This window comes from Streptomyces sp. NBC_00669 (assembly GCF_036226785.1).
GTDB lineage: Bacteria > Actinomycetota > Actinomycetes > Streptomycetales > Streptomycetaceae > Actinacidiphila.
In genome coordinates this window covers 56,620-114,290 of sequence record NZ_CP109018.1, presented here as the reverse complement: position 1 = coordinate 114,290, position 57,671 = coordinate 56,620, and the positions used below count along the sequence as shown (strand labels likewise).

Here is a 57,671-nt window from a genome sequence, read left to right as displayed (position 1 = left end):
ACTCGGCTGGGTCGCCCGCCTCGCCGTCGGCCAGTCATGGCCCAAGGGCGACGAGGACAAGATGCACAGCCTCGGCCTGGCCTGGGAGGACGCCGCGCAGGCGCTCGCGGCCATCAGCCGGGAGATCACCCCCGCCACCCGGGGCGTGCTCAACAGCGTCGGCGGCTCGGTCGCGGACGAGTTCGCCGCGTTCGTCCGCCAACTCCAGTCCAACGTGCCGGACATGGCCGAGGCGTCGGGTCAACTCGGCAAGCTCGGCCGGAACACCGGGGTGCAGCTGGAGTACGCGAAGTACATGATCCTGGCCCAACTCGTCTGGCTGGCCTTCGAGATCGCCCAGATGGCGTTCTGGGCACCGGAGGCCATCCCCGCGCTGATCACCTCCGCGCGGCTGATCGTCCGGATGCTGCTGCGCCGCCTGCTCACCTCGATCGCCACCGGCATCGGCATGATGGTGGGGATGGACGCGGTCATCCAGGGCATCCAGATGCTCAAGGGCGACCGCACGTCGTGGAGCGTGCAGAACACGATCTCCGCCATCGAGAGCGGGGCGATCGGCGGTGCCATCGGCGGCCTCACCTTCGGGCTGGGCGACACGTTCGTCCCGAAGTTCGCCGGTTCGCTGATCGGCAAGGGGCTCCTCGGCGGGGCCTCCGGGGTGGCGAGCACCGCGGCCATGAACGCGCTGTTCGGCAGCGGCGAGCCCTCGGACCTCGGATTCGGCGGCGCGGCCGGTGCGATAGGCGCGATCGCCGGGGGCGGCGGCAAGCGGCGCGGGAGCGGCGGCGACGAGACGAAGGTCGACGACTTCGACTTCCACCTGCCGGACGTCCCGGATCTTCCCGACCTGCACGGCCCCGACAAGCTGCCGGAGGAAGGCATGGGCGGCGGTCTGGGCGGCGGTCTGGGCGGCTTGGGCGGCCTTGAAGGTGACAGGGGCAGCGGTGGCGGTAGTGGTGGCAGCGGCGGATTCGGCTCCGGCAGCCACGGCAGCACGGGTACGCCCGCGGGCGGCTCGCACGGTACGCCCGTGCGCACGACGGGCGGCGACCACCAGGTATCGGGCAGTACGTCCGGCGTACGGCCGCCCGTCGAGTCGGGGACGAACCACGTGCCCCCGGCGGAGGCCGACTCCCACGAGGCGGCGGTGTCCTCGCCGGTGAGCGTGCCCGCGCCCGAGGCCCGTACGAACGGGTCCCCGTCCGGAGCAGGCGGGCACGGGGCCGACACCGGCGGCAGCACCAGTACGTCCGCCTCGCACAGCGCCCCGCCGATCACGACCACGAACCACCCGGCGGCCACGGGCGACGGGCACGTCAGCGAGCCGATCGTCCACGAGAACGCGCCGCGGAACGCCGAACTCCCCGGCTTCACCACGGCGTTCCCCTCCGGCAACGACCACGCGGCAAGCGGAGCGGGGGACACCGGGGCGCGGGTATCGGCCGCGCCGCCGCCGGTCCGTGGGGCGTCGGGCGGTGCCGGAACGGGTTCCGCCCCGCCGGTCCGGTCCGGCGGCGGGCAGGGCGGATCGTCGTCCGGTGGGCCGTCCGAGGTCGCGCCTCGTGCGCCACGGCCGCCCACGTCCGTCAGTACGGAGGGCGGTGGCCTCGGCGCGGGCGCGGGCGCGGGCGCGGGCGCGGGCAACGGCGCTGGCGGCGGCGTGCAGCACGCGGGCGCCACCCCGCCGGCGCACCAGCCCCCGGCCGTGGTCGCGGAACCCGGCGGCAGCGGTGACTCCCACCCCCTCCTTCCGGACGCTCCCACGCAGACCCCGGGCACGTCGACCACGTCGCCCACGTCGCTCGCGTCGGGCGGGCCGGGGGAGGGCGGTGGCGGCAGCCACGCGTTCCCGGACGTGCCGACGCATGAGCCGGGCGCGCCACCGGTCGAGCAGGTCGCGCCGGTGGACCCCGCCTCCTCGGCGGGCGGGGGCGCCGGTCAGGTCCACACGTTCCCCGACGTGCCCACGCACACCCCCGGCACCGTGACGTCCACCGCCCCGGGCGCGGGCGCGTCCCCGGCCCACTCCGCCGGCGGCGGGCCCTCGACGGAGCCGCTGCCGGGCGGGGGCGACAGCATGCACGGTGACGCCCCCCACGGCGGTGACCCCCACGGCGGTGACCCGGCCCTGGCGTCCCTGAACCACCTCACGGTGCCCACCCACCCGGTGGGGCACAGCGGCGGCTCCGCGCACCCGATCCATGACGCGCCGGACGCGCCGGCCACCCCGCCGGCCTCGCCGACCGCGCACGTCGGTCCCCGGCTCGACGCGCTCGACCGGGCCGGCCGGGACGCGGGCATGTCGCCGTCGGACCGGCAGGCGTACCGCGAGGCCGTCGACCAGGCGGTGCGGTCGGGGAACCTGAGCGAGACGACCCGCCAACTCCAGGCGTTCCGCGCACACGTGGAGACGCGGGCGCTCGACCAGCACTACGACGCGTTCCGTCAGCACGCGGAGGGGGGATTCGCCCACACCCGGGCGCCGCAGTCCGAACGGTCCACCTGGGACCACCTGGTGGACGGGGTCGAACAGGCCCGCCGCGGCGGAGATTCGGACCTGCTGGACAGCCAACTGCGCGCGTACACCGCCTTCGTGGAGCGCCACGCCCCCACGGAGGCGCTCACCGGCCCGGACACCCCGCAGCCGTACCACCCGGACGTCGAGAACGTACGGCGCCAACTGGCGACCGCCACCGGGCCGGAGGCGGACCGGCTGCGTACCCGACTCGCGGACCTGCGGCGGACCGCCGAGCTGCGCGACCGGTTCGACCGGCTCAACAGCCGCCCGGGCGGCCCCGATCCGCAGGAGGCGGCGCTCCAGCGGGCCGTCGACCAGGCCGACGGCCCGGAAACGGCGGCTCAGGCCCTCGCCCAACTCCACGACCACCGCGCCGACCAGGCCCTCCAGCAGCGCCTGGACCAGCTCGACTCCGACCACGTCCCCGGCGGCGATGCCGGCAGCGGCGGGGGGCACGGCGGACACGACGGCCTCGACGACCTGCGGCAGCGCCTCGACACGCTGCGCGGCGACACCGACCCCCACGAGCAGGAACTGCTCCGGCAACTCGACCACGCGCCGGGCCCCGACGAGGCCGCCGACGCGTTGGACGCGCTGCACGACCACCGCGACCAGCAGGACCTGGCACGCCTCCAGCAGCGCCTCGACCAGCTGCACACCGAGCCGGCCCCGCCGACCGGCGCCGCCACCGAGGCACACACCGCCACCGAGGCACACACCGCGACCGACGGCCCCAGCACGGACACCCCGACCCGCAGCGGCCGCGACGACCCGCCGACCGACGACGAACTGCGGCAGCGCCTCGACGCGTTGGACGACGGCGACCCCACCGCCCGGAACCTCCGGCACCAGGCGCACGACGCGAACTCCCCGGAGGAGGCGCGGCGCGCCCTGGACGAGCGCGCGGCCCGGCAGGCGCAACTGGACCAGCAGCGCCAGGACGAGGCGGACCGGCTGCGCCGGGAACTCGACCGCGCCGAGGAACAGCACACCCGGGACCTGCTGTCGGGGCGGCAGGACGCCGCCGACAAGTCCGCCCGTACCGTCGCGGATCTGCGCGACCAGCTCGACCAGGCGCTCCCGCACGACCAGCGGACCTCCGACCTGCACCGGGAGATCGGCCAGGCGCTGGGCGGGCAGCAGGACCCCGGACACCTCGGCCGGATCGGCACCGACCCGCAGCCGGCCAGCGGCCACGAGTCCCCGTCGACCGACGACACCGCGCCCACGCGGCAGCCCCACCCCGTGGTCGACCGGCCGCTCGGCACTTCCCCCAGCGTGCCGGACACCACCAGCACGTCCGGGTCCGGCGCCGACCACGACACGAGCCACGACACGAGCGACACCGCGTACGACACGCCGCTCCGGCAGCAGCCCACGGACACCGCCGCCCCGCCCGCGACCGTGCACACCGCGCCCCACCCCGGCACGGACCAACTCCCGCTCCAGGAACGCCCCCAGCCGTCCGAGCAGCAGACCTCCCCGGCCACCAGCACCGACCCGGCCCGCGGTCCCGTACCGGACACCAACGGCCTGGACGAGTTGCTACACAGCCCGGGGACGGAGGGCGACCTCACGGCCGACGACCACACGAACGACCACCCCACCGGCCGCACCGGTGACCACCCGTCCTCGGACACGGCGGTGACCACGCCTCCGGACACCTCCACGTCCACCGACACATCGACGTCCACCGCCACCTCCGCGCCTGCCGTCCGGCCACCGGCCCGGCTGAACCACGCGCCGCGGTTCGTCGTGCGCTCGTCCTTCGACCAGCGCCGGTTCGGCGTCGGCGGGCAGACGTACACCGACCTGACGGTGAAGGTCGCGCTGCACCCCGGCGACACGGACCCGCGGAGCGTCGCCGACACGCGGAACCGCGTGCAGGAGGGCGTCGAGACCTACTTCAACGCCCCCGGCTACCGGCTGCCCAACGGCGACCTGCTGCACGTCACGGTCGAGCACGTGGCCCCGGGCGAACAGGCCCACCTGAACGTCGACATGACGCACGGCGACGGCAACGGGCACGCCGACCAGCGGACATGGCCGGCGGGAGCGCCCCCGATCACCTATGCCCACGAGATCGGACACCAACTCGGCCTGCGGGACGAGTACCACGACACCGGCGACCCGGAACACGCAGGCGTCACCGGCGGGTTGATGGGGAACTACCACGTGCCGTCCGAACACGGTCTGCCGCAGGGCGGGTTGGGCGGGCGACACCTGTCACTGCTGGGCGCGCTCACCGGCGGGGACACCGCCGAGACCCCGCATCCGGGTACGGACACGGGTACGGGCGCGGGCGCGGCTGCGGACACGGGTGCCGGACCGCGCACCGACGTGAGCGACGATCCCGCCTGGCAGGCCGCCCGGTCCCAGGTCCCGCCGGTCACCCGCGACCACGTCCACGTGGACCCGGTCACCGACCCCTTCGCCCACCCCGCCACCACCCCGGTGGACCCGCCGGTCGACACCGGCGCGGGCACCGACTCCGGCACCGTTCAGGGGACGGACACCACCGGGCGGCCCGAGGGGGACCCGGCGCCGCAGCTGACGGACGGCTGGCACAGCTCCTCGCTCGCCGGCAAGCGCATCGTGGAGGCGCCGGGACCGGAGGCCGTACGGCAGCGGGTCGAGGCGCTGCTCGGGGACCACGCGAACGACCCGCTGGTGGTGCAGCGGTTGAACGGCCGGTTCGACCCCGCCCACTTCCGCAAGCAGTACCCGCGGATGATCAACGGGGGCTGGCGCTTCCCGATCCACGTCGGCGGCCACCCGTACGAGGTGCGGGTGGGGGCGGACACGACGCCCTGGCAGCTGGACCCGACGCGCGACGCGGGCAAGGACAACGACGGCGACGGGCTGGACGTGAAGTCGGGGGGCGAGTTCACGCCGCCCAAGGTGAAGACGGAGCTGTCGAGTTCGCAGTCCGGGCTCGACTACAACCCGTCGTTCGTGCAACCGGTGAACCCCAACCTGAGTGTCCTGGTGAGCGGTTCGGCCAAGGCCGGGGGCGCCGGCCACGGTACGGAGACGACCAGCACGACGTCGATGAAGACGGCCGGCGAGGTCAAGCTGACCGGAAAGACGGACAGTTACACCTCGCAGGCCACGTTCGTCATCCACGTGGTGGACCACCACGGCGAGCCGCTCACCGTGGGCGGCGAGGGCGGCGCGCCGCCGCAGCCCGCCCCGCCGATCGGCGGACAGCTCAGAGCGGACGTACCGCGATCGAGCCCTCGGTCCGACACGCAGCCGCACACCTGGCAGGGGTGGAATCCGCCACCGCGTACGACGGGCGGCGACCACACGGCACCCGCGCCGACCCCTGACATGGCGACGGCCCCCACGCCCAGGAGCGCCACCGGCCATCCGCTGACGATCACCGGTCTGGACGGGGTCCGCGACGCCGTGTTCGACGCGCTGCCGAAGGACGCGCGACCGGGCGGCACCGCCCACCAGGACATCGTGGACTTCCTCGATCCGGACCACGTCACCGAGCAGTTCGAGCAGGTGTCGGGCGGCGGCCTGATCTCCAAGCCGCTGACGCTGTCCGACGGCGGCACCGGCTTCCTGCGGCTGACCGCGGAGCCGGGGACGTCCACCGTGCTGCACACGACGGACAGCACCACCAGTTCGGGGGCCACGACCAGCGGCGAGCAGGCCCGCAACCACTCGCAGAGCAGCGGATGGGCGCTGGGCGCGGGCGGCGGCGCCTCGGGCGAGGTCTGGCACAACCCGGCCACCGACGAGACGAAGTGGCTGACGGGGACGGCCGGTTACACCTACGGGCAGTCAACGGCCCACGGCTCCAAGGGCACGCATGGGGTCGAGGAGGGCATCACCCTCGAACGCAAGGGCCCCGCCGACGTGGTGAGCACCCCCACCCGGTACCGCGTGTGGCTGACCCGGCAGCACCTGTCGCCGGGCACCGACGGCCTGCACGGCACCACGACGCAGGAGATCACCGACCACACCCCGCCGCCCGCCCCCGCGCCGGGCACGCACGTCGTCCAGGTCGAGCCGCCCCTGCGGGCGCCGACCGGCGAGGTCGTACGCGTGGTACCACGGCCACCGGAGCAGACGGAGCAGACCGGCCACGAGACGGCGACGGCGCAGGCGACCGGTTCCGACAGCACCGCGACGCCGCCACCCGCCGTGCGGCAGCCGCCTTCCGGGCAGCAGTTGAGCGGTCCCGCGCTCGTCCAGCGCACGACCTACTCCGACTTCCCGGGCTCGGAGCAGTTGGAGCGCCACATCGTGCAGACGATGTGGGAGACGGCCCCCGGTGTGCTGCCGCCCCCGGAGGTCGTCCACCCCCCGCAGGGGGCGGTCGTGGGGGACCACCAGCCGGTCCGCGTCTCGCCCAAGGCGTTCACCAACCTGGCCGACCTGCGCCGGCAGATCGCGCCGTCCCAACTCGGCGGCGGTGGCAACCGGTTGCTGGACGGCACGTTCCGGGTCAGCCTGGACAGCTCGCACCTGCCGTTGCTGAACGCGAAGACCTACGACGTGCTGGTGAAGGCGAACCTCGGCCCCGGCACCCACGAGGGGGCGCACACCGCGACGGCGAAGAACACGCTGACGCAGACCGCCGGCACGGAACGGTCGGTCACGCAGGGCAGTTCGCACACGGTGGCGGGCAGCGGCAACCTGCGCAGCTCGCTGGACCACACGGACTACCAGCGCGGCTTCCTCAACGTGAACGCCGACGGCGGGTACGCGCCCACCCACGGCACGACGGTCGGCGACACCACCGAGGTGAAGCGGACCCTGACCGTCTCCGGCGACCGCGACCGCTTCTCGTATCCGGTCTCCTTCGACGTCCTGACGACCCGTCAGGACGCGGATCATCCGGTGGTGCGGGTGCCCACGCTCCCGATCGAGCCGCACCACCAGTCGGTGCGGCACGTGGAGACCGGCGGCGGGCAGGTCACCGTCGACGTGGGGAGGACCGAGACACCCACCGACGCGCCGCCGCGGCGGGTGACGGTCGACCACCTGCCGGACCACCACCTTGTGGACCACGTCGGCGACGAAGACGCCTACCGCGACCACGCCCGCCAGGCCGTCGAGAGCGCCTTCACCACCCGCCACGACAAAGGGAGTTCGCCGCTGCCGGTGCACGTCCCGGCGCTCGACGACCTGCTCGGCCCGCTCGCCACGCAGTCCCAACTGCGCGCGAGTGTCTCGGCGTCGCACGGAGGGTGGACCAACACCGCGGACCAGCACGTGGGTTCGGGCCGCAACCGCGACACCGCCGGGCTGTCCCAACGCACCCACCTGCACCATCTCACGTACCGCGAGACGCTGGCCGGCGACGGGAAGCTGGACGTCGAGACCAAGACCGAGACATCCGTGAAGGTGCAGGACAAGGCGGCCGCGACGGGCAAGGGCGGCCTCGGCGGCGACTTCGGCCGCTTCCCGGGCACGCCGGAGGACCCGCACGCCTCGACGTACCAACTGCGCGGTGGTGTAAGGGGAAAGGGGTCGTACGGCGGCAGCAGCACCGACGCCGTCAAGCACTCCTTCACGACGAACCGCAAGACCTCCCAGGGCGGCCCCTGGCACGTGTACGAGGGCGACGCGCGCATCACCTTGCAGGGCAAGGTCACCAGCTCCACGGGCGACGTCACGTACGGCGAACCCGTGACCCACGACCACCGGGTGCGCGTCCTGCTCTCGGACGCCGACGTCCGCGCGCTGGCCCAGGGCGCGCACCCCCATCAGGCCACGAGCACGGTCACCGACACCCACTCCGGCAGCGACACCCACTCCGGCACCGATACGGACACCACACTGCAACCGCCGCGCCGCTCCGTACCGTTGGAGAGCGGCGTGAGCGGCGGGAGCCGGATCGAGATCCCGTCGACCGACGAGATCCTGCGCGAGATCGACCGGCAGATCCGCAGCGGCTCGCTTCCCCCGGGCGACCTGGAGGCCGGCAACGGCCTGGGCGAAGTCCCGTTGTCGGCACTGCCGTTCGCGGATCTGGTGACGCCGGACCATCTCGGGGCGCACTACGACGACCTGGTCGGGCCGGGCCTGCTGGTCCACACGGTGGACAACCACCACGGTGTCCGCACGGTGACGCAGGTGCTGATCAAGGCGACCCCTGGCGGGTGGCAGCACGACGGACGGCAGACGGACGGCGGTTCGACCCGCAAGGTCACCGTCAGCGAGGCCGTGACGGGGGACCGCGGCCGGACCTGGTCGGCCGGCGGCGACGGCAACATCCGCGCGTCGTACCGCGCCCCGACCGCCGAGAGCCACCTCAACAACGTGACGTACTCGGGCACGGCCGGAGCGGAGACGAAGGGCAACACGTCGCACGCGTCCAGCCAGACCACCAAGGTCGAGCACAAGACCACCGCGGCCGGCAACCTGCACAAGTTCAGCACGCAGATGCGGTTCGACGTGACGGTCACCCGGCGCAACGCCACGCAGCGGTTCGTCCACCTGCCCGCGCCCGAACCCGTGCGGCCGGACTGGCGGGCGACCGCCTGGGTGCCCGAGTCCCTGACGACCACCGATCCGGTCACCGACACCGCGGGCGGCACGACGACCACGCATCAGCCAGGCACCGGGCAGGAGCCGGCCGACCAGCTCGCGCCCGGCGGCCAACACCCGCCCGGCGAACAGCACATGCCCGGTGAACAGCACATGCCCGGCGATCCGGGCGTCGGCGGTATCGAGATGCGGCCGGTGAACGGCACACCCGAGCAACGCCTCCAGTGGCGTACCGACTTCGACTCCGGCCACGACCTGGTCGGCCTGGACCACCCCGAGCAGTTGATCAATGCTGCGCACACCGCGTTGAACGCGCCGCGCCCGTGGGGAAACAGCGTCCTCGGCCGCACCGGGTCGGTCGCGTCCCAGGCGTGGAGCGCGACGACCGGTGCGCTCGGCAGCGCCGCGTGGTCGATGACACCCGACGCCGCCCGTCGTGTCGTCGAGTCGTTCGTGCACGACCCGCGGGTGGGGCCGGACCATCAGCTCCACACCGAGCAGACCACGCCGCTGCCGCAGCAGATCTCCACCCGGCAGGCGCTGTCGGGCCAGGCGCTGTCCACGGTCTTCCCGCAGCTGAAGGACCCGGCCGGCTACCACACGGTGCCGCTCGGCCAGGACGGCCGGACCGGCCTGAAGGTCTCCATGGAACCGACCGGCCAGGCCCAGGAGGTCGGCCGCCGCGACGACGCGAAGGACGAGGTCACCGTCTCGACCGAGGACGACCTGTCCACGTCGGCCGGGCGGGGCGTGTCCTACAGCGTCGCCCCCGCCGACGTCGTCTTCCTCACCCGCAACCCCGGGCTCTCGGTGCCGCTGCCCGGCCTCAACTCCGTACAGATCAGCCGCGACCAGTCGCTCGCCGCCGACTCCGCGGTCACCCTCCCGCCCGGCACCCCCGGCCGCCGGCCGGCCCCCGCGACGGTCCCGTACGGCCTCACCGGCGACAAGCCAGGCCAGGGCACGACCGAGGGCACCCAGCGCCTCCTGCGCCAACCCGTCCGCATCACCCTGCGGAAGTACGACGGGAACGGCGCCTACGGTGACCCCGTCACCACCACCCACCACGCCTACTACTGGTCCACGTCAGCGCCTACGTCCACGGCCACGGTTGCGTCTACGACCACGGTTGCGTCTACGTCTGCGGCTACGACCACGGGCGCGGGAGACGACGAGGTCGAGGCGGTCCCGCCGCCGGCGGTGACGGTCCCGACGATCGTGATCACCGCACCGGACGCCCCCCTCGTCACAGCCCCGGCACACCCCGTCGCCACCGTCACGTACCCGCTCCCGTCCCCGCACGCGTCGTCGTCGTTGCAGGTGCCGCCGCACCTCCCCGCCCCCGTACACGCGCCGGCCCCCGTACACGCCCCCGCCCGCGTACACACCCCGGCGCCCGTCGACGAGCCCGCCCCCGTCCACGCGCCCGCGCCCACCTGGACCGGTTCGCCGTCGGCGTGGGAGGTGCCGTACGACGGGAACGAGGGCGGCGGGCAAGGGCAGTTGACCGAGGTGCAGCGGGCCTGGGTGGATCGCAGTGCGCAGGAGGCGGCGACCCGGATCGCCGCCGCGGTGGCCGGGGGAGGGCCGGTGCCGGTGATCCGGATCGAGGGCAGCGCGGTGGTGCCGGTCGACGGCGTGCCGCACTTCGGCCGGTCCCTCCAACTCGCCGACGCCCGCGCGCGGAACGTCGCCGCCGCGTACGGGGCCGCGCTGCGAGCCGCGATGGCCGACCTGCGTGCCTCGGGTCAGGCGCTGCCCCCGGCGGAGGACGTCCTGATCACCTTCGGCCCCTCCGTCCCGTGGCCGCCGGCCGTCGGCGCGGACCCGGCGACCGGCTCCGTGACCGTGCTCCTCGGCCCGCCGCGCACCGCGACCGTCTGATGCGGGCGCCCGCGGCCGGACCGGAAGGAGAGGGCAGCGGTCAGGCCATGGCGCGGCCCGCCGCGGCCACGAGGGTGTCGGTCGCGGTGATCGCGTTCTCCCGTCGCGCGGCCAGGGTGGCGCGGTCGGGGGCGTCGCGCAGGTCGAAGGCGGCCTCCGCGGCCTGCCGTGCGGTCTGCGCGAGGGCGGGCTCGATGACGGAGACCGAGACCAGCGGGGCGGTGACCGCCGAGCGGGTGGCGCGCGAGGCGTTACGGGCCGCCTCGAACGCGTCGGGGTCCGTGCCGTCCAGCCGCAGCACCTCGCGGTGCCACATGGCGCGCCGGTGGTCGCCGAGCGCGGCGACCAGCTCGCCGAGTGCCGCACGGAGCGCCTGCGCCTTCTCGTCGGCGCGGGCGGCCTGCCGGGCCCGCCGGTCGCCGCGGCTTTGCAGCAGCCCGGTGAGCGCCCCGCCGAGCAGGGTGCCGGCCACGGCTATGACGCTGGACCACATCAGGACTCTCCCTCGCTACGACGCCGCATCACCCGAGGATTCTCCCGGGCGGAGCCGGCTGCGCGGCCCCGGCAACGCCCGCCGGACCGCCACCAGTTGGGCGTGGCGCCCCGCAACACCCCGTGACCTGGGGGTACCGCCCGCCACCCGAGTCCCAAGAGCAGGTAAAAACCGCACACCTGAACGAGCGGTCGCCCGGTCATAGCTGATACAAAGCAACTCCGGCTTCTCGCGCGCGCGGGCGACCCGTCCGTGCCGCCGCGACACCGTCACAGCGGGGGCTTTCCGCAACCCCGGCCCGGGACCTGTCAGGTCCCGCGCCGGGTCGCGACCGGGGGGGATACCGATCGCACGGTCCCGGACGTCCGACGACGTCCGGCGCTGCCGCCTGTGGTGGGGAACCAACGTGCCCGCACGGCCGGCTGCGGCGCACAGGAGGAGTGCTCGTTCATGGGGATTGGCACGGGTCCGGACATCCGGGCACGGCAGGGGAGTTGGCGTCGGGGGGTGCTCGGCCCGGTGGTGGCCGTCGCGGCTCTGGCGGTGGTGGCCGCGGGAGCGCCCGCGGCCGTCGCGGACGGCGGAAGCGGCGGGGCGTCCGCCGCGCCGAAGCGGGTCGGCACGGCGCCGCACCTGCCGCGGGGGGCGGTGAAGATGGCGGCGCCCGCCGGGGACACCCCGATCGAGTTGGGCGTCGAGCTGGCGCCGCGGGACCCGGCCGGCCTGCGCACGTTCATCACGGACGTGTCCACGCCCGGCTCGCCGCTGTACCACCGTTACCTGAAGACCGGCCAGTTCAAGACGGCGTTCGGGCCGACCGGTGCGACCGTGGACCGGGTGCGCGCGGCCCTGAAGGCCCAGGGCCTGACCGCCGGGAAGCTGTCCGCCGACGGCATGACGCTGCCGGTGCACACCACCATGGCCGCGGCCGCCAAGTCGCTGCACACCGGCTTCACCGGCTTCCGCGCCCCTGACGGCCGCCGCGGCATCCTCAACACGGCCGCGCCCGCGCTGCCCGCCGACGCGGCGCCCGCCGTGGCCGGGATCACCGGCCTGGACACGCTCGCGCACCTCAGCCCGCACCTGTCGCCGAAGGTGCGGAAGGTGGCCGCGTCCACCGCCAATGCCCGCGCGGTCACCCCGAACGTGACCGGCCACACCCCGAGCCTGTGCTCGTCGGTGAAGTCGGGCCTGGCCTCCGGCGGCAACATCGACACCCAGCAGTACTGGAGTGCCCGTTCGCTGGCGACCGCCTACGGCATGGCCGACCAGCCGGACGTCGGCACCGGCGTGTCCGTCGGGATCTTCGAGCTGGAGAACTACGGCACGAAGGACATCGCCGCCTACCAGTCCTGCTACGGCACGAAGGTCTCCGTCAGCGCCGTCAAGGTGGACGGCGGCCCGAAGCTCGCCGCCGACACGCTCGACGCCTCCGGCTCCCAGGTGGGCGTGGAGTCGGCGCTCGACATCGAGGACCTGATCGGCCTCGTCCCGCAGGCGTCCCTGGTCGTCTACCAGGGCCCCGACGCGGCGGACGCGAGCGACCAGGACGTCCTGGACGTGTACCAGAAGATGGTCACGGACAACAAGGTCAAGGTCATATCCACCAGTTGGGGTGCCTGCACCGCCGACCAGAGCGGCGCGTTCCTCGACGCCGAGAACAGCATCTTCGCCGAGGCCGCCGCCCAGGGCCAGACCGTGACTGCCGCCTCCGGTGACGACGGTTCCGGCGACTGCTGGTACGACGCGGACGGCGACGGCGTCAACGACGACCCGAACGGCGGGCAGGTCTCCGTCGACGACCCGGCCGGGCAGCCCTACGTCCTGGGCGTCGGCGGCACCTCCATGACGGGCTCGAACGCCACGCAGAGCGCCTGGAACAGCGAGGGCGACGCCACCGGCGGCGGTGTCTCCTCGTACTTCGGCCTCGACTCCGCCACCGGCTACCAGGCCGGCCGGCAGGGCCCCGGGTACTTCGACGCCTGCGCGGCCGCCGCGGGCCGGACCTGCCGGCAGGTCCCGGACGTCGCCGCGCTGGCCGACCCCGACCAGGGCTACCTGGTCGAGTGGGGGGAAGCCTCCAAGAACCAGGAGTACGCGGGCTGGTACCTCGTCGGCGGCACCAGCGGCGCCTCGCCGACCTGGGCGGCCGTCGCCGCGCAGGCCGACCTCGACCTCGGCTGCGCCGCGGACGGGCCGATCGGTTTCGCCAACCCCGCGCTCTACCAGCTCCCGTCGAGCGCCTTCCACGACATCACCAGCGGTGACAACGTCGTCCCCGGCCAGAACGTCCAGCCGTCCGGCCTCTTCACCGCCGGGTCCGGCTACGACATGACGACCGGCCTGGGCACCCCGAAGAACGCGCGCAACGCGATCACCGCGCTGTGCAAGGCCGTTCCGGCCTCCCCGGGCGGCACCTTCACCCCGGTCAACCCGGCCCGGGTGCTCGACACCCGGGCGAAGATCGGCGTCACCACGACGACCCCGGTCAAGGCCAACGGCAAGGTCGTCCTCCAGGTCGCCGGCAGCGCCGGCGGCGCGGTCCCGTCCTCCGGCGTGACCTCCGTCGTGCTCAACGTCACCGCGACCGCGGAGACCACCGGCGGCCACCTGATCGCCTACCCCGACGGCGGCACCCAGCCCACCTCGTCCAACCTCAACTGGACGCCCGGCCGCAACATCCCCAACCTGGTGATCGTGCCCGTCGGCGCGAACGGCAAGGTCGACCTGCTCAACGCCTCGTCGGGCACGGTGCACTTCGTGGCCGACGTCTTCGGCTACTTCTCCGCCGCCGCCTCCGGCGCCACGTACTACCCCGTGGGCCCCGCCCGGGTGCTCGACACCCGGGCGAAGATCGGCGTCACCACGACCACCCCGGTCAAGGCCGACGGCACCGTGGCGCTCACCGTCGCCGGGGCCGGCGGGGTGCCCGCCACCGGGGCCACCGCCGTGGTGCTCAACGTGACCGCCACCGCCGAGCAGTCCTCCGGGCACCTCATCGCCTACCCGGGCGGCACCACCCGGCCCGACTCCTCGAACCTCAACTGGATCGCGGGCAAGTCGGTGCCGAACCTGGTGATCGTGCCGGTCGGCGCCGACGGCACGGTGGACCTGTACAACGCCAGTTCCGGCACGACCCACTTCGTGGCCGACGTCTTCGGCTACTACCAGGCCGACGCCGGCGGCGCGCTGTTCCACCCGGCCGGCCCGGTCCGGCTGCTCGACACCCGCAACGGCACCGGCGCGCCCAGCGCCGGGCAGCTCAGCTCCAGCGGGTCGCTCTCGCTGAGCCTGGCCGACGAAGGCTCCCTGGCCTCCGCCAAGGCCGTCGTGCTCAACGTGACCGTCGTCAACGGCACCAAGGGCGGCGTGCTCACCGTGTGGCCCGACGGGCAGGCCCAGCCGACCTCGTCCAACCTCAACTGGTCGGCGGGGCAGACGATCGCGAACCTCGTGACCGTCCCGGTGATCGACGGCAAGGTCGACTTCCACGCCAGCGCCGGCTCCGTCGACGTCGTCGCCGACCTGTTCGGCTACTACGCCTGACCCGCGTCTCGACCCGCGGCTGACCGCCCGCGGCTGACCGCCCGGGGCCACGCCGGCCCCGGGCACCGGCCCACCCCGCGCCTCCCGGCCCACCCGGCCGGGAGGCGCACCCCGTCCTGCGGCGGTTTCGTACGCACCGCGGCTACGGCTGCGAAGGCTGCCGCCGCCTCGGACGGCGCGCGGACGGCCCGGCGGTCCACAGCCACGGGTGAGCGCGGGTACGCCCCGCGATGTCCGTGCTGTGCCGGGCGGCCACGATCGTCATCACCGGCCACGTGAGCACCGTCACGACCATCTCCACCGGGCCCACCCCGGTGGCCAGCGCCACGACCAGCAGCTCCGCAGGGAACGTCACGGCCGCCGCCAGCGCGCCCAACAAGGCCAGGCGCCGTGCGCTCGTACCGGTCCGTCGTGAGGCGAGGGTCAGCCCGCCACCGACGCAGATCCCCATGAGCACGCCCGCCGCCGAACTGCCGGCCACGAGTTCCCCGCAACGGGACAAGGCGCTCAGCGCGTCCTGCGTGCTGCCCCGTGCGAGGCAGGAGAGCCCGGCCCCCAACGCGAACGTGGCCCAAAGCCCCCCGGGCACGCCCGCCATCAAGAGGCCGACCCTGACGCCGCGCCCCGGCCCACCCCGTCCGCTCATGGACCCCATCTTCCACCGGCGCGGCGGCCACGCGCCCGGATACGGTCGCACCGCCTCGTCAACTCGCCCGGCACCGGCACGTGTCGACAGCGCCCGTGCTCCATACGGCTAAGGCGCGGACGACGCGGGCGGCTGCGTGCCGGCCGGCAGCCAGGCGTCGATGACCTCGACCAGCTCGTCGAGCCCGGTGAACACGTGCCCGGACATGCCGAGGGCCCGCGCGGCGCGGACGTTCTCCTCGCGGTCGTCGACGAAGAGGAAGCCGGCGGGCGGGGTGCGCAGGGCGCTGACGCAGTGGTGGAACGCGGCCGGGTCCGGCTTGGCCGCGCGGATCTTCCCGGAGAGGGCGAGATGGTCCAGGTTCCGCAGCCAGGGCTGGGCCGCGAGGAAGGCATCGGCGTGGTCCGCAGGAATGTTGGAGAGCACGGCCACCCCGGCCCGGCCGCGCAGGGACTGCGTGAAGGCGACCATGCGCCCGTCGACGCGCGACCAGCTGTCGATGTCGGTGAGCCGCAACTCCTCCACCGTACGGGGATCGGCCGGACGGGACAGCCGCCGGAGCACCGCAGCCCAGTACTCCGGCGCGGTCTGCCGTCCGGCGTCGTACGGCGGGCGCAGGTCCCAGTACGCCTCGGCGAAGGCGTCGGCGGGCGCGTCGCAGGAGGCGGCCATCCGCGTAAGGGCACCGGGGCGCTGATGCAGGGCGATGACCCCGTAGAGGTCGAACAGCACGATCCGCCGGTCGGCGGGCATGGCACTCCTTCCGGTCGCGGCGACGAACGTGTCCAAGGGCGCTGCCCAGGCCCGCGCTCGGCCTCGGGTCCGGGCAGGCGCTCGGCTCCGGGGCGCGGAAGCGGTGTCCCATCCGCACAACGAACATCGATCATGAGCGTACAGGAATCAATCAAACAGGTTTGATGTTCCTTTCGTTCGAAGATACGGTGTGTGATCTCTTGTGCCTGATCCCCCGGGGGGACCGTCTTGTCACCTGTACTGGCCGCGGCCGATGTCGTGCCCGCCCCTTCCGCGGTGCGCTCGGTGTGGGACTCGCCGCTGTACCGCGGGGCGACCGTCGCGCTGTTCCTGTCCGGGCTCGGAACCTCGGCCGCGGCCCCGCAGATCACCCTGTTCCTCGTCGACGACCTGCATGTCTCGCTGACCACGGCGGGGCTCTACTACCTGACGAGCGTCACCGCCCCGGTCGCCGGCTATCTCGTCGGCGCCCGCTCGGACCGCACCGGAAGGCGGCTCGGGCTGTTCCGGCTGTGCGCCGTCCTCGGGGCTCTCGGCTGGTGCGCCATGGCCTTCGCGCACCAGGTGTGGATGCCGTTCGTGATCAGCGCCGTGGTCCTGGCGTTCGCCGGCGGCGCCGGGTCGCAGTTGTTCGCCGCGGTCCACGACGACCTGCAGGCCACGGCCAGCCCGATCGGGGACGGGGTGGTCTCGGTCGTGCGCATGGCGCTGACCGCCGGGTGGATCGTGGGCCCGGTCGCGGGCTCGCTGCTGGCCATGACGTCCGGCCCGCGCGTGATGTTGATGGCCACCGGGGTGTGCACTCTGGCGCAGATCCTCCCGATGGGCTTCGCGCGCGCCCGCTCGGCCCCACACGCCGATCAGGCCGCCGGAGCGGAGGCGGACGCAGAGGTGCCCGGGTCCCAGGCGCCGGCCCGACCGCACGTCGGCATACGGACGATGCTGCCCCTGCTGGCCTTCACCGGGCTGTACGTGCTCGTCTACGCGGGCGAGCCGATCAAGTACGGCTATCTGACGATCTACATGCACGACGACCTGCACCTGCCGACGACGGTCAGTGGCGCGGTCATCGCCATCCAGCCCCTGATCGAGCTGGCCCTGATGCCGGTGGCGGTCGTCGTGGCCCGCCGGACCGGGATGATGCGCCTGATGGTCCTCGGCGCTGCCTTCGGCGTCGGCGCGAACCTGTGCTTCGCCCTCACCGCAGGCGCGGCCGGTATGTTCGCCGGCCAGATCCTCATGGGCGGGGTCTGGGGGGTGTTCGCGGGCCTCGGCATCATCGTCGCCCAGCGCCTGCTGCCCCAGGCCGTCGCGACCGCCTCGGCCGTCTTCATGAGCTCGACCGCGATCGCCAGCGCCCTCGGCGGGCTGACCGGCAGCCTCGGCGTGAGCCTGCTGGGACTGCCGCACGTGTTCCTCGCACCGGCCGTGTACGGCACGGTGGCGACCGTCGGCATCGCCGTCATGAGCCGCTCCCGGCACGCCGCGGGCTGACCGCCCGACCCCCGACCTGCGACCAACCCGAGCGCACTGTCCGCCCGTCCGCAGGCACGGCCCGCGCGCCACGGCCCGGGTGCCACAGCCCGGGTGCCACCGCCCGCGCGCCGCCTCGGGCGCGCTACACCGGTTCGGCCTGCGTGGCGGGGGCGGCGGCGGACAGCAGTTGGGACGCGTCGGCCAGGATCAGGCCCGCGGCGCCGCGGACCTCCGCGCCGTCGCCCAGGTGCCCGGTGACGATGTCGACGCTCCTGACGGCGGAGGGCAGTGCGTGGCGGTGGACGCCTGCCCGCAGCGGTTCGAGGAGGTCCTCGCCCGCGGCCGCCAGGTCCCCGCCGACCACGATGAGGCGGGGGTTGAGGAGGGTGACCAGGTTGGACAGCGCGCGGCCGACCGCGTCGCCCGCGTCGCGGACGGAGCGCAGGGCGCCCGCGTTGCGCTGCTCGATGAGGCCGGGCAGGTCCTGGGCGGCGACGTGTTGGCCCCAGCTGTCGGAGAGGAGGCGGGCGATGGCGACGGGGCTGGCGACGGTCTCCAGGCAGCCGCGGTTGCCGCAGCGGCAGATCAGGCCGTCCGCGGTGAGCGGCAGGTGCCCGATCTCCCCGGCCAGGCCCCGTGCGCCCAGCAGCAGTTTGCCGTTGCTGACGATGCCCGCGCCGATCCCGGCGGACAGCCGGACGTAGACCATGTCGCGGGTGTGCCGCCCGGCGCCGTACATCCGCTCCGCGAGTGCGCCCGCGTTCGCGTCGTTGGTGACCCGCACCGGCAGGGAGGTGCGGCGGTGCAGCTCGTCGATCAGGCGCATGCCGACCCAGCCGGGCATGATGCCCTCCGCGCCCAGGGCGCCGCTGCCCTTCTCGACCGGGGAGGCGATCCCGACCCCGATGCCGAGCACCCGGTCCCGGTCCACCCTGGTCTCCTGGAGGGCCCGGTCGACCAGCACGGCGACCAGGTCGAGGGTCTCCTCGGGAGCCCGGTCCACCTCCTTGGCCACCCAGTGCTCCCACACCACCGCGCCGAACAGGTCGCAGAGGATGGCCCGGACATGCTGGTGCCCGATGTCCGCACCGAACGCGTACCCCGCGGTCGGCACCAGGGACAGGGACTGCGCGGGGCGCCCGGTCCGGCGCGGCTCCGGGTCCTCGGGCCCCTCGTCCTCGGTCACCAGACCGACCGCGATCAGGTCGGTGATCAGCGAGGAGACCGTGGCCCTGGACAGCCCGGTGACCCGCACCAGTTCCGGACGGCTGCTGCGCACGGTGGTGTGCAGGGCCTCCAGGACCCGTAGCCTTCCTACCTCGCGCAGGTTGACTGGAGTTTCGATCGTGACCCCCAGGGGTGATTGCGTGGTCGGCGCCGAGGCGGGCCCTTCGAGCTTCCGCAGGCCGCATCGGTGGCGTGCCATTTTGTGCAAAGGTCGATAGAACTCTCGGCGAAACATCGGCCCGTCCGGCGGTTTCTTGCCAGCATTGTGGCATGGCCGAACCGCGGACGGGCCTTCTGGGCGCCATTTTGATCGTACCCGACAAAACATGCCGGTCGCGCCCTACCGGATCGGCCGGCGGGTCGGCGGGAACGTGCCGCGGCTCACCGGCCCCCGTGCGGCGGCGCCCGCGACCACCGCTCCGAGGGGCGGCGTGCGCCGGTCGACTGGTCGGCGCGCCTTTGTCCGAAGTTGATCGAAACTTCAGCGGACTCTCGCTGCCAAAGGCCTTGACGCGCCTAGGTGTTCGCAACAAACTCCCTCACGAGGCGCACGCTGGGCCGCAGTTCATCCGAGTTAGAGCCAAAGTCGTCCGCCGGCCCGGGACGTCGCCCCACGTACGCGGCACCGCGCCGGAGCGGCGCCGCACCCGTACCCGCTCCGGTGCTCCGTCCTGGTCAGGCGGAACGGAGCACCGGAGCGATCGTCCGGTGACGCGTCGCCCCCCCACCGCGACCGCCGCCAACTCACCCACCCCCCACAGCCGGTGGCGGCCGGGAAGGTCCGGGCCGGCAAGGAAGGACGTGCGACGACATGGCACACGCGAAAAGAGGCCCCCGCAGCAGGCGGTGGCTGCCGATCGGTGCGGCCGTGGCAGCCGCGGCCCTGTGGTGGTCGGTTCCCACCACCGGCTGGGGCGCCGGCGCCACGGCCGCCGCGCCGGCCGCGTCCGTCGTGGACACCGGAGGTTCGGTCCTGTCGCACCGCGACTCCGCCGACACCGGCGCCCTGGGCGTCACCTTCGGCTTCGAGGACCGGACCATCGCGGGCGGCCCGTACGTCAACCAGAGCAACCAGATCTACAACCTCCCCATGTACGACGCCACCACAGGCTCGTCCGAGGACTTCTGGCTCGACTACGTCGAGGAACTGGTCTCCTCCGGCGTCGACTTCGTCGCGGTGGACACCCGCGGGTACGTGCCCGGCAGTTCCGTGCCCAACGAGGGCGGCGACCCGCGCGCGCTGACCGGGCTGGTCGCCGCGATCAACAAGGCCGGAGACGCGGGCAAGCTCAAGATCGCCGCGTTCGACGACACCCCCGCCTCGATGACGGACAAGAAGAACCAGATCAAGCACAAGACCGGCGGCTACTCCCCGACCTTCGACATGAGCGACACGACGGGTGCGGGGGAGGGCGGTCACCAGTACCTGTGGGACAACGACCTGAAGGCGTTCTACCAGGCCGTCCCCGACAACCTGCTCTACAAGGTGAACGGGCAGCCGCTGGTCTACCTGTGGTCGGACAACGACTTCGCCTTCGCCAACCAGGGCAACGGCAACTCCGCCAACCTGCTGAAGTACGTCCGCTCGCAGGCCCAGTCGCAGTTCAACGAGAATCCCTACTTCGTCACCGACCAGTCGTGGATCACGAACGACTCGGCCGTCTCCCAGGTCGCCAACGGCCAGGACGGCTGGTTCGGCGTCCCGGACCCCAAATACACCAACATGACGCTGAACGGGGCGAGTTTCGGTGCCACCGTGCCGAGCTTCCACTTCGTCAGCGGCTCCAGCAACATGGTCATCGACCCCGACCACGGGCAGACGTTCGTCAACGGCCTTGCGAACACGGTCGGCAAGAACGATCTCATCACCCTGGTCGAGGGCTTTAGCGACTGGTCGGAGAACGCGGCCCTGTGGCGTACCAAGAGCGCCGACTACGCCACCACCCAGCGCGACTATCCCAACCAGAACATCAACATCCTGCGGCGCTACTCCAAGACGCCGTTCCCGGCCACGCTGACCGTGCAGGCCGAGAGCGCCGACAGCGTCAGCGACACCACGCCGACCAACACCCTCGGCAAGTACCGGGACGACGCGCTCGACGTCGAGACGACCGGCGACTCGGGCGGCGGCTGGGACGTGGGCGCCATCGCCACCGGTGAATGGGAGCAGTGGAACGAGCTCCCGATGCAGGGCACCGAGGACCTGAAGGTGCGGGTCGCCACGCCGCTGACCGGCGCGCAACTGCGCTTCGTGGTCGACGGCGTGGCCGGACCGACGATCAACGTGCCCACCACCGGCGGCTGGCAGACCTGGCAGACCATCGACGCCGGCACGTTCCAGTTCACCGCGGGCACCTCCCACACGGTCAGGCTCGAATACGTCAACGGCGGCCTCAACGCGAACTGGTGGCAGGCGACCGCCTCGTAGGGCAGGCGGCCGCCTCGTAGGGCGGGCGGTCGGCGAAGGGCGGGGCATGAGCCGGTCGCCATGCCCCGCTCCGGCGTGCGCGGGAACATCCGGAAAGGCGTCGCGAACGTGCGGATAATTGGCTGGATCACGCACATTTCGGTGTTGCCATGAGCATGTAGTCCAGACCATTGTGGATCGCGTCGCGACCCCAGGGGCCGTGGTGAACGGACCGGACCGCGTGCCGCGACGAGGCGGGCGCGGACACAAGCGGCGTCACGACGGCCACGGCAGCCACACGATCCGTTCCCCGTCGCGACGCCTTGCCCAGACGGGTAGGTGACGCTGATCGTGTTCCGTCCCCGATGCACAAACCGCCGACATGGACCCGGACGTCGCTCGCGCCGGGCGCTGGTCCTGCTGAGTGCGGCGGGCCTGCTGTCGCTCGGCGCCGCCGGAAACGCGCTGGGAGCGCCGTCCGGCACCTCGTCCGCCCGAACCCCGGCGGCGAGCGCCGCCTCGTCCACGTCCGCCCGGCCCGGCGGCTCGACGCCCGTCACCCTGGGCTCGGGCGACCGCGTCGATGTGGCCGCCGGGCCAGGCGGCAGCAGCTACCTGGTGCCCCGGACGCCCGGCGGAAGCACGATGCTCACGTCCTTCCAGTTCGGCACGGGTGACGCCTACGTCCTGCCGTTCACCTCGACACCCCAGGTCGGCGGCTCGCTGGACCTGTCCCGGTACGACGTGACCGCGCTGGCCCGCGGCGGCGTCACGGCCGGTGCCTCGGACAACGCCTCGGACGCTTCCACACAGGGACCGGACACCCAGGTCGCGCCGCACTATCCGATGTACCGCCTCCAGATCAACGCCACCGACCTCACCGGAGCGCTGTCCGACCCGCTCGTGATGCTGGTCAACACCGACGACATGACCAGGATGGCCACCTACGTCCAACTCCAGGGCGGCGTGGCCAGAGTCGCCGTCCCCGCCGGGAACTACAGCCTGGCCGGCGAGTTCGGTGAGTACGACGCCCAGGGCAACCTCACCACCGCCCGCCTGGTCACGGTCACCGACCTCGCCGTGGGGGCCGACGGCACCAACGTGACGCTGGACGAGAAGACCGCCTCCTCGCGGGTGTCGGCGACCACGCCCCGCCCGAGCACGCAGGACGGCGGCACCTTCAGCTGGACGCGCCGCGACGCCACCGGCGATCCCACCCACGCGGTCAAGGTGTGGTTCGGCGAGCAGAACGGCGACGTCCCCTTCTACGTCAACCCGCAACCCGCCGCGAAGGTCGGCGCGCTGCACTTCATGTGGCAGTGGGACGCGGCCGGCACGGACACCACGAACTCCCCGACCCCGTACCGCTACGACCTGACGTACGCATCGTCCGACGTGCCCGCGGACAACACCGAGGCAGCCACCGACACCCAACTCGCCACGGTCAAGCACGACTTCTCCACCGACCCGGCCGGCACCGGGACCGGGAGCCTCATGACCAACGCCGACGACGCCTGGACGTCCGGCGTGGGGTGGGAGGCGGACTACGCGATGCCGGGCACCGTCACGCAGTATCTGCGCAGCGCTCCCGGCGTCAGCTGGGAGCACAACGTGTGGTCCCCGTCGCCGGCGCAGTCCTGGCAGTCCACCCCGCACACGTTCGCCGCGCGGCACGCGTACCTCGAACCCTGGGCGCACGGGCCGCTGGCCGGCGGGATGGGCCAGTACACCGGACCGGGGTGGACCTGCCTGGGGTGCGTCGCGGACGGCACGCTCGGCCTGCGGGACCTCACCCTCGTCGACAGCGTGCCCGACCACATCGGCTACGGCTACGCCGACGGCACCTTCACCCTCTACCAGAACGGGCAACAGGTGGTCAGCCAGGCCGGCGGCAGCGCCCAGCTCACCGGTGTCCCGGCCGCGACCACGACCTACCGGGCCGTGTACGACCAGGACTTCTCCCCGGTGATCATGACCAGCCAGTCCACCCACGTCACCACCGACGTCACGTTCGTGTACCGGCCCGGTCAGGCGGACACCGCGCTGCCGGCGGGGGACAAGTGCACCGGGCAGAGCGCGACCACGCCCTGCCAGATCCTCCCGGCGCTCACCGTGAACTACCAGCTGGCCGCGGACCTGACCAACACCAGCGCGAGCGCCGTGCAGACGATGGGCGTCAACGTCGGGCACCTCGCCTACGACGGGCACGGCTCGCACGCGGCGATCGCCTCGGCCCATGTGTCGGTGTCCTTCGACGGCGGCAGCACCTGGCAGCCCGCGGCCGTCGCCGGATACGCGGGCCACTACGTCGCGGCGTGGCACAACCCAGCCTCCGCGGCGGGCACCGACCCGAGCCTCAAGATCACGGCGACGGACAACGCGGGCGGGTCCCTCACCCAGACCATCGCCCACGCGTACACCATCGCCGCGGCCACCAGCTGAGTCGACCCCTCAAGCAGCCGGCGGGCCCGGGTGACCGGGCCCGCCGCGGACCCGGAGAACCCTTCATGCGACACCTTCACGCCCGCTACGGGCGCACACTCCTCGTCTCCCTGGCGGCCCTGGCGACAGCGGTGTCACCCGTCGGCGCCGCGAGCGCCCACGCCCGTGCCGCAGGCGCCTCCGCCGACCGGCCGGCGGCTTCCGCCGCCGCCCCGGTCCGGCAGGTGTGCGGGCCGGCCGGGCCGGGACAAGCACGTTGCCTGGCGCAGATCCGGACCGACGTCCACACCGGCACCGGTGTGCGCGGACCGGCCGCGCACGCGTCGGCGGGCAGCGCGGCCGCCGCGCTGCCCCCGGGCTACGGCCCCGCGGACCTGCGCGACGCCTACCAACTGCCGTCCACCGGCGGCGCGGACCAGACCGTCGCCGTGGTCGACGCCGGCGGCGACCCGTCCGCCGAAGCCGACCTGGCCGTCTACCGCTCCACCTACGGACTGCCGCCCTGCACCGTCGCGAACGGCTGCCTGAGCATCCTCAACCAGCGCGGCCAGACCAGCCCGCTCCCCGCGGACCTGCGGTGGAGCGTGGAGATCTCCCTCGACCTGGACGCCGCCTCCGCGGCCTGCCCGGCGTGCCACGTCATGCTCGTCGAGGGCGACGACGCCGGCATCCCCAGCCTGGCCGCCGCCGTGGACACCGCTGTCACCGCCGGCGCCACCGAAGTGTCCAACAGCTACGGCGCGACCGAGCAGAACGGCATGCAGCCGTACGCCGCCTCCTACTCCCACCCGGGCGTGGCGATCCTGGCCTCCTCGGGTGACAGCGGCTACGGCATCCCGAACACCCCGGCGGTGTATCCCACCGTGATCGCCGCGGGCGGCACCACCCTGACCCGTGCCCCGGGCACCGCGCGCGGCTGGACGGAGTCGGCCTGGCAGGGCGCCGGAAGCGGCTGCTCGGCCTGGGTGGACAAACCGGCCTGGCAGCACGACGCCAACTGCCCCGGCCGGATGGTCGCCGACATCTCCTCCGTGGCCGACCCGAACCCCGGGCTGGCCGTCTACGACACCGACAACAAGACCGGCGGCTGGGTCGTGGTCGGGGGCACCAGCGCCGCGTCGCCGTTCCTCGCCGGAGCGATAGCCGTGGCAGGGAACCCCGCCGCCTTCCCCGACGCCTCCTCGTTCTACACCGTCACCACCGGTCTGAACGACGTGACCACCGGCAGCAACGTCACCTCCACCGACTGCGGCGGGGACTACCAGTGCACGGCCGGGCCCGGCTACGACGGACCCACCGGCAACGGCACCCCGCTGGGAACCGCGGCCCTCTGACTGGCCCTCTGACGCCCCGTGCGCTCCCGCGGCCCCCGGCCGAACCGGCCACCGGCCGCGGGAGAGCGCCACGGCCGGTGCCGCACGCGCCGTCGCCCCCGCACCCCAGTGGGGTCACTGGGCCAGAACGAGCAGATCGTCGTCGGTGCCGGAGAACATCCCGGTCCACTGGACGGCCACCACGCCGTCGACGGCCTGCCAGGGCGTCAGTGCGGCGAAGGTGTCACCGGTCTCGCCCGACGCGGGCCGGACCGGAGGCAGCCGCGTGGAGTGGAGCTGCCGCCCGGTCCGGGCGTCGAGGACCAGCAGGTCCGAGGCCACGGCCTTGGGTGTCCCGCTCCTCGGCAGCAGGGGCTGCTGGACGACGTACACGCGGCCGTCCTCGATCAGCGGCGGGCCGAGCCGGGTGTCCTTCGCCGGGCGGCGCGTCCAGTGCTTCGTACGGTCGGCGACGTCGTAGGCCACCAGCGTGCCGTCGGAGGACCCGGCGGTGTTGTCGGCGCACAGCATGATCCCGTCGCCGGCCGCCTCCGTGGGGTGGAGCGCGGGGACCGGCCAGGTGGTGACCCGCGGCGTGCGGCCCGAGACGTCCACCACCGCGCCGATCCCGTCCCGGCTCCACAGCGACGTCACCAGGGTGTGGTCGTCGACCGGTCGCAGCCGGTTCAGCCCGCTGTCCACCTTCCAGCGCACCGTGCCGCGGCGGGTGTCGAACGCGATCAGCGGCAGGTCGTCGCCGGCCTTGCCCGTCCCGGCGCACTCCGCCCGAGCCACCACCGCGCCGCGCATCGCGAACACCCCGCCCGAGCTGAGCCGGCAGCCCTTCGGGACGGCGCCGCGCCACACCCGCTTCCCGCTGTCCTCGGCGAACGCCGTGATCGCCTCCCTGCTCTCCACGACCACCAGCCCGCTCACCACATCGAGATCGGCGAACGTGTCGGAGGACCCGGCGGGCTTGCCGTAGGTCACCTTCGCATGCCAGCGCGGCTTCCCGGTCCTGACGTCGGTCCCGACGACCGTCCCGTCCTTCCACCAGGTGGCGACGGTGCCACCGCTGCCGGTGAGGCCGACGGTGCCCAACTCGGTGCCGGAACGGCCGTAGTGCCAGTACTCCTTGCCGGTGCGCAGGTCGTGCGCGGCGACGCCGTCGTCCGTCTCGTCGACGGACAGCCCGCCGTCGACGCCGTACGACTGCGAGGTCCGCCGCAGCACCCGGTCCGGCGCGGCCGGCGCCCCACTGCCCAGCGCCGTCGGGAACGCCCCCTGCGCGCCGCCGACATGCTCGTGATACGGGTGCCCCGCACGCAGCACCAGCCAGCCGCCCACGGCCAGCGCGGCCACCACCGCGGCCACGACCGTGCCCAGAGCTCTCCTGTCCATCCTGCCCCCCTCGTCCCGACGAATCCGGCCAGCCTACGAGACCGGCCCCGTGCCCGGGCCCCGGCGTCGCCGTCCGCGGCAGCCCGCGCGGTTCGGCTCCGCCGTGAATGCGCCGCCGGGCGACCGGCCTTGCCCAGAACGCCGCCGCACCGGCCGCTAACGCACGTGCCCGGAGCGGCGGTTGCCGCCCTGCCGGACCGTCTTCGCGTCGTCCCGGAGCACCCGCTGGTACTGGCCGGGTGTCTGCCCGACGAGCGCGGTGAACGCGTTGATGAAGGCGCTCGGGTTCGCCCATCCGCAGGCGGTCGCGGTGTGGATGACCGAGACGTCGGCGGCGAGCAGCAGAAGCGCGTGGTGCACGCGGAGCTGGGTGCGCCACTGGGGGAAGGTCATCCCGGTCTCCTGCTGGAAGAGCCGGCTGAGCGTGCGTTCGCTGGCGCCGACCCGGTGCCCGAGCTCGCCGAGCGTCAGGGGGCTCGACATCCCCTCCTCCACGAGGGCGACGACGGCGCGGAGCCGGTCGTCGTGCGGCTCGGGAAGGTGCAGCGGTTGTTCGGGCGCGGTGGCGACGTCGTCGATGATGACCCGGCGCAGCCGCGAGCGCGCCCCCGCGGAACGGTGCTCGGAGCCGGTCAGCGCCAAGGCGGCCTCACGTGCCAGCGGTGTCATGACCAGAACCGCGGGATGCGCCGGCAGCAGGGCGGCCAGGCTCGGCGCCAGGAAGACGATCCGCATGTCGGTCTGGCCGTGCGCCCGGTGCTGGTGCGCGAAGCCCGCGGGAATCCAGACCACCCGGTTCGACGGGGCGATCCACGAACCCACCGAGGTGACGAGCGAGAGCACGCCCGTCGCGGGATACACCAGGTGCCCGCGGGTGTGGGTGTGCTCGGGGGTGCGCTCGTCGTGGCCGAGCAGGAGGACGTGTTCGCGCAGGACCTGGTCGAGCGGCATCGGCGCGTGGCGGGTTTTGGGCATCTTTCGTCAGGTTATCAGTTGGTCGCCCTGGGGGCGTTCGGATGGACTGGAGCCGTAGCCCAGCGCCACCCACGTGGCGGCCGACCTCGGGCTACGCCCAGGAGCGCCCCGGCCGACCGGGGACCGAAAGGACAGCCCAGATGACCCGTCTCCTCCAAGAACCGCCGCCCCGGACCCGGCCCGGCACCAGCGCCCGCGGCAGGATCGGCGCCGTCCTGTCGGCCGTGGGCCTGCTGACGGCCGCGTTGAACCTGCGCATCGGTGTCGCCTCGGTCAGCCCGGTGCTGTCGGACATCAAGGCGGACCTCGGCCTGTCCGAGGTCGTCGTCAGTCTCCTCACCACCATCCCCGTCGTCGCCTTCGGCGCCTTCGCCTTCGTCACCCCGGCGCTGAGCCGCCGACTGGGCCTGCACCGGCTGCTCGGAGCGACGATGGTCGCGCTGGCCGCCGGGATCGCGCTGCGGCTCCAGCCCAGCCTCGCCGGGCTCTTCGCCGGCACCGTCGTCATCGGTGCGGCGATCGCGATCGCCAACGTGATCATGCCGGCCGTGATCAAGCGGGACTTCTCGCACCGCCTCGGCCTGATGATGGGCCTGTACTCGACGGCGCTGTCCGCCGGCGCCGCCCTCGCCTCGGGCGTCACGGTGCCGCTGCTCTCCCTGGTCGGCGGCGGCTGGCGCCCCACCCTGGGGCTGTGGGCGATCCCCGCCCTGCTCGCCTTCCTCGTCCTCGTCCCGCAGTTGCGGCACGCCCCCGTCCGAGATCGCCGGACCCGTGACGTCGCCGATGCCCCGTCGGCCGCAGGCGAGCCCTCCGTCCGCGTCCTGCTCCGCGATCCGGTCGCCCTCGCCGTGACCGCGCTCATGGGTTTGCAGAGCATGAGCTACTACGCGGCCCTGACCTGGGTCCCCACCCTGTTCCAGGACTCGGGCATGGACGCGCACACGGCCGGCTGGATGCTGTCGTACTCGGCCTTCCCCGCCATCGCCGTCTCGCTCGTGACGCCCGCGATCGCCCGGTGGGCACGTCCGACGTGGCTTCCGGTCGCGGTCGCCGCCGTGTTGACCGGGGCCGCCTTCGGCGGGCTCGCGGTGGCCCCGCTGCCGGCGGCGTACCTGTGGATGACCATGCTCGGGCTCGGCCAGGGGGCTTCCCTCAGCCTCGCCCTCACCTACATCGTCCGGCGCTCGCCCGACGCCCGGCACACCGGCCACGTCTCGATGATGGCCCAGGGGCTCGGCTACCTCCTGGCCGGCCTCGGCCCCGTCGGCCTCGGCGCACTGCACTCCGCGACCGGGGGGTGGGGCATCCCGCTCATGGCGCTCATCGGCCTGCTCGTCCTGCAGTTGGGGGCCGGAGTGCTCGCGAGCCGCGAACGCCACGTGCTGGAAGGCTCCGTGCCGGAACGCTCCGTGCCGGAGGCCCGGGTGCCCGGCGGCAACGCGCCGGGCGGTCGCGCGCCCGGCGGTCGCGGCTGACTGCAAGACCCGCCGAGGCGGCCCGCGTTCAGCTGCCCGGCGGCGGCTCGAAGGCGGTCGCGAGCGAACCCGGGGTCACCGGAGTGCGCTGGCCGCTGCCGGTGACGGGGAGGCGGGCGCCGTCGAGGGCGGGGTCGACGTAGCGGGCGAACCACTCGTCCAGGCGGGCCGCCAGCTCCGCGCGGGTCCGCGCGTGCTCGGGCGAGTCGGCGAGGTTGCGCTCCTCGCCGGGGTCGGCGGCGAGGTCGTACAACTCGTGCGGGCCGTGCGGGTAGCGGTGCACGTACTTCCGGTCCCTGGTGCGGATCATCCGGACGGGACCGTACTCGTCGTAGACGACCACGCGGTCATGGCCGGAGACGTGGTCGGCGTCGCCGAGCAGGCGGGCGAAGGAACGGCCCGGCAGCTGGGGGTCGGGGGTGTGGTCCAGGCCGAGGTGGTCGACGAGGGTGGGCAGGACGTCGTACTGCGACAGCAGGGCGTCGCAGACGCGCCCGCCGGGGATGCGGCCGGGCTGCGCCGCGATGAAGGGCACCAGCACCGAGCTGTCGTACATGTTCTGGGGGAAGGTGCCGTTGCCCTTCCCCCAGATGCCGTGGTGGCCGGCGTTGAAGCCGTTGTCGCTGGTGAAGACCACCAGCGTCGAACCGGTGAGGTCGAGCGCGTCGAGCCGGTCCAGGACCCGGCCGATGGCGGCGTCCATCGCGGTGGTCGCCGCGAAGTAGCCGATGAGCGCCTGCCGGGTATCGCTCTCGCCGCCGACCGGGGCGCCGTCCTCGTCGAGCGGCTGCCAGGGGTGCGGCGGGCCCTGGGGGCAGGTCTCGAAGGCGCAGTCCTCGTACAACTCGGTGCACTGGCTGGGGTGTTGACCCTTCCAGGGCTTGTGCGGCGCGGTGAAGTGCAGCGAGAGGTGGAAGGGTTCGGGGCGCTCCGCCTCGGCGACGAGGAACCGTTCGGCGTCCGCGGCGAGGGCGTCGGTGAGGTAGTCGGGCTCCTCGGTGCGGACCCCGTCGCGGTACATCGGCGCCCCGCGGTACGGGCCGCCGCCGCTCTCGTGGGCGTACCAGTGGACGAAGCCGGGGCGGGGCTTGTCGTTGGCGCCGAGGTGCCATTTGCCGCTGAGGCCGAGCCGGTAGCCGGCGTCGGCGAGCAGGTCGGTGAAGAGGGTCCGGCCGGCCAGGAAGTCGACGCCCGTGCGGCCGGCGTGATGGTAGGAGAGCCAGTCGTGGACGCCGTGCTGGGAGGGCAGTTGGCCGGTGAACAGGGAGGCGCGGGCCGGTGAGCAGACCGGCGAGGTGCAGAAGAAGCGGTCGAGGAGAACGCCGCTCGCCGCCAGGGCGTCCAGCCGCGGGGTGTGGATCTCGTGGTTGCCCGCGCAGCCCATGGCCCAGGGGCCCTGATCGTCGGAGAGGATCAGCAGCACGTTGGGGCGGTCCGGATCGTGGCTTGCCATGGGTCTCCCTGGGCGTGACGCGAGATACGTGGGTGCGGGTGCGGGTGCGGGTGCGGCCGCGGCTGAGGCCGCGAGATGGAACCGGCCCGCGGGTGCCTCACATGCTCGGTGCCGACGTCCTGACGAGTCAATCGCTCTGAGGATATGAATCACCGATGACTTTCCCGGGGGTTCACTCGGTGGGGCGACACATTGCTGCAACAATTCCGGCGATCCGCTGAGTCATCCGTAATTCATACCCTCAAAGACCGCTTGATCCGTCCGATGACTTGCGGCAATCATATGGCCACGCCTTCCCCGACCCAGGGTCACCGCCACCCGAGGAGTGCAGGTATGTCCGCTGTCCGACAGTCCACGGCCGCCGCAGAGTCCGGCCGTCCACTCTCCCGCCGTGCCGTTCTCGGCGCGGCGCTCGCCGCGGCGGCCGGACTGACCGCCGCCTGCGGGTCGAACTCGTCGTCGGGCGGGGGCGGCGCGTCCTCGTTCACCTACTGGTCGATGTGGAAGCAGAACGAACCCCAGGCCAAGGTGCTCCAGGCCGCGATCGCGCAGTTCACCAAGGACACCGGGATCAAGGTGAGCGTCCAGTGGAAGGGCCGCCAGGTCGTCCAGCAACTGGCGCCCACGCTCAACACCGGGAACGTCCCCGCCGACCTCGTCGACTCCGCCGACCGCTTCGCCTACGCCCAGCTCCAGGCCACCGGCCAGGCCCTCGACCTCACCCCGGTCCTGGACCTGCCGATCCCCGGCGAGAGCGGCCACACCGTCGGCAGCGTCGTCCCCGCCAAGTACCACGGCCTCAGCACCACCGCCGGCACCCTGTGGCAGATCCCCTACGAGATCATCACCACCCAGATCTGGTACGACGGCCACGCCCTGCCCGACGTCGCCGCCCGGCCCCCCGCCACCTGGGCGGAGTTCAGCGAACTGCTGGCCACCCGCAAGTCCGCGCGCGGCGGCGGCCCCCTCGCCCTCGACGCCGACGTCCCCGACTACGCCGCCTACTGGACGTACTACGCCGTCCTGCGCGGCCTGGGCCCCGGCGCGTTCGGCAAGGCCGCCGCCGACAAGAGCGGCGCGCTGCTGAAGGCGGACGGTTTCGTGGCCGCGCTGCGCCACGTCGAGGACCTCGTCTCCGCGGACGACTTCACCAAGGGGTACGACGGCTCCAAGTGGCCCGCCGTGCAGCAGAAGTGGGCCAAGGGCAAGTCCGACTTCCTGCTCCTGGGCACCTTCGCGCCCAGCGAGACGTCGACCTTCGCCTCCTCCGACTTCCGCTACCGCTCCTTCCCCTTCCCGGCCTTCGCCCAGGGCGGCGACACCTCCCAGGACATCTCCCTCATCGGCTTCTCCATACCGAAGAAGGCCAGGCACGCCGCCGCCGCGCAGAAGTTCATCGCGTACTTCCTCGCCAAGGAACACCTCCAGGGCATCGCCACCCAGGCCAAGAACATCACCCCGCGCGCGGACATCGACGCCCCCGCCGAACTGGCCGACGCGCAGAAGGCGCTCACCGCGGGCAACGCCGTCAAGACCCTGGACGGAGTGAAGGAGACCGCCGCCGAGTGGTACACCAAGGTGTTCCTGCCGCTGAACACCAGCTTCCTCACCGGCCACCTCACCGCGACGTCCTTCGCCTCCAAGCTGGCCTCGAACTCCGCCTCCTACTGGAAGACGGCCTCGTGACGGCCGCCGACACGCTCCGCCCCGAGCCGCCCGGCAGCGCCTCGGCGCGGCGCCGGTCCACCACCGGGCGGCGCCGGTCCACCACCGCCCGGCGGCGGCCCGCTGCCCCGGGGCCGGGGGAGACCCGGCACAGCCCGCTCACCGCCCGCCGCAAGAAGCTCTTCTGGCCGCTGCTGCTGCCCGCCGCGCTGGTCTACGTCGTCTTCTTCGCCGGCCCGTCGCTGTTCACCCTCTGGCTGAGCCTCAACAAGTGGGCCGGCGCGGGCCCGATGAGCTTCACCGGCCTGGACAACTACCGCCGGCTGTTCCAGGACCCGACGTTCCGGCACTCCTTCACCAACACCCTCTGGATCATCTTCGGTGCGGGCGGGCTGACCTTCCTGGTCTCCTTCGGGCTGACGATGGTGCTGCGCGAGATGCAGGGCCGCAAGGCCGCCCGCTCCATCCTCTTCTTCCCCAACATCGTGCCCAGCGTGGTCATCGCGATCCTGTGGGGCTTCCTCTTCCAGCAGGGCGGACTCGTCGACTCCGTCACGAAGGCCACCGGCCTGCCCTCGCCCAACTGGCTCGGCCAGGGGAACCTGTTCAAGGTCATCATGATCGGCCTGGTGTGGACCTCCACCGGCTTCTACACCACCATCCTGATGGCCGCCGTCGACCAGATCCCGCCGGAGCTGTACGAGGACTGCGACCTGGCCGGCGCCAACACCCTGCAGAAGTTCCGGCACGTCACCCTCCCGCTGATGTGGGACGTGGTCGGGATGTGCGCGGTGCTGTGGACCATCTCGGCGGTGAAGGTCTTCGAGTTCATCTACGCCTTCGCCGGTGCCGCCGGGCAGATGCCCGACACCGGTGTGTGGAACACCGCGCTGTACACCTACGGCGAGGCGTTCGCGTCCGGCGGCGTACCCCGCTACGGCTCCGCCGCCGCGAGCGCCGTGGTCATGCTCGCCCTCGTCGGGGTGCTCGTCGTCCTGATCCGCCGCTTCATGCGCCGCGACTCCGTGCAGTACTGAGCAGCGCCGGCCGGTACCGCGCGGTGCCGAGCAGCGCTGGTCCGGCTCCACCGGACACCACCCGGCCGCACCGCAACACCCGCCGGCTCCACCGCACACCACCCGGCCCCGACCGTTCCACACCCCCGTCACGGAGGTCATCCCCGATGGCTGTCGCCAGTCCCGGCCGCTCACCCGGCCCGATCGCCCGCCGGCTGCGCCGGCTCACCGCCGGCCGGGTGCTCGGCGTTCCCCTGGTCTGGCTGTTCGCCGCCTTCAACATCTTCGTCGCGCTCTGGCTGCTGCTGTCGTCCCTGAAGACCTCCGACGCGATCTTCAGCTCGCCCTGGCGGTTCCCGCACACCCCGAACTGGGGGAACTACGCCCGGGCCTGGAACGAGGGGCAGTTCGGCCAGGCCGCCCTCAACACGGTCGTCGTCGTGGGCGGCACCGCGGTGGTCACCGTGCTGCTGGCCGCGCCCGCCGCCTACGCCCTGAGCCGGATCACCACGCGGCTCAACTCCGGGCTCACCCTGTTCTTCGCCCTGGGACTCGGCATCCCCGCCCAGATGGTGATGCTGCCGCTGTTCGTGTTCATGAACCAACTCCAGCTGGTGAACAGCCTGTTCGGCCTGATCGTGGTGTACGTGGCGACCTCGCTGCCGTTCGCCGTGTTCTTCCTCACCGGCTTCTTCGCCACCCTCCCGGTGGAGTTGGAGGAGGCGGCCGCACTCGACGGAGCCACGCCGCTGCGCACCTTCTGGCAGATCATGCTGCCGATGGCGCGCGGCGGGCTGATCACCGTGCTGATCCTCAACATCATCCAGCACTGGGGAGAGACGGTCTTCGCCCTCGTCTTCGTGCAGACCACCGACCACCAGACCCTGTCCCTGGCCCTGCTCGGCTTCCTCCAGCAGATGCAGTACAACGGTGCCGACTGGGGCGGCCTGTTCGCCGGCGTGGCCCTGGTCGTCCTTCCCGTGCTCGCCTGCTACGTATGGCTGGGCCGCCGGATCATCGAAGGAATGACCGTCGGCTCAGTCAAGTGAGCCGAACCGCAGGGGGATTGAGGACCACCATGACCGGAGCCCGCGACCTGAAGTTCCGTCAACTCGCCACCGAGCTGCGGCAGCGCGTACGCCAGGGCGTCTGGCCGCCCGACGGCCGGCTGCCCACCGAGAAGGAACTCGCGCACAGCAGCGGCACCTCGGTGAGCACGGTGCGCCGCGCCGTGGACGAGCTCGTCGCCGAGGGGCTCGTCGTACGGCGGCAGGGCTCGGGCACCTTCGTCGTACCGCCGAGCGCCCCGGGACCCGGCCGCGCACTGGTCGGCGTCAGCGTCCCCGACACGGCCTTCTACTACCCGAAGGTGCTGCGGGGCATCGAGGAGACCCTCTCCGCCGCCGGCGCCCGGCTGCTGTTCGCCTGCTCGGGCTACGACCAGCAACGCGAGGCCAAGGACGTGGCGGACATGCTGGAGGCCGGAGTCGACGGCCTGCTGCTCGTCCCCACCCTGGGCGGACCCGAACCGGCCCGGGAGTACCTCGCGCGGCTGGCGGCGCTGCCCGTGCCGACCGTCCTGGTCGAACGGCGCGACGCCGCCCTGGAGGGCACCAACGAGTACGTCTGCACCCATCACGAAGCCGGCGCCTACGACGCGGTCCGCCACCTCGCCGGCCTCGGCCACCGGGCGATCGGCCTCGTCCTGCGCGACCCCAGCCCCACCTCCGGCCCGGTGGCCGAGGGCTTCCACCAGGCGGCCGGCGAACGGGGCCTGGCCACCGTGGAGTTCCGCGCCGCCCGCCAGGAGTGGAGCCCGGCGGCAGCCGACCGGTGCCTCGCCGCGCTGCGCGACGCCGAGGTGACCGCCGCCGTCTGCTTCGGCGACCGGCAGGCCGCACTGCTGCTCGGCGCCGCCCGCCGCGCCGGCCTCACCGTGCCCGGCGATCTCGCCCTGGTCGCCTACGACGACGAGATCGCCGACATGGCCGACATCCCGCTGACCGCGGTCGCGCCCCCCAAACGACAGCTCGGCAAGGCCGCGGCGGCCACGCTGCTGCGCCGGCTCGACGACCCGGAGCTGCCCCGCAGCCGGGTCCTGCTGCGCCCCACCATCATCGTCCGGCAGTCCTGCGGAGCCGCGCAGGACACCGAGACCACGACCACCGCGACCACGACCACCGAAACCACGACCACCGAGACCACGACACCCGAGGAGAGCACCACGTGACCGACACAAGGCTCGGCCTGATCGGCGCCGGCGCCGTGGGAGTGCTGCACGCCGAGGCCGCCACCGCCACCCCGGGCGTACGGGTGACGGCCGTCTGCGACCTCCTCGCCGAGACCGCGCACCGCGTCGCCGGGCCGCTGGGCGCCGCGGTCTTCACCGACCACCGCGACCTCATCGCCTCCGGCACGGTGGACGCCGTCGTCGTCAACACCCCGCACGCCCTGCACACCGACATCGTCACCGGCAGCGCGGCGGCCGGCCTGCACGTGCTGGTCGAAAAGCCCATGGCCACGCGCTCCGAGGACTGCGCCGTCATGGAAGCCGCCTGCGCGGACAACGGTGTCGTGCTGTTCGTCGGGCACATCCAGCACTTCCTGCCCCCGGTCGCCGCGGCCAAGGCCGCCCTCGACGCCGGCACCGTCGGGGAAGTACTCGCCGTCCACGACTGGCGCAGCACCGACTACCGCCGCGGCAGCCGGCCGTCGTGGTTCTTCGACCCGGCGATCTCCGGCGGCGGCGTGTTCATCAACATCGGCACCCACTGCGTGGACCGGCTGCTGTGGCTCACCGGCCGGCGCCCGATGGCGGTGGCCGCGACCGCCGTCCGCCGCGGAGACCTGCCGGTGGAGACCGACGTCCTGGCCCGGCTCGACCTCGGGGACCGGGTGGTCGGCCACATCACCGTCACCAGCACCCTGCTTCCCGCCCGCGACGAGCTGACCGTCATCGGCGAACGCGGCACCATCCGGGTGGCCCGCGGCACCGGCGCGGTACTCCATCCCGACGACGGCACCGGCCCGGTGCTCCTGGCCGAGGACCGCGCCGACGACGTGCCCACCGCCTTCCTCGACCAACTGGCCGCGTTCGCCGCGGCGGTCCGGGGGGAACAGCCCCCCGCGGTCCCGGCCGCCCACGGCCGGCAGGTCGTCGAGACCATCGAAGCCGTCTACGCCTCCTGCGCCGACGGCGGCCGGGCCGTCCGGACGGCCCCCGCGCAGGCCCCCGTCGGCTGAGCCCGCACGGCGGGCCGGCCCGCCGCCGAGGCCGCCGCGGCGGCCACTCGGCGCGGCCCCGGTGCCGGCCCGCCGCCCACCACCTTCCCCACCCCGCGGTTCTCCCGCGGCTCTCCCCTGCGCGCGGCGGTCCCGCGCGTCCCTCGCCATGTCCCTCGCCACCCCATCACGCAGCGGAGGAACACCATGCACGAGAACACCACTCCACCCGTCAGCCGCCGCGGCTTCCTGACCGCGGCCGCGGTCGCGCTCGGCGGTCTGACCGGCGCGCTCCAACTCGGCCCCGGCGCCACGTCGTCCACGGCCGCGTCCGCCACGGCGACGTCCGCCACGACCGACGACGCCTACGCCACCTTGCGCTCGCTGTGGGCCGAGATCCTCACCGGCGGCGCGATCGACCCCACCGACGACGCGTACGCCACCGTCCTGTCCGACCTGTCCACCACCGCCACCGGCCTGTGGAACACCCTGGCCGCCGACACCTCCGCGAACTCGCTCTGGCCGGGACAGACCCTCACCGTCCCGGCCAACATCACCGCCGGCCACAAGCAGTTGGCGACCATGGCGACCGCGTACGCCACCCCCGGCACCACCGCCACCGACGGCAGCGGGCGCACCCTGCACGGCGACCCCGCGCTCGGCGCGGCGATCGTCGACGGTCTCGACTTCCTCCACACGCAGGCGTACAACGCCGACACCGAAGAGTTCGGCAACTGGTGGGAGTGGGAGATCGGTGTGCCCGCCGCCCTGACCAGCGCGGCCATCCTGGTGTACCCCCTGCTGTCACCGGCGCAGCTCGCGAACCACCTCGCCGCCGTCGACCACTTCGTCCCCGACCCCAAGTTCAACAAGTACGGCAGCACCCGGTCGACCTCCACCGGAGCCAACCGGGTCGACCTGTGCCAGGTCGTCGCCGTGCGCGGCATCCTCGGCGGCAGCGGCGAACGCCTCACCACGGCGGTCGCCGCCCTCTCCGACGTGTTCCCGTACGTCACCTCCGGGGACGGCCTGTACGCCGACGGCTCGTTCGTCCAGCACACCTACATCCCCTACACCGGCACCTACGGCATGGTCCTGCTGCGCGACCTCGCCGCCCTCTTCCAGCTCCTCACCGGCTCCGGCTGGGCGATCACCGACCCGTCGGCGGCGAACGTGTACACCTCGGTCGACAGCGCCTTCCGGCCGTGGATATGGAACGGGCTGTGCATGGACGCCGTCCGCGGCAGAGCCGTCAGCCGCCCGGCCGAAACGGACTTCGCCGACGGCAACCTCGTCATCCAGTCGGTCCTGCGAGCCGCCGCGTCCGCCCCGACCCCCGCGCAGGCCGACCACTTCAAGAGCCTGGCGAAGGGCTGGATCACCCGAGGCGAGGCGTACGCGCCGTTCGCCGACACCGCGACCGTCCCGGCCATCGCGCTGGCACAGCCGGTCCTCGACGACGCCTCCCTCGCTCCCGCCGCGGAACTCCCTGGGCACGTCCAGTTCCCCGCCATGGACCGGGCCGTGCACCGCCGCGACGGTTGGGCGCACGCCCTCGCGATGTCCTCGGCCCGGGTGGCCCGGTACGAGTCGATGAACGGCGAGAACCTGCACGGCTGGCACACCGGCGACGGCATGGGCTACCTCTACCTGGCCGCCGACCCGAGCCACTACACCGACGCCTACTGGCCGACCGTCGACCCGACCCGGCTGCCCGGCACCACCGTCGACACCCTCACCCTCGCCGACGCGGCCGGCACCGGGACCCGGCCCACCGCCACCTGGGTCGGAGGAGCGAGCCCGGCGGGCGGGTACGGCTGCGCGGGGATGGACTTCCAGCAGTACGGCTCCACCCTGACCGCCAAGAAGTCCTGGTTCTTCCTGGACGACTCCGTGGTCTGCCTCGGCGCCGGCATCAGCGGCGGAAGCGGAGCCGAGGTGGTCACCACCGTGGAGAACCGCAACCTGCACGAGAACGGCACCAACGTCCTCACGATCGACGGCGTCGCCCAGCCGGGCACGGCCGGCTGGACGAGCACCCGGTCCGTGAGGTCCTGGGCCCATCTGGCGGACGTCGGCGGCTACCTGTTCCCGGGCGGCGCCACCGTGCAGGCGGCCCGCACGTCCCGCGTCGGCGCCTGGAGCGACATCAACACGGTGTCCGGCACACCCGATTCGCTGACCCGCCAGTACGTCTCCTTGTGCCTGCCGCACGGCACCGCGCCGGCCTCGGCCTCGTACGCCTACGTCCTGCTGCCCGGTGCGAGCGCGGCGGCGACGGCGAGGCGCGCCGCGAGGCCCACCGTCACCGTGCTGTCCAACACCGCCTCCGTCCAGGCGGTCCGGGACAGCGCGAGCGGCGTGACCGCGGCGAACTTCTTCGCCGCGGGCTCCGCCGGCGGCATCACGGTCTCCGCGCCCTGCTCCGTCCTCACCCGGCAGGCCGGCGGTCACCTGCTCGTGGGAGTCTCCGACCCCTCCCGCGCGGCCTCCACCGTCACGGTCCAACTCGCCCTGGACGGAACCCTGGTGAGCGGCGACGACGCGGTCACCGTCGCCCGGTCGGCACCGGGCCTGACCCTCGTCGTCGACCTCTCCGGCGCGGCCGGCGCCACCCGGGAGGCCACCTTCACCCTTCACCGGCACCCCGGCCGCCCTGACGCCCAGGCGAAGCCGGCCGGCTCCTCACCCGGCTCGCACCCCTCCCAGCGAAGCGCGCGGTAGCGGCACCGGCCCCGGCCCCCGTTTCGACCGGCGATCGCTTTCAGCCACAGCCGACCAGACTCCAACGCAAACCGACACCCCTTGACGGGACGACAGTCCTACGATGTGGTCTAGTCCACATCCCCGTCAAGGGGTGTGCGGGTGCGGGTGAGGGCCCTCCCTGGCGATGCGCACGGTGCGCGATGCCGGGCGGGAATCGACGATGGCGGGCGCCGGTTTGCGCGAAGCTGATCGTTCGGCCGAGTTTTCGCGCGTGTGTTGACACCGGATGATCCTTGCGCTGCACTGTCGGCGATCGGATCTGCTGCCGTGGTCCGTAGGCGGGAACGGAGTCCTCGCTCCCGCGTGGAACTCCGTCCGCGATGTTCGTTCCTGTTCGATCTCGATCTCGATCTCGGTCGCGTGACGCGAACCGTCAGGCGCACAGATGCACCCCCCAACTGCAGCTCCCTCTACCTCCTGTGAGGACCACATGAGAACGCTCAGGCATCTGGTGGCGCTGGTCGCCTCCCTGGCGTGCGCGCTGGCGGTGCTCGTGGTGCCGTCTCTGACCGGCGCGGACCACGCGCAGGCCGCCACCGGGGCGCCGCACACCATCCCGGCGCTGCGCCAGTGGACGGCCGGGACCGGGGCGTACACCTTCGGTGCCACCTCGCGGATCGTCGTCGCATCCGCCTACGCCACCCAACTCGCGGGCGAGGCGGCCACGTTCGCCGACGACCTGGGCAAGCTGGCCGGCCGCACCGTGTCGGTGGCGACCGGCACCGCCGCCGCCGGCGACATCGCACTGACCCTCGGCGACTCCTCGCTGCCCGCCGAGGGCTACCGGATGACCGTGGGCGCGACGGTCAGCCTGCAGGGTTCCACCGGCACGGGCGTGTTCTACGGCACCCGCACCGTGCTGCAACTGCTGCACCAGTCCTCGACGATCCCGGCGGGCACCGCGCTGGACTCGCCGACCAAGCCCGAACGCGGCCTGATGATCGACGCGGGACGGAAGTTCTTCACCGTCGGCTGGATCGAGCAGCACATCAAGGACATGGCCTACCTGAAACTCAACTACTTCCACTTCCACCTGTCGGACACCTACGGGTTCCGGCTGGAGAGCAGCACCCACCCGGAGATCGTCGCGCCCGACCACTACAGCAAGCAGGACATCAGGGACATCCTCGCGGTGGCCGCCGAGTACCACGTCACGGTCGTGCCCGAGATCGACGCCCCCGGCCACATGAACACCATCCTGGCCGCCCATCCGGAACTGCGGCTCACCAGCAGCACCGGTGTCGCGAGCAACGAGTTCATCGACCTGTCCCTGCCGGGCACCTACGCCCTCATGCGGGATCTGATCAACGAGTACCTGCCGCTGTTCCCCGGGCCCTACTGGCACATCGGCGCCGACGAGTACGTCACGGACTACAGCCAGTACCCCCAACTGCTCACCTACGCCCGCGCCCACTACGGTGCCACCGCCACCGCCAAGGACGCCTACTACGGCTATGTGAACTGGGCCGACTCCCTGGTCCGGGCCGGCGGCAAGACCGCTCGCATGTGGAACGACGGCATCAAGTCGGGCGACGGGACGGTCACGCCGAACGCCGACATCATCGTGGAGTACTGGTACGACTACGGCCTGACCCCGCAGCAGTTGGTCGACGCGGGCCACACCGTCGCCAACGACTCCTGGACGCCCACCTACTACGTGCTGGGCGGCGACAAGCCCGACACCCAGTGGATGTACGAGAACTGGACCCCCGACACCTTCCAGGGCTCGAACACCGTCAGCGACCCTGCCCGCAACCGCGGTTCGCTGCTCCACGTCTGGTGTGACAACCCCACGGCCGAGACCGAGGACCAGATCGCCTCGGGCATCATGTACCCGCTACGGGCCCTCGCCCAGCAGACCTGGGGGTCGCCCGAACCCGTCAGCACCTATGCCGGGTTCACCGCGATCATCGCCGCGGTCGGCCACAACCCGGCCTGGCCGGCGGCCACCGAGAGCGACCTCGCGCTGGGCAGGCCGACCACCGCGTCCAGCACCGAGACCAGCGCCTTCCCGGCGAGCGCGGCGACCGACGGCGACGCCGGCACCCGCTGGTCGAGCGCCTACAGCGACCCGCAGTGGCTCCAGGTCGACCTGGGCTCCCCGACGGCCGTCAGCCGCGTCGTGCTGCGCTGGGAGAGCGCCTACGGCAAGGCGTTCCAGATCCAGGTCTCCGACGACGCGACCACCTGGCGGACCGTCTACTCCACCACCACCGGCACCGGCGGGGTCCAGGACCTGACCGGTCTGACCGGCTCAGGACGCTACGTGCGCGTGTACGGCACCGCGCGCGGGTCCGCATACGGCTACTCGCTCTACTCCTTCGAGGTGTACGGCGGCCAGTTCAGCGGCACCCACGTCCTCACCACGGCGGGCAAGGCGATGGACGACCCGGGCAGTTCGGCTGCGGCCGGCACCCGGCTGATCACGTGGACACCGGGCGGCACGGCCAACCAGCAGTGGCAGCTGACCTACCACACTGACGGCAGCTACTCCCTGGTCAACGGCTCCTCCCACCTGTGCGCCGACGTCGACGGCGGATCGACGGCGGCCGGCGCGGCCGTCCTGCAGTGGACGTGCACCGACGCCGACAACCAGCACTGGACCGTGACCCCGCGCAGCGGCGGCTACGCCCTGGTCGCCAAGAAGAGCGGTCTGCTGCTGACCACCGCCTCCACGTCGGACGGCGCCCTGCTGACCCAGGAGGCGGACACCGGTTCACCGCTCCAGCTCTGGCAGATCGCCTAGGGCCGGTCGAGGCGGGGGCGGCGGGGGCGAGACGAGGAAGAGACGGACGACGAGGACGGCACCGCCGGACCGATCACGCGGGGCGGTGCCGTCCGTGCCCCGAGGCCGGGATCAACGGTCCTTGAACTCCTCGATGGCCGCGCGGACCGTCGCCCCCAACGCGTCGCTGCCGGCGTGCCCGGAGTCCTCGATGATGTGCAGCCGCGCGTCCGGCCAGACCTTCGCCAGCTCCCACGCCGTCTGCACCGGACTGCCCGCGTCGTGCCGGCCGTGCACGAGCACCGCCGGGATGCCGGCCAACTTGTGGGCGTCGCGCAGGATCTGGTCCTCCTCCAGCCACGCGCCGTGGCTGAAGAAGTGGGCGCAGATACGGACGAACGCGATCTGCGCGTCGATCTCCCGGTCGCTGTACATGCCGGGTTTGCCGTTGGGCTCGTCGGAGACGATCGCGTCCTCCCAGGCGAGCCAGCCGGCGGCGGCCTTCTCCCGTACCGCCCGGTCGGGGTTCTCCATCAGCCGCGCGTAGGCCGCCGTCAGGTCGCCGTCGCGCTCGTCCTCGGGGACGCCGTCGCGGAACCGGTCCCACGCCTCGGGGCGGAACCGGCCGGCTCCCCGGTAGAGCCAGTCGATCTCGGCGTGGCGGGTGGTGGTCACCGCGGGGATGACCATCTCGGTGACCCGGTGCGGATGTTGCTGGGCGTAGGCCAGGACGAGGGTCGCACCCCAGGAGGCGCCGTTGAGCAACCACCGCTCGATGCCGAGGTGTTCGCGCAGCCGTTCCATGTCGTCGATGAGGTGCTGGGTGGTGTTCAGGCTCATGTCCGCCGCGGGGTCGCTGGCGTGCGGGGTGCTGCGCCCGCAGTTGCGCTGGTCGAAGCGGATGACGCGGTAGCGTTCCGGGTCCCAGGCCCGGGTCGGCCGCCGCATCGCGCCCGACCCCGGGCCGCCGTGGACGACGAGGGCGGGCTTGCCGTCGGGGTTGCCGAGCTGCTCGTAGTAGAAGCGGTTGCCGTCCCCGGTGTCGAGAAAGCCGTGTTCGTACGGATCGGTCGGAGGATAGAGATCAACCATGGCCGCTGATCCTAGGCGCGCGACCGCCGGCCCGTCCCGGGCATTGCCCGATACGGACCGGCGGTCAGCGGCGGTCAGCGGAGGTGGGCAGCGGTCACCAGGGGATGACGCCGTCGTCCTCGAAGAAGGAACCGGTCGGTCCGCCGTCGGGCAGGGTGGCGAGCCGGATCGGCGTGGCCGCGCCCTGCGCGGGGGTACGGGGCCCCGCGAAGCCGGTGAAGTCGGTCGCGACCAGGCCCGGGGAGGTGGCGTTGATCAGGATGCCGGTGCCGGCGAAGTGCCGGGCGTACTGCACGGTGACGGCGTTGAGGTACGACTTCGACGGCGCGTAGGCGGCCATGATCGGGCCGACGTCGATGTCCGGGTCCGCCTGCAAGGTCAGGGAGCCGACGCTGCTGGAGACGTTGACGATGCGCGGAGACGTCGAGCGCCGCAGCAGCGGCAGCATCGCGTTGGTCACGCGGATGACGCCGATGACGTTGGTCTCCACGACCGCGCGGACCGTGTCGAGGTCGAGCGTGGTCGGGTCCTGCACCCACCCCGGCCCGGTCTCTCCCGAGATCCCGGCGTTGTTGACCAGGGCGTCCAGGTGCCCCGCCTGCCGTTCGACCAACCGTACGGCGTCGCCGACGCTGCGGTCAGCGGTCACGTCCAGCGGCACCCCGAACGCGTCCACCCCCGCGGCGCGCAGCTTCGCGACGGCGGCCTCGCCCCGGGCCGCGTCGCGCGCCCCCACGCCCACCCGGTATCCGAGGGCGCCGAGCCCGGCCGCGATCTCGTATCCGATTCCCTTGTTCGCGCCGGTCACCAGCGCGATCCTCGTTTTGCTCATGCCGCCGATGCTCGCTCCAGGAGGTCTCGCGCGGCCAACACCGATACGGTGCCCTGTCATACCTGGTAGGTATCACCGGAGGTACGGTGGGGGACATGGACACTTCCGAGACCGGGGCCGCCGTGGAGATCCGGGACACCTTGGAGACCCGCGAGTTGAGGTACTTCACGGTCGTCGCCGAGGAACTGCACTTCGGCCGCGCCGCCGAGCGGCTCGGCATGGCCCAGCCGCCGCTGTCCCGGGCGATCCAGCAACTGGAGCGGCGCGTCGGCGTCACCCTGCTCCAGCGCAACCGCCGCGGTGTCCGCCTGACCGGCGCCGGCGAGGTGCTGCTCGCCGAGAGCCGCGCCGCCCTCGACGCGGTCAGCGCCGCCACCCGCCGCACCCGTCGCGCCGGCGGCGCCGACCGTCCCGGCGGCCCGCGCACCCGCCTGGTGCTGGCGCTGAAGGCCGCCGGGTCCCACGAACTGCTGCAGAGACTCCTCGACGCCTACGCGGCCGAGCCCGACGCCGCCGAGATCGAGGTGCTGCCCTGCGGGATGTGCGAGCAGGCGGAGCTGCTGCGCGACGGCCGCGCCGACGTGGCGCTCATGCACACGCCGTTCAACTCCCTCGCCGGGTTCGACAGCGAGGAAGTGCTCACGGAGGGGCAGATCGCCATCCTGCCGGCCAGACACCCTCTCGCCGCACGCACGACGCTGACCCTCGCCGACGTGAGCGACATCCCCGACCTCCCGCTCGCCCGCTGGCCCCGGCACGGCAGCTACCCGCCCGGGCCCGGCCCCGAGATCCACGACCAGACGCAGCTGGCCCAACTGATCGCCCTCGGGCGGACGACGGCCGTCTTCCCCGACTCCGCCCGCGCCTGGCTGTGGGCCGAGCACGCCGCCGTCCCGCTGTCCGACGCGCCTCCCGTCGTCACCCACCTCGCGTGGCCCGCGCACAGCCGCTCCCTCGCCCTCGCCGGGCTGGTCCGCACGGCCACACAGCTGTGACCGGTCCCGGGGCCGGCGACACCCGTCCGACGAACAGCGCCGGCCCGCCCGTCAGGTGCCCCGGCGCCGCGCGGCGGCGGAGGCGAGCCGGGGCCTGGCGATCCGCTGGGCGGGCCCGGTGCTCGAATCGTTGCTGCCGGTGCGGATCGGCTTGCCGGGCTCGCGTGACTGTCCCGGCGTCTGAAGGTGGCGTGTAGCGCCCGCGCACCCTGTCGTGGGCGTGGCGGGCTCTCGCCGGTGGGCTCGCCGCGTGCGGGTGCTCGATCCAGTTGCTGCCCGTGCCGGATTAACCACCTCGTGGCCGTCTCGACGGCGACCCTGGAGCGCGAGCCGGCGGCGTGGGCGGGCACGTACGCGCTGCTGTGCCGGGCGGAGGAGGCCCTCGCCGGGCTCGCGTGACTGTCCCGGCGCCCGGAGGTGGCGTATGGCGCCCGCGCACCCTGTCGCGTGCGTGGCGGGCCCTACCCGGTGGGCTCGCCGCGTGCCCGGCACCGGCGGCAGCCGTTCAGTCGAGCTGGTAGTCGAACCAGATGCGATGCGTGCCGTCGGCGTCGACGGCCAGCCCACCGGCGCCGGCGATCCCGGTCAACTCGCCCGTACCGCTGGCGGGCACGAGGGTGAAGAACTCCGCCGTGCGGTCGCTGCCGGACGTCGAGGCCGAGTGCACGAAGTTGAAGGAGCCCTGCTTGCCGTGCAGCGAGCCTTCGAACGACTCCATGGCCACGTAGGTGCCGACGCCCGCCGTCTGGTCGAACGCGGCAGTGAACAAAGTCGCCGAGCGGCCGGCGACCTCGCCTTCGAACTGCTTCTCCATCGTCGCCACACTGACCGGAAGCCCGGTGGACACGGCCGGGTCGGGCTCCAGCCCGGTCGGGACGAACGCTTTGACGGTGAAGGTTCCCTTGGCTCTCATGCGCCGACCGTACCGGGGCGGTCCGACAATCCGGGCCGGACCCGAGGCGGCGTCGTCGGCCGCAGCCGTCATGGACCGTCCCGCCCGGCAGGACCGTCGCCGGCCCACGGGTCCTTGCCGGTCCGGCCCTCGGCCGTGTCCTCGGCCGTGTCCTCGGCCGCGGCGGCGAGTTCGCCGAGCGGTACCGGGACCGCGGGGGTGCGCCCGGAGAGCGGGCGCAGGTCCTGCGCGGTGGTCCGGCGCCCGTCGAGGCAGGCCGCGATGCCCGCGGTCGCGAAGCCGCAGACCCGGCCCTGGCACCAGCCCATTCCCGGCCTGGCCAGCATCTTCAGGGTGCGCGCGTCCGTCGCGCCGAGGTCGTCGTGGGCCTGCCGCAACTCGCCGTAGGTGACCTCCTCGCAGCGGCACACCACGGTCGAGTCCGCCAGCCACCGCGGCCAGGAGGCCGGCACCGGGTAGGTGCGGTGCATGGCGCCGGCGAACCGCCGGCCCCGCCGGACCCGGGCCTGGAGGCGCCGGATCGCGGCCGTACCGACGGTGCCGCCCAGCGGGCGGCCGAGCGAGGCGGCGAGCGCGAGCGCGCCCAGCCGGCCCTCGCAGACCGACAGCGCGGCCCCGCCCACTCCGGTGGCCTCACCGGCCACGTACACGTTCCCGACGCTGCTGCGTTGCAGGGCGTCGACCTCCACGACCAGCGAGCCGTCGACGTCCTGGCGGGTCGACGCGCCGAGCATGAGCGGCAGTTCGAGCGAGGGCGTGAAGCCCCAGCCGAACGCCACCAGATCCGCGTCGGTCTCCTGTCCGGGTCCGGCCGGCCGGCCGTGGCGGTCCACCCGCACGGTCCGCACCGCCTCGACCCTGCCATCGCCGAGGACCTCCTGGACGACGGTCCTGCTCCGGTAGGGGATACGGCGCCGCGCCAGGGTCGCGGCGTACTGCGCGGCCTCGACCCCTTTGCCCGGCGCGGACACCGCGCCGAGCGGGTCGCGCAGCCAGTCGAGCGTGGCGTTGGCCTCCACGACGGCCGCGACCCGCGCGCCGGCGTGCGCGAGGCCGGTGGCCACCGGCAGGAGGAACGGCCCGGTGCCGGCCACGACAGCGCGCCTGCCGGCGAGGGTGCGGTGGCCCTTGAGCAGCGCCTGGACCCCACCGGCCGCCATCACCCCGGGCAGATCCCAGCCGGGGACGGGCAGTTGGCGGTCGTAGCCGCCCGGGCACAGGATCAACGCGCGGGCGACGACGCTCTCCCGCCCGGCAGCCGTATCCGCGGCCCTCGGCCCGGCCGGCACGGTGGGGTACAGGTGCAGGGTGAACGCCCCGCCGGTGCCGGTGCCGGTGCCGGTGCCGGTGCCATCGCCGTCGCCGTCGCGGGTGGCGAGCCACACCTGACGGCCCGGCAGGTAGCGCACGCGCCCGGTGTCCCTCAGCGCGTACAGGCGTTCGCGCAGGTCGGTGAAGACCGGCCAGCCGTGGTGCCCTTCGCGGTCCTCCGGGCGGGCCCACCGCTCGTCGAAGTGCCGCCAGTACTGGCCGCCCGGCTGTCCCGCCGCGTCGACCAGGGCCACGTCCAGCCCCGCCTCCGCCGCCTGGACGGCGGCGGCGAGACCGGCGGGGCCGGCGCCGACCACGGCCACGTCATGGGTGTGCGGCATCGCCGTTCTCCTCCCCGTCCGCGTCGTCGCTTGCGTCGTCGCGTTCGCCGTCGCCGTCCCGGCCGGGAGGGTCGTCCTCGCCGGGCTCCAGGGCGTCGCCCAGCCGCATGCCGTCGGCCGCCGGGATCAGGCAGGCGCGTTCGGCGCGGGCACCGTCGATGGTGATCAGGCAGTCGAAGCAGACGCCGATGCCGCAGAACAGGCCGCGCGGACGGCCCGCCCCGCGGGTGGTGCGCCAGTCGAGGATGCCGGCGGCGACCAGTGCGGCGGCGACGCTCTGGCCCGGCTCGGCCGGAACGGAGGTGCCGCGGAAGGTCATCCGGTAGGTCACGGGGAAACCCCCTCGGTGTGCCGGGGTTGCTCGGGGAAGCGGTCGGGGGCGAACGGCGCCAGGTCTAGGTCCGGTCGGGTGCCCGTGAGCGCCTGCGCGATCAGCTTGCCGGTGCCGGCCGCGAGGCCGATGCCGGCGCCTTCGTGGCCGCAGGCGTGCCACAGCCCGGGCGCCCGCGGGTCGGCGCCGATCACCGGGAGGTGGTCGGGGCAGTACGGGCGGAAGCCGTGGTAGGTCCGCATCAGCCGGACCTCGCGCAGCATCGGGAACAGCGCGACGGCCTTGGCCGCGAGCGTGCTGACCGCGGGCAGGGACACCGTGCGGTCGAAGCCGACCCGCTCGCGCGACGCGCCGATCAGGATGGTGCCGCTGCCGGTGCCCTCCACCACCGGCGAGGTCTGCAAGGCGGCGTCGGAACTGGCGACGTCGCCGACGTACTCCGCCGCGTAGACCTTGTGCCGGATCGTCCGCGGCGGCATGGGCTCGGTGACGAGCACGAACCCGCGCCGGGGGCGGACCGGCACGGACACGCGGGCCAGCGCGGCGACCTCGCCCGCCCAGGTGCCCGCCGCGTTGAGGACGGCGCCCGCGGGGAGGTCGCCCGCGGTGGTACGCACCCCGGTGATCCGGTCGCCCGCGCGCAGGAACGCGGTCACCTCGATGCCGGTGCGCACCCGGGCGCCCAGGTCGCGGGCCAGCCGCAGCAGGTGCGCCACCACCAGCATCGGCTGCACCTGGGCGTCCTGCGGGTAGAACGCGGCGCCGGCGAGGCCGTCGGACAGGTGCGGCTCGTAGTCGTGCAGGTGGGCGCGGCCGACATCCCGTACCTCGACCCCGCGGGCGCGCTGGTGGGCGCCGAGTTCCCGCAGCGAGGCAAGGCCCTGGCCGGTCGCGGCCACGACGAGACCTCCCTTGGCCTCGAACTCCCAGCGGCCGGCGTGCTCGGCCAGGTCCTCCCGCCAGACGCGCTGCGAGTGCAGCGCCAGGTCGAGTTCGGGCCCGGCCTCCTTGTCGGAGACCAGCAGGTTGCCTTCGCCCGCGCTGGAGGTGCCGCCCGCGAGAGCGCCGCGCTCCACGACGACGACCCGCAGCCCGGCGAGCGCCGCGAAGTACGCGGCCGCCGCTCCGACCACCCCGGCCCCGACGACAAGCAGGTCCGGGCTTCCGGAGCCCGCCGCCGCGTGGACGGCCGTGGCGGGGACGGCCTTCGCGTGGACGGCCGTGGCGGGGACGGTGCCCCGGGGGGCGGCGCTCACGACTCCTCCGCTCCGCTCGCCCACAGCCCCCGGACATGGCCGATGTGACGGAGCATCAGCTCCTCGGCGGCCGGCGCGTCGCGCGCCTCCACGAGGTCCATCAACGCGTGGTGCTCCGCCGCCGACGCGTTCAGCCGGCCGCTGCGCAGCAGCGGTGCCAGGCCGAGCAACCGGGTCCGGGTCCGCAGGTCGGACACCACGTCCACCAGGTGCCGGTTGCCGCTGTAGCCGAGCAGGGCCAGGTGGAAGACGTGGTCCGCCCGGACGTAGCCGACCAGGTCGCCGCGGTCGACCGCGTCCACGATGGCCTGGGCCAGCTCCCGCAGTGCGGCGAAGTCCGCCTCGGGGATCACCGGGACGCAGGCGCGTACCGTCGGCGGCTCGATGAGCAGCCGCACCGCCGCCAGGTTGTCGAGGTCCTGCTCGGACACCTCGGTGATCCGGAAGCCCTTGTTCGGCTGGGCCACGACCAGACCCTCCTTGGCCAGGTCCAGCATCGCCTCCCGGACGGGCGTGGACGACACGCCGAAGCGCGCGCCGAGGGTGGGCGCGGAGTAGACCGCGCCCGGTTCCAGCTCGCCGGAGATGACCGCGGCGCGCAGCGCGTCGCGGACGCGTTCGCGCAGCGTCTCGCGCTGGCCGAGGCTCCGCAGGTTCGGGGAGGACGGCACGTTCACAGCAGGAACCCCGCGGGGAAGGGGTCGCTCGGGTCGAGGTGGAACTGCGAGGTGCCGGTGACCCAGGCGCGTCCGGTGATGGCGGGCAGCACCGCGGGGTGCGGCCCGACGGTGGTCTCGCCGAGCAGGCGCCCGGTGAAGCGGGTACCGATGAAGGACTCGTTCACGAACTCCTGCCCGACGCCGAGTTCGCCGCGGGCGTGCAGCTGCGCCATCCGCGCGCTGGTGCCGGTGCCGCACGGCGAGCGGTCGAACCAGCCCGGGTGGATGGCCATGGCATGCCGCGACAGCTCGGCGGTCGAGCCGGGGGCCTTGAGGTAGACGTGGTGGCAGCCGGAGATGTCGTCGCGTTCCGGGTGCACCGGCCGGTCGGCGTCGTTCACGGCGGCCATGACCGCCAGCCCGGCATCGAGCAGGTCGCCGGCCCTGGCCCGGTCGAACGGCAGCCCGAGGTCGGCGAGTTCGACGATCGCGTAGAAGTTGCCGCCGAAGGCGAGGTCGTAGCGCACCTCGCCGTAGCCGGGCACCCGCACGGTGGCGTCCAGCGCGTGGGCGTACGACGGGACGTTCTCGATGGTGACCGCCGTGGCCGCGCCGTCCTCGACCGCCACGGAGGCGGTGACGAGGCCGGCGGGGGTGTCCAGCCGGATGGTGGTCACCGGCTCGACCACCGGCACCATCCCGGTCTCGACCAGGACGGTGGCCACGCCGATGGTGCCGTGGCCGCACATCGGCAGCAGGCCGGAGACCTCGATGAACAGCACGCCGTAGTCCGCGTCCGGGCGGGTCGGCGGCTGGAGGATCGCCCCGCTCATCGCGCCGTGCCCGCGCGGCTCGTACATCAGCAGCGTGCGGACGTCGTCGCTGTTGGCCATGAACCAGCGCCGCCGTTCGGCCATGGTGGCCCCGGGGATCGTGCCGACGCCGCCGACGACGACCCGCGTGGGCATGCCCTCGGTGTGCGAGTCGACGGCGTGGAAGGTGCGGCGGGACCTCACTTGTAGCCCTTGGCGAGGACCGCCTCGGTGTCGGCGGTGATCCGGGCGATCAGCTCGGGCGCCAGCGGCAGCCGCGGCGGCCGGCAGGCGCCGCCCTTGAGACCCGCGATGTCCATCGACAGCTTGATCGACTGCACGAACTCGATCTTGGAGTCCCAGCGCAGCAGCGGATGCAGGTCGCGGTAGACCGGCAGCGCCCGGGCGAGGTCGGCGGGGTCGCCGGAGGTGGCGAGCCGGTAGAGCTCGACGGTGTCCTGCGGGATCAGGTTGGGGTAGCCGGCGATCCAGCCGACCGCGCCGGCCATGCCCAGTTCGAGCAGCACGTCGTCGGCGCCGACGAGGATGTCCAGGCCCGGCGCCAGCTCGTTGATCTGGTACGCCCGGCGGACGTCACCGGTGAACTCCTTGACCCCCACGATCGTGCCCTCGGCGTGCAACTCGGCGAGCAGTTCGGGGGTGAGGTCGACCTTGGTGTCGATCGGGTTGTTGTACGCCACCACCGGCAGACCGACCTTGGCGACCTCGCGGTAGTGCTGCACCACCGCCTCCCGCTCCGCCCGGTAGGCGTTGGGCGGCAGCAGCAGCAGGGAGGTGGCCCCGGCGGCGGCGGCCTGCTCGGCCCAGCGGCGCGCCTCCAGCGCGCCGTACGCCGCCACCCCCGGCATGACCCCGAACCCGTCGGGCGCGGCCGCGACCGCGGTCTCGACGACGCGGGCCCGCTCCTCCGGGGTCAGCGTCTGGTACTCGCCCAGCGAACCGTTGGGCGTCACCCCGTCGCAGCCGCCGGCCGCCAGGAAGCGGACGTGCTCGGCGTAGGCGTCGTAGTCCACCGACAGGTCGGCGTGGAAGGGCAGGGCCGTGGCGACGTGGACCCCGTGCCAGGGCTTCGTGGAACCGGTCATGCGGTGACTCCTCCTCCTGCGTCGCGCACCATCTGGCCGAGCCGGGTGAACACCCGCTCGTCTTCGCGGACGCCGTCGTGTTCGTACTCGTTGGTGATCCAGGTCTGGAGGTTGCCGACCCGGGCCGCGGTCTCCAGTTGCAGTCCGGCGTCCACGTACATGTCGTCGTGGTAGACGGCGGCGGCGACCGGGACCTCGTTTGCGGCCAGCCGCTCCGGGTCGTACAGCGGCGGCCAGCTCTCCCGCTCGGCCAGCAGTTCCACCGCCCCGCGGAACGGGCGCAGTTCGCTGATCTCCTCGAACATCCAGGGGTAGATCATCTCGCCGGTGAACAGCAGCGGCCTGGCGTCCTCGGCGAACCGCGGGTGCCGCGGCAGCTCGGCCTGCGCCGCCCATCCGGTCGGGCCGGGCCCATGGGCGTAGACGCTCTCCTGGAGGGCCGCGTAGAGCGGGTTGTCGCTGTAGGAGGTCCTGGCCAGCACCTGGTGCAGGAAGGTCGCCGACAACTCGTCGCCGCTCCACGCCTCGTCGAGCAGCCAGTGCAGACGCTCGTGGCCGGGCTTCATCCCGAGGTCGACGCCCAGCGACTGCATCCGCCGGACGGTCAGCACGTCGCCGTCGGGCAGCCGCACCCCGCCCTCGGCCAGCCGGTCGGCGATCCGGGCGACCCGCTCGGCCGCGTGCGGGTAACGCCGGTGGAAGATCGCGTTCTTGGCCTCCACCCGCGGATAGGTGCGCCGGTAGACCTCGGCCGCCGACGGGTCGAGGGCCGGCAGCCCGCCCGTGACGTAGCAACTGCTCAGCCCCTCGGGGGCCCGCGACAGGTACGTCATGGTGAGGAAGCCGCCATAGGACTGGCCGAGCGTGGACCAGCGCCGGCCGCCGTAGAGGGTCCGGCGCAGGTGCTCGTGGTCGGCCACGATGGCGTCGGCCCGGAAGCAGGCGAGGAAGTCCGCGCCCTCGCGGGCGGTCGCGAACGCGCTCATCCGGCGGCCGTCGATCCGGGTGCTGCGGCCGGTGCCGCGCTGGTCGGCCAGCACCACCCGGTGCGTCCCCAGCGCCACGCCGAGCCAGCCGCTCCGGTCCAGCGGGCGCGGTGCCTTCCCGCCCGGGCCGCCCTGGAGGTAGACGAGGCAGGGCAGGTCCTCGCCGGCCCGAGCCGGATCGACGAGCTCGCGGACGAACAGCTGGATCGTGCCGCGCCCGGGGTCGGACCAGTCCAGCGGCACGTCGACGAACTGCTCGCGCACCCGCATGCCGGGAATGGTGTACGTGATGGCGCCGCTCATGCGGTGGCAGCCCTCCTTCGGCGTTCCCGTCCGGGACGACGGCTCTGACCTGCGCAGACGTCATACGACGCACAAGTAGTATGTGGTATTGCACTGACCATAGAGCCTCGACCCGGCTCGTGGCAACGGTCAGGGCGACGGCGAGGCGTACGGCGGATGCCGCGGCGGGCGGAACCCCCGGGCCAACGGTGCGCGGTTGTCGGTGCGCGGTTGCCGGGCCCACGCGGCGGGTACGGCGCGGGTGCGCATCGGACGAAGGTGCACAGCGAACGCAACGGGGTGGGGCGATGAAGGACCGGCCTTCCCGGAAGGGCGGCCGGCTGCTGGACGTGTTCTCGCAGCGGCGGAGGATGGCGAAGTACACCGCCCGGGGGCGCAGATGAGGGGCGCCCCGAGCCGGAACGCGTCGTTGCCGGCCCACCACACGAGGACGTCGGTGCCGCCGACGGGTCCGTACGGCGGCTGAGGCCCTCCACCGGCGGCGCCCCGCGCACCCGGCCGCCGCCGGCCTTCCCGCAGCGGCCGTCTACGCTCGCGCCATGCAGCGCAGCGACGTCACGCGGGACGACGGCACCTGGGTGGGGCTGTCCCTGGATGTACGGGATCGCGACCTGCCGGGGCTGCGCGTGTTCAGCGCCGGGACGCGGCTGCTGGTTGCCCAGCGGTCGCGGCCCGTGCTGCTCGCCGTCGTCCAGGAGCGGTTCCAGGGTGTGGACTTCTGGCGCACCGACGCGTACCGCTCCTTCGTCCCGCCGCTGCGCGCCGATACGGGGCGCGCCCTGGCGGGCCGTCCCGAACGGTGGGCCCACCGCTTCGCGCGGTACCTCGCCGACGCGGCGGACAGCCCGCTGCACGAGGGCAGATGGCTGCTGTCGAGCGAAAGTCCGCTGCTGCGGTGGCGCCATCCGGGCGTCTCGCACGCCCGGTACTGGGGTTCGGTGCTCGTCGACGGCCATCCCGACGGGTACATCGACTGGTTCGTCCACTCCGGCTCGTGGGAGGTCCTCCCGCTGCGGCCGATGCCCGGCGCCGAGGACAGCCGGGTCAAGGCGTACCGCAAGCAGGCCCGTGAAGGGACGCTGCCACCCGTCCTGCTGTGGTGGGTCAGCGGCCTGGACTGCCACCTGATCCTGGACGGTCACGCGCGGCTGGCCGCGGCCGTCGCCGAGTCCGTCGAGCCCGCGCTGCTGCACGTGCACCGCACGGTGCCCCGCGACGACCTGGCCGCGCGTACCGACGAGGCCGTGGACTCCTACGCGTCCGAACTGGCCCGCTTCGCCGAACTGCGCGCCGTCCACGGCCCCGCGGTCCCGGACGGCGCCGCCACCGCCGGCCAGCGGCTCGCCCGCCACCTGCACGAGCTGCACACCGCGCACCAGCCGACCTGGGCGTGGCCCCTGCCCGGCGGGGAGACGCGGTGGCGTCGCCTCGCACGCGAGGCAACCGCGGGCCGGGAGTGGCCCGTTGCCTGAGGAGCGGACGCACCGGGGCCATGACGCGCGGCCGAAGAGCGCGGTTCAGCGCCACGACGCGCAGCCGAAGAGCACCCCGGCGGCACCGCGTCGCCCGACCTGCGGCCGTCGATGACCCGCACCGCGCTGGTCCTCGCGCGTCGGGCGCAGGACGGCACGCGCGCCTGCCGAGGTGTATGGCAGTGCGGCGACCGGCACCTCTGGTTGGGCTGGAGCAGATCGCCCTGACGAGGCGTGGGAGATCTGCCCGTACCCCGACCGCTTCGGCGCCCGAGCGGGTGCCTTGCCCGCCGCCGGCCGGTGACGTGGGCGTCGCCGGTGATGCGGTGGCGTCGTACCCGCCGGCCCCGGCGGCACCCGGGGGTACCGGGGGCCGCCGGGGCGGGGGCGGTCAGCCGTTGGGGAGGATGACCGCGCGGCCGTTGACCGTGCCGGCGTGCAGCCGCTCGTACGCGCGCGGCGCCTCGTCCAGGGAGAAGGTCTCCGTGTGGACGGAGACCGCGCCGGCGCGGGCGAGGGCCAGCACCTCCTGGAGCTCCGAGCGGCTGCCCCAGTACGGAGCGCTGACCGAGACCTCGAACGGCATCGCGCCGAACCCGACCGGCAGCGTGCCGCCGCCGATGCCCACGAGGGACACCTCGGCCTCCACCCCGGCCACGGCCCCGGCGATCCGGACGGTGGGCGGGGCTCCGACGAAGTCGAAGACCGCCTGCGCGCCCAGCCCGCCGGTCAACTCGCGGACGGTGGCGGGCGCGTCGTCGTCGGAGAGCACCGCCTCGTGGGCGCCGACCCGGCGGGCCAGCCGCAGCTTGTCCTCGCTGACGTCCAGAGCGACGATCCGGGCCGGGCTCAGCGCCCGCAGCAGCTGGATCGCGGTGTGCCCGAGGCCGCCGGTGCCGATGACGACGGCGGTGGAGCCCGGAACCAGCTTCGGCAGCGCCCGCTTGATGGCGTGATACGGCGTCAGGCCGGCGTCGGTCAGTGGCACCGCGGCCACCGGGTCGAGCCCCTCCAGCGGGACGAGGTGGCGCGGGTCGTCGACGAGAAGGTACTCGGCGATCGCGCCGGGCGCGCCCAGGCCCGGCGGGCGGATGCCCAGCTCGTCGGCGCGCAGGCAGTAGTTCTCCTTGCCCTCGGCGCACTTGGCGCACCGGCCGCAGCCCCACGGGCCGTAGACGGCGACGGCGTCGCCCTCGCGGACCCCGGTCGTGCCGGCGCCGAGCGCGGCGACCGTGCCGACGCCCTCGTGGCCGAGGGTGAGCGGCAGCGCGTACGGGAAGCTGTCCGCGGGCCAGCTCATGACGGCGATGTCGCTGTGGCACACGCCGGCGGCGGTGACCTTCAGCAGCACCTGGCCGGGACCGGGCTCGGGGTCCGGCACGGTCACCACCTCGGGGGCGGCGCCGATGGTGCGGTATTGCAGTGCCTTCACGGTGATCTCCTCTCCGAGGGTCAGACGGCGGTGTAGGCGCCGTCGACCAGGTGGTAGCTGCCGGTGACGAACGAGGCGCGGTCCGAGAGCAGGAACGCGATCAGCTCCGCGACCTCCTCGGGCCGGCCCAGCCGCCCCGCCGGGTGCAGCGCGACCAGCGCGGCCCGGGCCTGCTCGTCCATCCGGTTCAGCAGCGGGGTCTCGATGAAGCCGGGGCCGACCGCGTTGACCCGGATGCCCCGGGCGGAGTACTCGGCGGCGGCGGTCTTGGTCAGCCCGACCACGCCGTGCTTGGCGGCCACGTAAGCGGGCGAGCCGGCGAAGCCGACGGAACCGAGGATGGAGGCCACGTTGACGATGGCGCCGCCGCGGCCGGCGGCCTCGATGGCGGGCAGCTCGTGGCGCAGGCAGTAGAAGACGCCGTCGAGGTTGGTGCGGATGACCCGGTCGTACTCCGCGATGTCGTACGCCCCGGTGGGCGCGCTCGGGCCGCCGATCCCGGCGTTGTTCACGGCGAGGTCGAGGCCGCCGAAGGTCTCGACGGCGAAGCGGACGGCCGCCTCGGCCGAGTCCGGCCGGGTGACGTCCAGCGCGGTCGCCGCGGCCTGCCGCCCCTCGGCGGTCAGTTCGGCGGCGGCCTTCTCGGCGCCCGGGACGTCGAAGTCGGCGATGACGACCCGTGCGCCGCCGGCGGCCAGCCGCCGGGCGGTGGCCAGGCCGATGCCGGACGCGGCCCCGGTGACCAGGGCGGTGCGGCCCGCGAACTCGGCCGCGTCGGCGGCGGGAGCGGGGGAGGGGGTGGTGGTGCGGGAGGTGGTGCTCATGGTGGTCTCACTCATCGGTAGTGCGTGGTTCCTCGGTGGTGCGGTGGGAGGCCGCGGAGGCGACTTCCCAGGACAGGGCGTCGTACGCCCGTTCCACGAGGTCGGCGAGTTCGGTGCCGGCCCCGTCCTGGTGGTCAGGACCGCGCGCCCAGGCGCGCAGCCCCGCGGTCAGCACGCCCGCCGCGGCCTCCACGACGACGGCCGGGCGCAGGTCCCGGAGGTCGTCGGTGCCGAGGCGGTCGGCGATGATCCGGGTCGACTCGTCCTGGGCGTCGACCCGGATGCGCTCGTACGCGGCGAACAAGGTGGGCTCCTGGTCGAGGAGGCCGATGATCCGGCGCATCTGCGGGCGCAGGTGCGCCGCGGGCGTGTGCGGGTCGGCCAGCCAGGCGCGGACGGCCCGGCGGTAGGCCAGCAGCGGCGGTTCGCCGGCCGGCCGGGCGCGCAGCGCCGCGTTGATCCGCTCGCCGTCGTCGCGGACGAAGCCGAGGGCCGCGTCCTCCTTGCCGGTGAAGTATCGGCTGAAGGTGCGCCGCGTGACGTCCGCGCGTTCGGCTATCGCCTCCACCGTGGTGGCGGCCAGACCCCGTTCCAGGATCAGCTCGACGGCGGCGGTGGCGAGCGCCCTGCGGGTGCGGCGCGCCCGCAGCAGCCGCCGGTCCGCCACGGCGGTGCCACTCGGTACTGCTTCCTCGGCGTCCATGCCTTCGACCGTACGTCCGGATGTCCCGGTGGGACATATTTCCCGATGAGACATATGTCCCACCGGGACATCTGAGAGCTGTCGCGGTCGCGCGGGGCGCCCGGGAAGCCGATACCGCCTGGACGTCAGGCGCCGTGAACGGCCTCCGCTGCCCGTCCGTCGCCCCGCCCGCACACCAGAGCGCGCGTCCCCGCTCCGGTGGCGCGGCCCAGGTGTGTCCGCCGCGCAGCCGGGAAGACGGGTCGTCGCGCGGCTGCCGAGGTCTGCCGGATGCCGCTGTTCGGGTGGTGTGCGGCGCGGCGGCGGTCCGCGCCGGAGGCCGGTCCGGCCGGGCTTCGAGAATGGACGGCACGGCGGGAGCGGGCGTCAACGGCGGGAGGCGGCGGG

Annotated in this window: 36 protein-coding genes (1 of these 36 running past the window's edge); 16 read left to right on the top strand and 20 right to left on the bottom strand. The window is 73.4% G+C overall.

Features of this window, described 5'->3' with window-relative positions:
* Positions 1-10,912, top strand: partial view of a WXG100-like domain-containing protein gene (locus OG896_RS00450; protein WP_329361259.1) — the 3' portion only. It extends 23 nt beyond the left edge of the window; 10,912 of the gene's 10,935 nt are visible here — the last part of the coding sequence; its start codon lies beyond the left edge, outside the window; it ends in the stop codon at positions 10,910-10,912.
* Positions 10,913-10,952: 40 nt separating this feature from the next.
* On the opposite strand, the gene OG896_RS00445 is transcribed toward OG896_RS00450, so the two are convergent.
* Positions 10,953-11,405, bottom strand: a complete 453-nt coding sequence (locus OG896_RS00445; protein ID WP_329361257.1) for a protein kilB — start codon at positions 11,403-11,405, stop codon at positions 10,953-10,955.
* Between the two features lie 450 nt (positions 11,406-11,855).
* On the opposite strand from OG896_RS00445, the gene OG896_RS00440 reads away from it, so the two are divergent.
* The gene (locus tag OG896_RS00440) at positions 11,856-14,951 is read left to right on the top strand and encodes a S53 family peptidase (RefSeq protein WP_329361255.1); all 3,096 of its coding nucleotides are present in this window, start codon (positions 11,856-11,858) and stop codon (positions 14,949-14,951) included.
* Between the two features lie 142 nt (positions 14,952-15,093).
* On the opposite strand, the gene OG896_RS00435 is transcribed toward OG896_RS00440, so the two are convergent.
* Entirely contained in the window at positions 15,094-15,540 is a 447-nt protein-coding gene (locus OG896_RS00435) for a hypothetical protein (RefSeq protein WP_329361253.1), read from the bottom strand.
* A gap of 165 nt (positions 15,541-15,705) precedes the next feature.
* The gene (locus OG896_RS00430) at positions 15,706-16,350 is read right to left on the bottom strand and encodes an HAD family hydrolase (protein WP_329361251.1); all 645 of its coding nucleotides are present in this window, start codon (positions 16,348-16,350) and stop codon (positions 15,706-15,708) included.
* 228 nt (positions 16,351-16,578) lie between these two features.
* Between OG896_RS00430 and OG896_RS00425 the strand changes: the two genes are divergently transcribed.
* Positions 16,579-17,844 carry an MFS transporter gene (locus tag OG896_RS00425; RefSeq protein ID WP_329361249.1) on the top strand — a complete coding sequence of 422 codons (1,266 nt, stop codon included), beginning with the start codon at positions 16,579-16,581 and terminating at the stop codon, positions 17,842-17,844.
* A 124-nt stretch (positions 17,845-17,968) separates the two neighbouring features.
* Here the strand turns inward: OG896_RS00425 and OG896_RS00420 are convergent, their stop codons facing one another.
* The gene (locus tag OG896_RS00420) at positions 17,969-19,252 is read right to left on the bottom strand and encodes an ROK family transcriptional regulator (protein WP_329361247.1); all 1,284 of its coding nucleotides are present in this window, start codon (positions 19,250-19,252) and stop codon (positions 17,969-17,971) included.
* Positions 19,253-19,864: 612 nt separating this feature from the next.
* Here OG896_RS00420 and OG896_RS00415 point away from each other — a divergent pair.
* From OG896_RS00415 to OG896_RS00405, 3 genes are all read left to right on the top strand, one after another.
* Positions 19,865-21,481 (top strand): DUF5010 domain-containing protein, encoded by a 1,617-nt coding sequence (locus OG896_RS00415; RefSeq protein WP_329361245.1) that lies wholly within the window; start codon positions 19,865-19,867, stop codon positions 21,479-21,481.
* Between the two features lie 330 nt (positions 21,482-21,811).
* The gene (locus tag OG896_RS00410) at positions 21,812-23,902 is read left to right on the top strand and encodes a hypothetical protein (protein WP_329361243.1); all 2,091 of its coding nucleotides are present in this window, start codon (positions 21,812-21,814) and stop codon (positions 23,900-23,902) included.
* A gap of 65 nt (positions 23,903-23,967) precedes the next feature.
* A complete protein-coding gene (locus tag OG896_RS00405; protein WP_329361241.1) occupies positions 23,968-25,236 on the top strand; it encodes a S53 family peptidase in 1,269 nt (422 codons plus the stop codon).
* A gap of 114 nt (positions 25,237-25,350) precedes the next feature.
* Here the strand turns inward: OG896_RS00405 and OG896_RS00400 are convergent, their stop codons facing one another.
* The gene (locus OG896_RS00400; RefSeq protein ID WP_329361239.1) at positions 25,351-26,616 is read right to left on the bottom strand and encodes an outer membrane protein assembly factor BamB family protein; all 1,266 of its coding nucleotides are present in this window, start codon (positions 26,614-26,616) and stop codon (positions 25,351-25,353) included.
* A 156-nt stretch (positions 26,617-26,772) separates the two neighbouring features.
* The gene (locus OG896_RS00395; RefSeq protein ID WP_329361238.1) at positions 26,773-27,591 is read right to left on the bottom strand and encodes an AraC family transcriptional regulator; all 819 of its coding nucleotides are present in this window, start codon (positions 27,589-27,591) and stop codon (positions 26,773-26,775) included.
* A gap of 140 nt (positions 27,592-27,731) precedes the next feature.
* On the opposite strand from OG896_RS00395, the gene OG896_RS00390 reads away from it, so the two are divergent.
* Positions 27,732-29,069: a CynX/NimT family MFS transporter gene (locus OG896_RS00390; protein WP_329361237.1), complete on the top strand. Its 1,338-nt coding sequence runs from the start codon at positions 27,732-27,734 to the stop codon at positions 29,067-29,069.
* A gap of 28 nt (positions 29,070-29,097) precedes the next feature.
* Here OG896_RS00390 and OG896_RS00385 read toward each other — a convergent pair whose 3' ends face one another.
* Positions 29,098-30,522, bottom strand: a complete 1,425-nt coding sequence (locus OG896_RS00385; RefSeq protein ID WP_329361236.1) for a sulfatase-like hydrolase/transferase — start codon at positions 30,520-30,522, stop codon at positions 29,098-29,100.
* A gap of 333 nt (positions 30,523-30,855) precedes the next feature.
* Here OG896_RS00385 and OG896_RS00380 point away from each other — a divergent pair, with 333 nt between their 5' ends.
* The 7 genes from OG896_RS00380 (at position 30,856) to OG896_RS00350 (ending at position 41,937) form a co-directional block, all read left to right on the top strand.
* Entirely contained in the window at positions 30,856-32,208 is a 1,353-nt protein-coding gene (locus OG896_RS00380; protein WP_329361235.1) for an ABC transporter substrate-binding protein, read from the top strand.
* Complete coding sequence (locus tag OG896_RS00375) at positions 32,205-33,224, top strand: carbohydrate ABC transporter permease (RefSeq protein WP_329361233.1); 1,020 nt, start codon at positions 32,205-32,207, stop codon at positions 33,222-33,224. The genes OG896_RS00380 and OG896_RS00375 overlap by 4 nt, the downstream gene beginning before the upstream one ends.
* 146 nt (positions 33,225-33,370) lie before the next feature.
* Positions 33,371-34,252, top strand: a complete 882-nt coding sequence (locus OG896_RS00370) for a carbohydrate ABC transporter permease (protein ID WP_329361231.1) — start codon at positions 33,371-33,373, stop codon at positions 34,250-34,252.
* Between the two features lie 29 nt (positions 34,253-34,281).
* A complete protein-coding gene (locus OG896_RS00365; RefSeq protein WP_329361229.1) occupies positions 34,282-35,433 on the top strand; it encodes a LacI family DNA-binding transcriptional regulator in 1,152 nt (383 codons plus the stop codon).
* Positions 35,430-36,446: a Gfo/Idh/MocA family protein gene (locus tag OG896_RS00360; protein ID WP_329361227.1), complete on the top strand. Its 1,017-nt coding sequence runs from the start codon at positions 35,430-35,432 to the stop codon at positions 36,444-36,446. The genes OG896_RS00365 and OG896_RS00360 overlap by 4 nt, the downstream gene beginning before the upstream one ends.
* A gap of 186 nt (positions 36,447-36,632) precedes the next feature.
* Positions 36,633-39,149 (top strand): polysaccharide lyase 8 family protein, encoded by a 2,517-nt coding sequence (locus OG896_RS00355; protein WP_329361225.1) that lies wholly within the window; start codon positions 36,633-36,635, stop codon positions 39,147-39,149.
* A 472-nt stretch (positions 39,150-39,621) separates the two neighbouring features.
* Positions 39,622-41,937: a family 20 glycosylhydrolase gene (locus OG896_RS00350; RefSeq protein WP_329361224.1), complete on the top strand. Its 2,316-nt coding sequence runs from the start codon at positions 39,622-39,624 to the stop codon at positions 41,935-41,937.
* 111 nt (positions 41,938-42,048) lie between these two features.
* Here the strand turns inward: OG896_RS00350 and pip are convergent, their stop codons facing one another.
* Together pip and OG896_RS00340 are read right to left on the bottom strand one after the other, a co-directional pair.
* Complete coding sequence (pip, locus tag OG896_RS00345) at positions 42,049-43,008, bottom strand: prolyl aminopeptidase (RefSeq protein WP_329361221.1); 960 nt, start codon at positions 43,006-43,008, stop codon at positions 42,049-42,051.
* A gap of 94 nt (positions 43,009-43,102) precedes the next feature.
* Positions 43,103-43,840 carry an SDR family oxidoreductase gene (locus OG896_RS00340; protein WP_329361219.1) on the bottom strand — a complete coding sequence of 246 codons (738 nt, stop codon included), beginning with the start codon at positions 43,838-43,840 and terminating at the stop codon, positions 43,103-43,105.
* 95 nt (positions 43,841-43,935) lie between these two features.
* Here OG896_RS00340 and OG896_RS00335 point away from each other — a divergent pair, with 95 nt between their 5' ends.
* Positions 43,936-44,835, top strand: coding sequence for a LysR family transcriptional regulator (locus tag OG896_RS00335; protein ID WP_329361217.1), 900 nt, complete (start codon positions 43,936-43,938; stop codon positions 44,833-44,835).
* Between the two features lie 505 nt (positions 44,836-45,340).
* Here OG896_RS00335 and OG896_RS00330 read toward each other — a convergent pair.
* The 8 genes from OG896_RS00330 to OG896_RS00295 all read right to left on the bottom strand — a co-directional run bounded on the left by OG896_RS00330 (position 45,341) and on the right by OG896_RS00295 (position 52,853).
* A complete protein-coding gene (locus tag OG896_RS00330; RefSeq protein WP_329361215.1) occupies positions 45,341-45,748 on the bottom strand; it encodes a DUF3224 domain-containing protein in 408 nt (135 codons plus the stop codon).
* A gap of 68 nt (positions 45,749-45,816) precedes the next feature.
* The gene (locus OG896_RS00325) at positions 45,817-47,400 is read right to left on the bottom strand and encodes an FAD-dependent oxidoreductase (RefSeq protein WP_329361214.1); all 1,584 of its coding nucleotides are present in this window, start codon (positions 47,398-47,400) and stop codon (positions 45,817-45,819) included.
* Positions 47,384-47,731 carry a (2Fe-2S)-binding protein gene (locus OG896_RS00320; RefSeq protein ID WP_402446415.1) on the bottom strand — a complete coding sequence of 116 codons (348 nt, stop codon included), beginning with the start codon at positions 47,729-47,731 and terminating at the stop codon, positions 47,384-47,386. Before OG896_RS00320 ends, OG896_RS00325 begins: the two co-directional genes overlap by 17 nt.
* A complete protein-coding gene (locus OG896_RS00315) occupies positions 47,728-48,885 on the bottom strand; it encodes an NAD(P)/FAD-dependent oxidoreductase (RefSeq protein ID WP_329373590.1) in 1,158 nt (385 codons plus the stop codon). Before OG896_RS00315 ends, OG896_RS00320 begins: the two co-directional genes overlap by 4 nt.
* Before the next feature lie 98 nt (positions 48,886-48,983).
* Positions 48,984-49,664, bottom strand: a complete 681-nt coding sequence (locus OG896_RS00310; RefSeq protein WP_329361212.1) for a GntR family transcriptional regulator — start codon at positions 49,662-49,664, stop codon at positions 48,984-48,986.
* Positions 49,661-50,662: a proline racemase family protein gene (locus OG896_RS00305; RefSeq protein ID WP_329361210.1), complete on the bottom strand. Its 1,002-nt coding sequence runs from the start codon at positions 50,660-50,662 to the stop codon at positions 49,661-49,663. Before OG896_RS00305 ends, OG896_RS00310 begins: the two co-directional genes overlap by 4 nt.
* A complete protein-coding gene (locus tag OG896_RS00300) occupies positions 50,659-51,564 on the bottom strand; it encodes a dihydrodipicolinate synthase family protein (RefSeq protein ID WP_329361208.1) in 906 nt (301 codons plus the stop codon). Before OG896_RS00300 ends, OG896_RS00305 begins: the two co-directional genes overlap by 4 nt.
* Positions 51,561-52,853, bottom strand: a complete 1,293-nt coding sequence (locus OG896_RS00295) for an alpha/beta fold hydrolase (protein ID WP_329361206.1) — start codon at positions 52,851-52,853, stop codon at positions 51,561-51,563. Before OG896_RS00295 ends, OG896_RS00300 begins: the two co-directional genes overlap by 4 nt.
* A 539-nt stretch (positions 52,854-53,392) precedes the next feature.
* Between OG896_RS00295 and OG896_RS00290 the strand changes: the two genes are divergently transcribed.
* Positions 53,393-54,325, top strand: a complete 933-nt coding sequence (locus OG896_RS00290) for a hypothetical protein (RefSeq protein WP_329361203.1) — start codon at positions 53,393-53,395, stop codon at positions 54,323-54,325.
* A 391-nt stretch (positions 54,326-54,716) separates the two neighbouring features.
* Here OG896_RS00290 and OG896_RS00285 read toward each other — a convergent pair whose 3' ends face one another.
* Genes OG896_RS00285 through OG896_RS00275 form a run of 3 tightly spaced genes read right to left on the bottom strand, consistent with a single transcriptional unit; the run spans position 54,717 to position 57,284 of the window.
* The gene (locus OG896_RS00285) at positions 54,717-55,757 is read right to left on the bottom strand and encodes an NAD(P)-dependent alcohol dehydrogenase (protein WP_329361201.1); all 1,041 of its coding nucleotides are present in this window, start codon (positions 55,755-55,757) and stop codon (positions 54,717-54,719) included.
* Positions 55,758-55,777: 20 nt separating this feature from the next.
* Positions 55,778-56,596 carry an SDR family NAD(P)-dependent oxidoreductase gene (locus tag OG896_RS00280; protein ID WP_443056890.1) on the bottom strand — a complete coding sequence of 273 codons (819 nt, stop codon included), beginning with the start codon at positions 56,594-56,596 and terminating at the stop codon, positions 55,778-55,780.
* Entirely contained in the window at positions 56,589-57,284 is a 696-nt protein-coding gene (locus OG896_RS00275; RefSeq protein ID WP_329361199.1) for a TetR family transcriptional regulator, read from the bottom strand. Before OG896_RS00275 ends, OG896_RS00280 begins: the two co-directional genes overlap by 8 nt.
* Positions 57,285-57,671: the final 387 nt, after the last annotated feature.

Bases quoted from the DNA above. Each gene is read 5' to 3' on its own strand.
- OG896_RS00295 (WP_329361206.1), bottom strand. From the start codon at position 52,853: ATGAGCGGCGCCATCACGTACACCATTCCCGGCATGCGGGTGCGCGAG.
- OG896_RS00370 (WP_329361231.1), top strand. From the start codon at position 33,371: ATGGCTGTCGCCAGTCCCGGCCGCTCACCCGGCCCGATCGCCCGCCGG.
- OG896_RS00395 (WP_329361238.1), bottom strand. From the start codon at position 27,591: ATGCCCAAAACCCGCCACGCGCCGATGCCGCTCGACCAGGTCCTGCGC.
- OG896_RS00355 (WP_329361225.1), top strand. From the start codon at position 36,633: ATGCACGAGAACACCACTCCACCCGTCAGCCGCCGCGGCTTCCTGACC.
- OG896_RS00340 (WP_329361219.1), bottom strand. From the start codon at position 43,840: ATGAGCAAAACGAGGATCGCGCTGGTGACCGGCGCGAACAAGGGAATC.
- OG896_RS00440 (WP_329361255.1), top strand. From the start codon at position 11,856: ATGGGGATTGGCACGGGTCCGGACATCCGGGCACGGCAGGGGAGTTGG.
- pip (WP_329361221.1), bottom strand. From the start codon at position 43,008: ATGGTTGATCTCTATCCTCCGACCGATCCGTACGAACACGGCTTTCTC.
- OG896_RS00275 (WP_329361199.1), bottom strand. From the start codon at position 57,284: ATGGACGCCGAGGAAGCAGTACCGAGTGGCACCGCCGTGGCGGACCGG.
- OG896_RS00335 (WP_329361217.1), top strand. From the start codon at position 43,936: ATGGACACTTCCGAGACCGGGGCCGCCGTGGAGATCCGGGACACCTTG.
- OG896_RS00420 (WP_329361247.1), bottom strand. From the start codon at position 19,252: ATGGCACGCCACCGATGCGGCCTGCGGAAGCTCGAAGGGCCCGCCTCG.
- OG896_RS00445 (WP_329361257.1), bottom strand. From the start codon at position 11,405: ATGTGGTCCAGCGTCATAGCCGTGGCCGGCACCCTGCTCGGCGGGGCG.
- OG896_RS00390 (WP_329361237.1), top strand. From the start codon at position 27,732: ATGACCCGTCTCCTCCAAGAACCGCCGCCCCGGACCCGGCCCGGCACC.
- OG896_RS00385 (WP_329361236.1), bottom strand. From the start codon at position 30,522: ATGGCAAGCCACGATCCGGACCGCCCCAACGTGCTGCTGATCCTCTCC.
- OG896_RS00415 (WP_329361245.1), top strand. From the start codon at position 19,865: ATGGCACACGCGAAAAGAGGCCCCCGCAGCAGGCGGTGGCTGCCGATC.
- OG896_RS00300 (WP_329361208.1), bottom strand. From the start codon at position 51,564: ATGACCGGTTCCACGAAGCCCTGGCACGGGGTCCACGTCGCCACGGCC.
- OG896_RS00330 (WP_329361215.1), bottom strand. From the start codon at position 45,748: ATGAGAGCCAAGGGAACCTTCACCGTCAAAGCGTTCGTCCCGACCGGG.
- OG896_RS00350 (WP_329361224.1), top strand. From the start codon at position 39,622: ATGAGAACGCTCAGGCATCTGGTGGCGCTGGTCGCCTCCCTGGCGTGC.
- OG896_RS00405 (WP_329361241.1), top strand. From the start codon at position 23,968: ATGCGACACCTTCACGCCCGCTACGGGCGCACACTCCTCGTCTCCCTG.
- OG896_RS00365 (WP_329361229.1), top strand. From the start codon at position 34,282: ATGACCGGAGCCCGCGACCTGAAGTTCCGTCAACTCGCCACCGAGCTG.
- OG896_RS00400 (WP_329361239.1), bottom strand. From the start codon at position 26,616: ATGGACAGGAGAGCTCTGGGCACGGTCGTGGCCGCGGTGGTGGCCGCG.
- OG896_RS00430 (WP_329361251.1), bottom strand. From the start codon at position 16,350: ATGCCCGCCGACCGGCGGATCGTGCTGTTCGACCTCTACGGGGTCATC.
- OG896_RS00280 (WP_443056890.1), bottom strand. From the start codon at position 56,596: ATGAGTGAGACCACCATGAGCACCACCTCCCGCACCACCACCCCCTCC.
- OG896_RS00380 (WP_329361235.1), top strand. From the start codon at position 30,856: ATGTCCGCTGTCCGACAGTCCACGGCCGCCGCAGAGTCCGGCCGTCCA.
- OG896_RS00290 (WP_329361203.1), top strand. From the start codon at position 53,393: ATGCAGCGCAGCGACGTCACGCGGGACGACGGCACCTGGGTGGGGCTG.
- OG896_RS00325 (WP_329361214.1), bottom strand. From the start codon at position 47,400: ATGCCGCACACCCATGACGTGGCCGTGGTCGGCGCCGGCCCCGCCGGT.